This is a genomic window from Chishuiella changwenlii (assembly GCF_900142565.1).
GTDB classification, from domain to species: Bacteria; Bacteroidota; Bacteroidia; order Flavobacteriales; family Weeksellaceae; genus Empedobacter; species Empedobacter changwenlii.
Window position 1 is genome coordinate 173,015 of sequence record NZ_FRBH01000002.1, and the last position, 57,671, is coordinate 230,685.

Here is a 57,671-nt window from a genome sequence, read left to right on the forward strand (position 1 = left end):
TTTGGTAATGTATCTCCACTCTTTATTAACATTTTTGGAGCATTTTTTACTGCACTAATTATAACACTAATTTCTATACCAAAAATTATAAGAATTTCTTATAAAAAAGGTCTCATGGATGTTCCTGGTGAGAGAAGTTCACACACCAATAAAATTCCAACTTTAGGAGGCGTAGCACTATTCTTTGGGATTGTTGTATCCACTTCAATTTTTGCAACAGATTTAGGAGTTAATTATTCATTCTTTCTGTCAGCAATTACAATTTTATTTTTTATAGGTTTAATGGATGATTTATTAGTTGTAGCACCTGATAAAAAACTTTACGGACAAATAATTAGTATAGTTTTAATTGTTTTTGGATCAGGAATTATGATTAATTCTTTTTTAGGTTTATTTAATATTTACGAAATTCCTTATTCATTAGGAGTATTACTAACCATTTTTGTTTTTATAACACTCATAAATGCTTATAATCTTATAGATGGAATAGATGGATTAGCTTCTGGCGTTGGAATTATAATTAGTTTATGTTTTGTATATATTTTCTATAGAATTTTTGATTATGGAATCGGAATTTTAGCGATTAGTACAATAGCTGTACTTTTAGGATTCTTACGATATAACTTATCAAAAGAATTTAAAATATTTATGGGAGATACTGGTTCTATGGTAATAGGATTTATCTTAACATTTATGGCAATAAGATTTCTTTACATTAGCGAATCTTCAAACTTAGGTTTAACTACAGCACCAGCATTACTATTATTTATTTTTGTAATACCTATTTTGGATACTATTTCTGTTTTTACAATTAGAATTCTAAATAAACGTAGTCCTTTTTCTGCAGATAAAAATCATCTTCATCATCAATTTTTAAAATTAGGATTTACCCATATTCAGACATCAATTATAATAATGCTTGTTAACATTTTTTTTGTAATCATTGGGTATTATTTTAGAAATATTGAAATTAATAAACTATTTTTGATATTCATAGTATTATCAATTATTTTCGTGGCTACTTTAAAGTTTATCGTAGTAAGAAATTTAAATAAAAAAGCAACATAACTATATCTATAAAAATGCATTCAAAATCAACTTTAACTAAATCATTTTTCATACTGATTATTTTTAATCTATTTTCCTGTATATCACTTAAAGATGTACAATTAATACAACCCGATCAAAACCTTAAGTTGGATGCTGATGGTAAAATTTCATATCAAAGACCAGAGTATTATATTCAGAAAGACGACGAAATCTTAATAAAAGTTTCTTCTGCTTCTAACGCATCTATGGGTATTCTTAGTGATTTTATTTCTTCTGGAAATAGTAATACAGGAACTGGAGTTCTTGTTAGAGAGGATGGAGCAATAGAATTACCTCGTATAGGTAAAATACAGTTAGAAGGTCTAACGATAGAACAAGCTAGAAAGAAAGTTCAAGATGAATTTTACAAGATTTATGAAGAAAAAGGGACTTACATAGATGTAAATCTTGCAAGTATAGATTATACAATAGTGGGAGAGGCTGGACAAGGTATTTTTACAGCTCCTAAACGAAGTATAACATTACTTGATGCTTTTGCACAGTCAGGATCAAATAATATATATGCAGATCTTAAACATGTTCGTATTATAAGAACTACAGCAGAAGGTACAAAACAAGTATATGTAGATCTTACAAAAGAATCAATTATGAATTCAGAATATTATTGGATTCAGAATAATGATATAATTGTTGTAAATGCTCGTAAAGAGAAGGTTTGGGGAATAGGTCTTAATCCTATGACTATTGTTACAACGATAATTGGTGCTGCTGCAACATTTTTAGGAGCTTATTATATTTTTAGAAGATAATAGGAATTATGGAAAATAAAATAAAGGATCAACAAAATAAGAAAAAGAAATCTGATTTTATTGATATCGAAAGACTGATTCCAAGATTACTAAATGCTTGGCCACTTTATATTGTATCTATTTTAATTGCATTTAGTATTGCTTATTATTTAAATAATTGGAAACTAAATAAAATTTATTCAGCCAATACAACTTTTAAAATAAAAGATAACAGTTCGTCTAATAATAGTTCACTTGCTTCAAATTCAATTAACTTTATTTGGGGAGGAAATGCAAATAAAATTGATGGATTAAGTTATACTTTAACATCACGTATACACAACGAAAAAGTTATTAAAAAGTCTGAATCTTATATTTATTATTTTGAACAAGGAAGATTGAAAAAATCTAATATTTATAAATTAGATGCTCCATTTCATGTTCATATTGATACATTATACAATCAGGTTTCTAATGTTGAAATAAAAATAAAACCGAAAGATAATAATTCTTTTTATTTTGAAGTTGAGAATAAGAATGGTACACTTTACCAATTTACTAAAGATAGTATTTTAAGAGCTACTGAAATTAATTTACCAAAAGTAGGTTATTATAATAGATGGTTAGTAGGAAGTAATTATAAATTATTGATAAAAAAATCTAACATTCCTTTTTCTGGAAATGATTTTTCTTTCAAATTAGTTTCAATTCAAGAAGCAACAAGTAGAGCGATTCAAAATTTTAGTGTTACAAATCCTTCAAAGATATCAAGCATAATAAATGTTTCTAAAAATGCTGAAAGTTTAAATGAAGCAGTTGATTTATTAAATACTTCTATAAAAGTTTTAATAGATAGTGAATTATCAGAAAAGAATCTATCAGCTTTTCAAACAAGAAAATATTTACAAGATAGAATTACAGTTGTAAAACATAAATTAGATAGTGCAACAGATAATTTACAAAACTTACAGAAAGAAAAAGGAGTTTACAATTTTGATACGAAGAAAACCGATTTATTAGCAAGTTTAACAGACCTTGATAAAGAAAGAATTTTAGTTGAGGAAAAAATTAATGCTTTACACCGTTTAATGCCTAAAAAATCTAGTAGTGTAGATAATTTAATTGCATTAAATATTGCTGGTTTAGAGGTTTCATACTTTATGTCGAATGTAGATCAAATTGATATATTTGAGAATCAAAGGACTCAAATGCTAAAGGTTTACAAACCAGATTCTGATGAAATTAAAGACATTGAACAACAAATAGCAAAGAGAAGAAATAATATTGCTACAGTTGTAAATGCTCACTTGCAAAAACTAAATACAGACTTATCAATGATTAACTCTAAGTTGTCACAAGCTGAATTTAAAGCAAGAGATTTACCATACGAAGAAATAGAGTTTGTAGAAGCAAATAGAGGATTCGAATTAAACAGTGAACTATATTCAACTTTAATTAATCAGTTAAATACAACAGATTTATCATTGGCATCTATTGTTTCTGATATTACAATTATAGATCCAGCAAAAAATCAAAATCAAGGAGCTATTTATCCAAATCCAAAAAGAAATTACTTAATCGCTTTAGGTATTGGATTTTTAATTCCTCTAGTATATGTTGTTATTAAAGAATTATTAGATTTTAAAGTAAGAGTATTAAAAGATATTACATCTCGTACAGATATTCCAATTATTGGATTAGTAGGTCCTTTGGCAGGTAATTCTCCATTAATTGTAATTAACAATCCTAAATCGAGTGTTTCAGAATCATTTAGATCCATACGATCTAATCTAAAGTATTTGTACAAAAATCCATCACTTAGCGCGAATAATAAAACCATTTTGGTTACATCTTTTATTGGAGGAGAAGGAAAAACATTTAATGCTATGAATATAGCATCTTCTATAGGTTCAATGGATAATAAATCTGTATTAATAGGATTAGATTTACGCAAGCCAAAAATATTTGACGATTTTAATATTACAAACAAAATTGGTGTTACAGACTACGTTGCGGGTGAATTAGAATTAGATAAAATTACACAACGTACAATCTTACCAAATTTAGATGTTATTACAGCAGGACCAATTCCTCCTAATCCGTCAGAATTAATTCTGAGTAAAAGAATGGATCAATTATTTGAGGAGTTAAAAGAGAAGTATGAATATATTATTATAGATTCTCCACCAATTGGTCTTGTTACGGATTCTTATGATTTAATGCGTTTTGCAGATTGTACATTATATGTAACACGTTATAATTATTCTGAGAAAAACTTTATAAACGCTGTATCTAATAAATACGAAGAAGGAGAAGTTTCTAATATTGGTATTGTATTTAATGATTTCCAAATTAAAACTGGTTACGGTTACGGATATGGTTACGGATATGGTTATGGCTACGGCTACGGATATGGTTACGGATATTTTTCAGAGGATGAAGGTTTTGATAATTCATCTTACGGAAAGTTAAAACGTTTATTCGGTAGAATAAAAGACAAATTCTTTTAATGATTTTTAAAAACATATTTGATTATATTTTAGCATTAATCCTACTTATATTTTTAGTAGGATTAATTGTTTTGTTAATTATCATATGTTCATTTGATACAAAGCAATTTGGAATTTTTGAACAAAATAGAGTTGGTAAAAATGCTAAACTTTTTAAGATTTATAAATTAAGAACCATGAAAGGTGTTTCAAAATCTAACATTACAACATTAAAAGATCATAACATAACACCTCTTGGAAAATTTCTTAGAAAATATAAGTTAGATGAACTTCCGCAATTATTTAATATAATAAAAGGGGAAATGAGCTTTGTTGGTCCTAGACCAGATGTATTTGGTTATGCAGATAAATTAATTGGTGAGGATAGAATTATTTTAAACGTAAAACCAGGAATTACAGGTCCAGCTCAAATAAAATATAAAAATGAAGAACAACTACTAGCAGAAGTAGAAGATCCGATTCTTTATAACGATAAAGTCTTATGGAAAGATAAGGTTTTGATTAATGTGCAATATGTAAAAGAATGGACATTTAAAAAAGATATTATTTATCTGTTACATACAGTATTCAAATAAAAAAATGCTTCTAAAATTAGAAGCATTTTTTTATTTATTTTATTCTGATTAATTAAAATCTTGTTTTAATAATTCAGTTTTCTTTATTAATTTTTCATGAACTTCTGAATATTCATTTACATTATTAATTTCTGCATTTACAGAAAAGTAATATTTAATCTTAGGCTCTGTTCCAGAAGGACGACATGCAACTTTGCTACCATCTTCTGTATAGAAAATTAACACGTTAGATTTTGGTATATCAATAGCTGTTTCTTCTCCAGTAATTAAATTTTTATCAATAGAAGATTGAAAATCTTTTACACGTATAACTTTAGAACCAGCTAATTCTTTAGGAGAATTAGTTCTAAAATCAACCATCATTTTAGCAATTAATTCAGCACCTTCTTTTCCTGGTTTTACAATATTTATTAAATCTTCTTGATATGCTTTTCCTAATTCTACATAAATCTCGATTAACTTATTGTATAAAGAGCTTCCTTTCGCTTTTTGTACAGCAGCAATTTCAGAAACCAATAAAGCTGTAGTTACAGAATCTTTATCACGAATAAAATCACCAACCATAAAACCAAAAGATTCTTCACCACCACCGATAAAAGTTTCTTTACCTTCAAATTGACGAATCATATCGGCAATCCACTTAAATCCAGTTAAACCAACTTTACAGTTTATACCAAATTTAGCAGCAATATCATAGAAAATATCTGAAGTAACAATTGTAGATCCAATAAACTCTTTTCCGTTTAATTTACCAGCTTCTTGCCATTTCTCTAACAAGTAATAAGCTAAAACAGTATTCATTTGATTACCGTTTAACAAAACAATTTCTCCTTCGTTGTTACGCGTCGCAACACCAACGCGATCAGCGTCAGGATCAGTACCAATAACAACATCAGCACCAATTTCGTTTGCTAAAGCAACAGCCATTGTTAATGCTTCTGGTTCTTCAGGATTTGGAGACTTTACAGTAGGGAAATCTCCACTTGGAATAGCTTGTTCTGGAACTTGATGAACTTGTGTAAATCCAGCTTTTTCAAAAGCTTTAGGAGTTATAACAACTGAAGTTCCGTGTATAGAAGTAAAAACAATTTTTATCTCTTCTTTTCCTTCTTTCGTAAAACTTCCGTTAGTTACACATGCATCAATAAAAGCATCATCAATTTCTTTTCCGATGATTGAGATTAATTCATCATTACCAGAAAATTTAATATCATCAATTTTTACATTGTTTACTTCGTTGATAATTGCACCATCTTGTGGTGGTACAATTTGTGCACCATCATTCCAGTATACTTTATATCCATTGTAAACAGGTGGATTATGAGAAGCTGTTAAAACAATTCCTGCATCACAACCTAAATGACGAACGGTAAAAGACAATTCTGGAGTAGGACGAAAAGATTCGAATAAATAAACTTTTATTCCATTTGCTGTTAATACATCTGCAACTAATTTTGCAAACGTGTCAGAATTGTGACGAACGTCGTATGCAATAGCAACAGATTTTTCTTTATTAGGATATGTAGTGTTAATATAATTAGCTAAGCCTTGTGTTGCAGCTCCTAATGTATATTTATTTAATCTATTTGTTCCAACTCCCATTATTCCACGCATTCCTCCTGTACCAAACTCTAGGTTTTTGTAAAAAGAATCGTCTAATTCTGTAGGATTATTGTCAATTAAATCTTGTACAGCATTTCTAGTTTCTATATCATAAGAATCAGAAAGCCATAATTTAGCGTTTTCTAAACTTGAACTCATTCTTGTTTTTTATTTTTTTAGTACTTGTGCTCGGTCAGAAATTTTAGTATCCTTATTTGGATCTCCTAAGAAATTAACAATAGAATTTCCTTTTGCAGAACCATATAAAGTTTGACGAGCATTGATGTCTAACATAGCGTTATCATCTGTTGTGAAATTAGCTTCGTTAACTTCGTATTTAAATAAATTTAATTTTGCTTCTCCGTAAGCTTTAATTTTCATTGTAGCAGCAGTACCTTCTAACATAATATTAGTTTGGTTATCTGCTTGTAAATTAAAATTATTTGTAATTAAGAAAGTCTGATTTATTCTTGCTTGATCTTTTACAGTCAAGTCTAATTTATCAACATTTAAAGTTCCAGAAGTTGTTAAAGAAGTTTGTTTATTAACGTTTAACTTTTCTAAATCTCGCGTTACATAAACGTAAACATCATAAGCACTGTACTGATTTACATTGCTTTTTTCTTTAATTTTTAATGAATTATCTTTTGCTTCAACCTCAAGATTGTCAATTAAATTCTGATGAGAGTCTACTTTTACACCAGTTTTATTTCCAGGAACCATAATTACATTACAATTACACGAAATAGATAAATCTTTAATTGTACTTGCAGGGTACTCTTTTTCCGCTGTAGCTGCACCTTCACCATCAATAGTGGAAGTACAAGAAGCTAAAAGAAAAGTAAATAATCCGTATAAAAATATTTTTTTCATAGCAGTTGATTTATAGTTTGTTAGTTTAAATTTAACTCTTTTTGAACTAGATATAATTGTTTTTCTTGATTATTTCTAACAATTAATTCACCCAAAAACCCCGCCAAAAATAATTGTGTACCTAGAATCATAAATACTAAAGAAATATAAAAATAAGGATTGTCTGCAATTAATCTTGCTGGTGAATTTGTAACATAAACTTTTACCAATTTTTCTATCCCAATATAAAAAGAAGACATAAAACCAAGGATAAACATTAACGTACCTAATAATCCAAAAATATGCATTGGTTTATTTCCAAATCGAGAAGCAAAGAAAAGCGTAATTAAATCTAAGAAACCATTTACAAAACGGTTTGCTCCAAATTTAGAAACACCATATTTTCTAGCTTGATGTTTTACTTTTTTCTCATAAATACGAGAGTAACCAGCATTTTTAGCTAAAACAGGAATATAACGGTGCATATCTCCATAAAGCTCTATATTTTGTGTTACTTCCCAACGATAAGCCTTTAAACCACAATTAAAATCGTGTAATTTAACGCCAGAAGTTTTACGTGCTACACCATTAAATAACTTAGAAGGTAAGTTTTTTGTTAATCTATTATCTTGACGATTTTCTTTCCAACCCGATATAATATCAGCTTTTTTGTTTTTCAACATGTTATATAAAGATGGAATCTCTTCTGGAAAATCTTGTAAATCGGCATCCATTGTAATTACGACATCACCTTTTACTTGCTTAAAAGCTGCACTTAAAGCAGGTGATTTTCCATAATTTTTACGGAATTTAATTCCTTTTACTTCAGGATTAAAATTCCCAATGTATTCTATAATTTGCCAAGAATCATCTGTACTTCCATCATCTACGAAAATTACTTCGAATGAGAAATCATTTTGTTCACACACTTTTTTAATTCTGTAGAATAACTCTTCTAAAGAATCTTGCTCGTTCAATAAAGGAACAACAACTGATATATCCATATGTTAAAAAACACGTTTTTTTAAGAATTGCGAAAATAATGCCGCGATAGCAATGTAGAAAGATAAGAAAATAGAAAATAAACCAAAAAAGTTTTTTGTTGTAAACAAATTTAGTGTTTTATAATCATCAGAATTTCTAAATGTTTCGATATCTTTTGCTGTTTTAGCATCAGACATGTTAGCTGTAAAAGTATCTAATAGCCCTTGCTTTAAGCTATCTTGAGCCCATTCACCGTATGTATTAAAAAATACAAAAATAACAATCAAACTCATTATTCCAGCGAAGAATATTGTATAAAATCCAGTTTTAAATCCTTCTTTAAATGTCATTAATCCTTCCCCATATTCACCTGTTTCAGGATTGTTTTGACGAGTTTTTGCTTTAGCTTTCGATAAATTTAAAATTGTAACAAAGCAGTAAATTGCATACAATGGTAAAATTATAAAACAGCAAATCATAAAGCTGTAGATGTAATAATCTTTTACAGTTACGCTACCATTTGTTGAAAAATATAAATAAAGTGCAAAAAATAAACCTAATGTTATTGTTGTAAGCACCAAAGAATTCTTAAAAATCTTATTAAAACTTATCATGGCGCAAATATAAATATATCTGAGTATTCTTTGTTTATTATATTGATGATTTAAAAGTGATTTTTAATATAAAATTTAAAAAATATTTTGTCATTTAATATTCTCATAATGAAATTATAATGCTCAAAACATCCATGTTCAAAGAAAAAGTTTTATAAAAATGCTTTTATTTTTACAAAACTTTTCTACCTTTGCACAAGGCAAGTCCTACACAACCAGCTCCTGTTTAATCCTCCAGGACGGGAACGTAGCAAAGGTATACGGTTGTAGCGGTGTGATGTAGGTCGCTTGCCTATTTTTATTTCTTAATAATTCCCCTTCAACTTTTTTTTACCCGATTATTTATTCGTAAATTTGCATCCATTGATTTAAACAATTCAATGGAAACAAACACAACACCAAAGTACATTTTCGTTACCGGAGGAGTAACATCATCGTTAGGAAAAGGAATTGTAGCATCTTCTTTAGGAATGCTACTAGAAGCAAGAGGGTATAGAGTTACTATACAAAAACTAGATCCATATATTAATGTAGATCCAGGTACATTAAATCCTTATGAGCATGGTGAATGTTACGTAACGGAAGACGGAGCAGAGACCGATTTAGATTTAGGGCATTATGAGCGTTTTTTGAACCGCGCTACATCTCGTGCTAATTCTGTTACTACAGGTCGAATTTATCAAACAGTTATAGAAAAAGAACGTCGTGGAGACTATTTAGGAAAAACAGTACAGGTTGTTCCTCATATCACAAACGAAATAAAACGTCGTATCAAATTATTAGGTAACACTGGTGACTATGATATTATTATTACAGAAATTGGTGGAACTGTTGGAGACATAGAATCACTTCCTTACATAGAAACTATTCGTCAGCTTACTTGGGAATTAGGAGAAGATAACTCATTAGTTATTCACTTAACATTAGTTCCTTATTTAGCAGCATCTGGTGAGTTAAAAACAAAACCAACACAGCATTCAGTTCGTACTTTAATGGAAAGTGGAATACAAGCAAATGTTTTAGTAACTAGAACAGAGCATCATTTACCAAAAGAAGTTAAAGCTAAACTGGCTCAATTCTGTAATGTGAAAAAAGAAAATGTAATAGAATGTATGGATGCTAGTACAATTTACGAAGTACCATTTTTATTACATGAACAAAATTTTGACGAAGTTGTTTTAAAAGGCTTAGATTTGCCAACTGATCAAGAACCAAATTTTACAGTTTGGAAAAAATTCTTGGACAATCATAAAAATCCTAAAAACGAAATAGAAATTGCTTTAGTTGGTAAATATGTTTCGTTACATGATTCTTATAAATCAATTACAGAGGCATTTACACATGCAGCTGCAACTTGTGAAACAAACGTAAAAGTTCGTTGGGTATATTCTGGAGACATTACAGAAGATAATATCGCAGAACAATTAAAAGGAGTTTCAGGAATTTTAATTGCGCCAGGTTTTGGAGATCGTGGAATTTTAGGTAAAATAATAGCTGCTAATTATGCAAGAAGAAATAATATTCCAACATTAGGAATTTGTTTAGGAATGCAAATTATGGCAATAGAATTTGCTCGTAATGTATTAGGTTACGAAAAGGCAGATTCTGCAGAAATGGATTTAACAACTCCGCATCCAGTAATTAGTTTGATGGAAGATCAAAAAGATGTATCGGATAAAGGAGGAACAATGCGTCTAGGAAATTGGAAATGTAGATTATCAAAACATTCAAGAATAGAGAAAATTTACAATTCAACAGATATTTTAGAACGTCATAGACATAGATACGAATTTAACAATGATTACGAAGTTGAATTTGTAGAAAACGGATTTATAGCAGTAGGTAAAAATCCAGAAACAGAATTAGTAGAAATTTTAGAACATAAACAACACCCATATTATATTGGTGTACAGTTCCATCCGGAATATAAGAGTACAGTTGCTTCGCCACATCCTTTATTTATAAGTTTTATCGAAGCGGCTTTATTAAGTAATCAAAATGATTTAATGCATGCAACAAGAGAAAAAATTTGATTTTAACCAAACAATTGGTTTTATTTTAATTGCAATTCTTTTTGGAGTATTCTATTTTCTAAACAAACCCTCAGAAGAACAATTAGAGGAGCAGAAGAAAGAATTAGTTCAGAAACAAGAGCAAGCTAAGAAGCAAGAACAAGTAAGTAAAACTACTTCACAAAATCTTTTTCAACAAGTAGATCCTACTCAAGCAAAAGATGTTGAAGTAAGTAATGATAAACTTAAAGTAAAATTTTCACCAAAAGGAGCTCAAATTTCTGATGTAGAAGTTATTGGTTATGATGCTTATAGTGAGAAACAAGATGGACACAAAGATCCTTTACATTTAGTAAAAGACGGATCTAGTAAGTTCAATTTATCATTTAAAACAAAACAAGGAACAGTTCTTAATGTTTCGGATTTAGTATTTGTACCACAAGTACAAAAAAATGCCGATAACACAATTGTTACATTTACAGCGAATGCTCAAAATAGCCAAATTCAATATATTTATACTTTAGGAAAATCTTATGGGATAGATTTCGAGATTAAAACAACTGGTTTATCAAATATCACATCAGAAAGTAAAGTAGATTTAGCTTGGACAATGGACGGATTTAGTACCGAAAAAGGGAAAGATCAAGAAAAATATTGGTCACATACATATTTTCAATTTAAAGGAAACAAAGACATCGAATACGAATTATTTGGAGCTGATAAATGGGAAGAACAAGAAGCAATTTCTTGGGTAGCGAATAAGCAACAATTTTTTGCAACAGTTTTATCTAATGACGAAGGTTTCAAATCTACAGACGGTGGTTCTGTTAATTCTGAAAAAGATGATTTAACATACAGCAAACATTATCATTTAAATTCTAAAATAGATTTAAAGAATAGTGAAATCAACTCTAAATTCACTTGGGATTTTATTCCATTGGATTATAAAATGTTGAAAGATTATAACGATAAAGGTTTCCAAAATTTAATTGACTTCGGTTGGGGATTATTTGGATGGTTAAATAAATATTTCTTCCTAAATGTATTCAAATGGTTAGCTTCTGTTGGTATAGAATATGGATGGGTTATTTTCTTAATGACAATCGTTGTAAAATTAATTTTATCTCCAATTATGTACAAACAAAACCGTCAATCTGCATTGATGAAAGTTGTTCGTCCAGAATTAAATGAGATTAACGAAAAGTACAAAGATTCTAAAGATGCTATGAAAAAGCAACAAGAAACGATGGCTATTTATCGTAATGCAGGAATTAATCCTTTAGCAGGATGTTTACCAGCATTATTACAAATTCCAATTTTCTATGCTTTATTCCGTTTCTTTCCAAACTTAATAGATTTAAGAGGAGTTCCGTTTTGGTTCGTAGACGATTTAACAGCTTTTGATGATATAATTTCATTACCAGCATGGGTTCCATTTTTAAATGGACACTTAAGTGTATTTGCATTATTATATATCGTAGCTATGATGATTTATTTTAAGGTTTCTGGTTCTATGGATAATTTCCAAATGCCACAACAAGAAGGTATGCCTAATATGCAGTTCATGAAATACATGATGTATATAATGCCAGTTTTCTTCTTTGTTTTCCTTAATAATTATGCATCTGGTTTATCTTGGTATTATTTGGTATCCAATACAATTAACATCTTCATTGTGCTTTACATTAAGAAGTTTATGATTAATGAAGAAAAGATCCATCAAATTATTAGCGATAATAAAGCTAAGCCTAAAAAACAAGGTAAATTTGCATCACGTATGCAAGATATGATGAGACAAGCACAAGAAATGCAAGATCAACAACAGAAAAATAAAAAGAAATAATTTATATTTTCAAGTTATAAATAAAAAATCCGATAATAATAATTATCGGATTTTTTATTTAATAAAGACAAGTAAGTTTTTGTTAGCTAACTATTTGTTGTATAGTTGTTTATATTGATTTAATATTTTTTTAGTGTACTAAATACACTTTTTATTAATAAATAGTTTGAAATTTATTATAATAAGATTACTATTGTCTTAAATTAATAAATAATATGGAAAATAATTATTCAATTAAAGACACTACAGCTAATCCTGGGCCATTAGGATTGTATGGTTTTGCAATGACAACAATTTTGCTAAACATTCACAATGCAGGGTTTTTTCCTGTAAATAGTATGATAATGGGAATGGGTGTATTCTTCGGTGGAGGAGCTCAGTTTATAGCTGGTACTATGGAATGGAAGAAAGGAAATGATTTCGGAGGAATTGCATTTATGTCTTACGGAGCTTTTTGGTTAACATTAGTTTTTACATGGATTGCACCATTATTTGGAGTAGAAAAACCAGACGGAAATGCCATGGGATGCTATTTAGCAATTTGGGGATTATTTACATTCGTTAATTTTCTACAAACATTAAAAGGAAACTTAGTTGGTAAATTATTATTTTCATCATTAGCCTTATTATTTTTCTTACTTGCAGCTGGTAATTTTACTGGTAAAGAAGAAATTCTTCATTTTGCAGGATGGGTTGGAATAATCTGTGGTTTTATAGCTTTTTACGAAGCCTCAGCAATTATGATCAATAAAAAATACGAGAAAACAATATTACCATTATAAAACGTTTTCAGATAATTATAGTAAAAAAGCTTCATTTTATAAATTAAAATGGAGCTTTTTTATTAAACATGTATTTTGGGCGACCAAGCGGGCTTTCCGCTTTATCTTTTGTTCGCTAGTACGCTCCACAAAAGGATATCGCTTCAATCCCTGTCGCATTCTAAAATTAAGGTGTTAAGTTTTTACATTTAACCTCTAACCTCTAACCTCTAACCTCTAACCTCTAATATCTCAAATCTAGAATCTGTAAATAAAATAGAAATAAAACTAAAGGATAAATTTTTCAATTTTGTAGATTTGTATCACTATAAAAAAATAAATTTTATGTCCTTAATCAAATCAATTTCGGGTTTTCGTGGAACAATCGGAGGAAAACCAGGAGATAATCTAACACCTATAGATGCAGTTAAATTTGCAGCAGCTTACGGAACTTGGTTAAAAAATCAATCAAGCCAATCAGAATACAAAGTAATTATTGGTAGAGATGCTCGTATCTCTGGACAAATGATTTCTCAATTAGTTTGTTCAACTTTACAAGGATTGGGAATAAATGTTGTCGACTTAGGTTTATCAACAACACCAACTGTAGAAGTAATGGTAACACATCTAAATGCAGACGGAGGAATTATTTTAACAGCTTCACATAATCCAAAAGAATGGAATGCATTAAAATTACTTAATGCAAAAGGAGAATTTGTTTCTTCAGAAGATGGTGCACAAATATTATCTTTTGTAGATAAAGATGAATATACTTTTGCAGAAGTAGATCACTTAGGTACATATGAGACATTTGATGACGGAATAGATTTACATATAGACAAAATATTAGCATTACCATTAGTTGATGCAGAAGCTATTAAGAAAAAGAATTTTAAAGTAGCAATTGATGCAGTAAACTCAACAGGAGGAATTGCAATTCCAAAATTATTAGAACGTTTAGGAGTTACTTATTACGGAATGTATTGCGAGCCAAATGGACAATTTCCTCATAATCCAGAACCGTTAAAAGAGCACTTAGGAGATATCTGTAAAAAAGTAATCGAAGAAGGTGCTGATTTTGGTGTTGTAGTAGATCCAGATGTTGATCGTTTAGCAATTATAGACGAAAAAGGAGAAATGTTTGGAGAAGAATATACATTAGTTGCAATAGCAGATTATGTATTATCTAAAACGCCATCAGCAACAGTTTCTAACTTATCATCTTCTCGTGCATTACGTGATGTTACAGAAAGATACAACCAAAATTACTCACCATCTGCTGTTGGGGAAGTAAATGTTGTTGTTGAAATGAAAAACGTTAATGCAAAAATTGGAGGAGAAGGTAATGGAGGAATTATTTATCCAGAATTACATTACGGAAGAGACTCTTTAGTAGGTATTGCTTTATTCTTAACACAATTAGCAGAGCAAGAAATTACGGTTTCAGAATTAAGAAAAACGTATCCAGCATATTATATGGCGAAAAAGAAAATAGAATTAACGCCAGAAATTAATGTAGACGAATTGTTAGTTAAAATTCAAGACGTTTATAAAAACGAACAAATCAATACAGTTGACGGAGTAAAAATTGATTTCCCAACAGAATGGGTTCATTTACGTAAATCAAATACAGAACCTATTATTCGTATTTATACTGAAAGTACTTCAGAAGAAAATGCTAATAAATTAGCAGATAAAATGATAGAAAGTATTAAAAATATTATCTAAAAATAAATTTTTAGGACTGTTTAATAAATGTGCAAAACTCTAACATTTTGTTAGGGATTTTGCACATTTTATTTTGTAATTTAGTACTGATATATGGAAGAGGACTTTTTTAATAATGAATTGATTGAAGGTTTTGAGCAAATGCTAGATAACCGAGAATCTAAATATTATGATTCTGAAGATTTGGTTGAAATCATTGAATTTTACATCGAAGTTAACGATAGCGAATACGCAAAACGTGCGCTAGAGTTTGCTGAGAAGATGCATCCAGATAATTTAGATATCAAAATAAAAAGAATAGAATATCTTTTATTTACTGAAAACTTAAAAGGTGCAGGAAAGTTAATTCAAGAATTAAGTGACATTGCAGCAAAAGAAATAGATTATTTATTAGTGCAGGCTCGTTTTTGGGGATTAAAAAATATGCCTAGAAAAGCTATTCGTTTTTATGAACAAGCTTTACAGATAGATGATGAAGAAACAGATTTTATTTGTAATTGTATAGGAAACGAATATTTAAATTTAGATGAAGTACATTCTGCTATCGTAGCTTTTAAACGTGCATTAAAATTTAACCCAGAAAATGATTATTCTTTCTACTCAATCATTCAATCTTATGAAGAAATTCATGACAAAGATGATTGTATAGTATTTTTAAAAGAATATATAGAAGATAATCCTTATTCAGAAACAGCTTGGCTACAATTAGGATTACTACATAACAATAAGAAACAATTTCACGAAGCAATAGATGCGTTTGATTTTGTTATTGCAATTAATCCAACAAGTATTGCAGCACAAACAAATAAAGCACATTCTTTAGAGGAATTAGGACAATTAAATGCTGCTATAGAAGTATTAGAAGAAACATTAGAGTTTGATGATTCTCCAGCTTCAACTCATTTAAAAATTGGTGAACTTTTTGAAAAATTAGAAAAACCTCAAAAAGCATTAAGAGCTTATCATTTGTCTATAAAAGAAGATCCACAGCTAGATAAAGCTTGGGCAAAAACAGCTTCTTTATACGATAAAATAGCGAACTATGATGAAGCAGAATATTATATTAATAGAGCAATAGAATTAGATAATACAAATCCAGATTACTACAGTAATGTGATTTATTATTATTTAAAACAAATGAAGTTTGAAGAAGCAATTAAAAACTTGGAGAGATTAGTTGAGTTAAAACCTCTAGTTTTTAATACATGGTATGCTTATGTAGAGACTTTAATTGCTATAGGAGAATATGACCAAGCATTAGCAGTTTTAATAGGTGGGGCTTTAAAAAACTTTAATCGAGCAGAGTTTTTCTATCAATTAAGTAATGTGTATTATCAAACAGATCAAGATAAACTTGGAAATGAAGCTTTGGTAAATGCATTAAGTTTAGATAGGAGCTTAAAAGATGAAATGTTAGAAAATTATCCAATATTAAAAGAAAAAATAAAACTAGTTAATTAAACTAAAACCTCAGAGAAGCCAATTCTTTGAGGTTTTTTTACAAAAAGTTAATTTAAAAATTGGCATAATAAATGTACTTTTATTAACGAATAAAATAATATGAATCTAGTAGCACATCAATATTTATCATTCGGAGAAAGGGGAATTCAAATAGGAAATTTACTTGGAGAAATTGTAAAAGGAAATCAATATGAGAATTTTTCTGAAGATGTAAAAACTGGAATTTTACTACATAGAACAATAGATACGTTTACAGATGAGCATGAAATTGTGAAAAGAAGTTCAAGCTATTTTTACGAATCACAACATAAATATTCTCCAATTGTAATAGATGTTATTTTTGACTATTTTCTAATTAAACATTGGGATAAATTCTATAAAGACTCATTTGAAAATTTTAAAAAGAGCTGCTACTCATTATTTGAAAAAGAATATGATAGCCTTCCTAAAAAGCTTCAAGAAACAATTTATTATTTATTAAAATACGATTGGTTTAAAAACTATTCGAGCATAGAAGGAGTTCAAAAAACATTGAAAGGAATTGGTAATCGATCAAAATTTGAAAACAATCTTCATCAAGTTATTCCAGAATTTGAAAAGAATTATAAGAAATTAGAACAAGATTTTTTAGAATTTTTTCCTCAATTAATTAATTGTTGCCAAAATTATTTAGGAATTACTTCCGATCTTAAAAAATCATTTTAGCATTTGAATTTAATTCATTAGTTTAGGGCTGTAAACAAACAGAGAACGTAATGGATTTAACTTTTAATAAAAGAGAAGATCACAATAAATTATTGTTGTCTAAACTGAAAAATAAACTAAAAGAGGTTTATTTAGGAGGAGGACAAAAACGTATTGATTCACTTCACGCAAAAGGAAAATTAACAGCAAGAGAAAGAATAGATTATCTTTTAGATGACAAACCAAGCATAGAAATTGGTGCGTTAACGGGAGATGAGATGTACAAGGAACACGGAGGTTGCCCTTCTGGAGGTGTTGTTGTTAAAATTGGTTATATTTCTGGAAAACAATGTATTGTTGTTGCAAATGATGCAACTGTAAAAGCAGGAGCTTGGTTTCCTATTACAGGTAAAAAGAATTTGCGTGCACAAGAAATAGCAATGGAAAATAAAATTCCAATTATTTATTTAGTAGATAGTGCAGGAGTTTATTTACCATTACAAGATGAAATTTTTCCTGACAAGGAAAACTTCGGAAGAATTTTTCGCAACAACGCAATAATGTCTTCTATGGGAATTACACAAATTTCTGCAGTAATGGGAAGTTGTGTTGCTGGTGGAGCTTATTTACCAATTATGAGCGATGAGGCTATGATTGTAGATAAAACAGGTTCTATTTTCTTAGCAGGAAGCTATTTAGTAAAAGCTGCTATTGGAGAGGACATTGATAATGAAGCATTAGGAGGAGCAACAACACATTGCGAAATCTCTGGTGTAACAGATTATAAAGCAAAAGATGATAAAGATGCTTTAGATAGAATAAAATCTATCGTAGGTAAAATTGGTGATTTTGAAAAAGCCGGATTTAATCGAGTAGAAGCAAAGAAACCTTCTTTAGACGAGAAAGAAATTTATGGTATTTTACCTGCTTCTCGCGCTGAGCAATATGATATGTACGACATTATTAACAGAATTGTTGATAACTCTGAGTTAGATGAATACAAACCAGATTATGGTCAGTCAATTATATGTACATATGCGCGTATAGATGGATGGGCTGTTGGTATTGTTGCCAACCAAAGAAAAATTGTAAAATCTAAAAAAGATGGGATGCAATTTGGTGGCGTTATATATTCTGATTCGGCTGATAAAGCAACGCGATTTATTGCAAATTGTAATCAGAAGAAAATTCCATTGGTTTTCTTACAAGACGTAACTGGCTTTATGGTTGGTTCTAAATCTGAACATGGAGGAATTATAAAAGACGGAGCAAAGATGGTGAATGCTGTTTCTAATTCTGTTGTTCCAAAGTTTACAATTATTGTAGGAAATTCTTATGGAGCAGGTAATTATGCGATGTGTGGAAAAGCCTATGATCCACGATTAATTGCTGCTTGGCCATCTGCACAATTAGCTGTAATGGGAGGAGAGCAAGCTGCAAAAGTACTTTTACAAATAAAAGAAGCTACTTTAAAAGCACAAGGAGTTGAGGTTGACGAAACAAAAAAACAAGAATTGTTAACTGAGATTACTAATCAGTACAATGATCAAACGAGTCCATATTATGCAGCATCAAGATTGTGGACAGATGGAATTATTGATCCTTTAGACACTCGTAAATGGATTTCTATGGGAATTGAAGCTGCTAACAATGCACCAATAGAAAAACAGTTTAACTTAGGTGTTATTCAAGTTTAAAAATTAGTTTTTTATAATATATAAGGCTATCTTTCCAATGTTAGATAGCCTTTTTTTAATTCAAAATATAGTTTATGTTTAAGACATTAAGTTTAATTTTTACACTCTTATTATCTTCAATAGTTGTTAATGCACAAACATCATTTAAGATAGAAAGTTTCGAAACGTCCTTAGTTACCAAAAAAATGTTATACGATTGGTTTGGAAAATGGGACAATATTGCACAAACTGATGATGATGATACAGCACTTGTTTGGACAAATAGAAAAGTAATAAATGAAGCGAATGAAACTTTTACGTTAATAGCTTCTAGTTCCGAAACAGAGGAAGGATTATATGGTAGTGTTATTGTTTTAACAAGCAAAAGTCAAGATGCTTTGGCTTTTGATTCTCCTTATAAAGAATATTTAAATGAGTTTTTGAAAACAATAGCTAGGAAAAAGAGCAATAGTAAACGTTTCTTCAGAGAATATCAGAAAATTAAATAAGATTAGATTCAAATATAAAAGCCACAATTTATTGTGGCTTTTATATTTTTAATTAATTTCTTGTTCAAATTATTTTCTACTATATTCTAAAAGTTCTTCAATAGATTGTACATGCTCAGATGAAACTTTTTTTCCATTTTTATACATCTCAATCAAAAAAGACTTATCTGATTTTTCTTGAATAAATAGACCAGATTGTTTTTCTCCTTTATCATTATAATCAGAATAAGTAACGATATCTTTTTCTTTAAAAGGGAAGTTAAAATAATTCTCTTCTGAATCATATCCCGTTTTTCTCATTACATAATTCTCAATTCCTTGTAAAATTGTATGTAGTGTATTTTTTTTGTTCTCAATTTTTGTAGGTATAGCACCTAGAATTTTAAACATGAAATCACTTTCGGGTTTTATATCATCTTCAAATTGAGGTGGAATGAAATGGTATTTTTTTAATTTATCATTTTCAAGATAATAAATTGTGACTGAATTTGGACTTCCTTCTTTTATTGTATTAGTATTTGAGTTAGAATAAATCAATTTGTCTTTATCGTATAAACCTGCTTCTAAATTATCTTTTTTACCCGCTTTTATTCGAATTGTAAAAGGAGATTGTAATTCAGATACGATAATTTCATTATTTTTTGATGCAAACGAAATTCTATTAAAATAGTGCATCGCAAAAAGATTGAGATCAAATTTAATAAGCTGTTTGTTCTTATACTCCTCTTTAATAATAGCAGTATTACCAATCATTTTAAAAAGACTTCCATCTGAAATTTTACCATTAATAAAACTTGATTTTATATCAAACATATAATGTTGATAGTTATCCATTTTATCTAGAAAATCATAAGAATATTGAGTTGTTAATTGACCATTTTTATAAAAGTTAACTAGAGGAAAATCACTAATTAAAGAATCATTTAAAAAATATCCTTCGTAAGGCTGTTGGTTTTTAAATTTCCCTTGATAAAACTCTTGTTCATTATCTTTTATAGAAAAATTATAGTAATCAATGCTCGCAAGTTTTCCATCAATATATTTTTCTTTTCTTTTTATCTCATCTGAATAATCCGAAGAATATATTTTCTCGACTATTTTTCCATCGGCATAAACATTCTTTACATCTTTATCAGAAACAACTCCATTAACAATACGGTTGTTTTTATAAACACTCTCATTAATTAGTTTTCCGTCTTTATATTGTTTTCTAAATCCCTCACGAACTCCATTTTTCATTTCATATTCTTCGATAAGATCATCATAATAGTTCATGAAAACTTTCTGAATACCATTTAGAATACCATTTTCATAACGAAGTAATTCAATATCATAATCACGCTCTACAAGGAATAAACCATTCCAAGGAGTTCCATTTTTATAATCTCCTTTATAAATAATTTTATCGTTATTTTTTACAACCTCTTGATTTATTTTTACGCCATTTTTTAATTCAAAAGTCAATAAATTTTGACCGATATTTTTCTCAAATTCTCCATCCCAAGGTTGACCATTTTTATATAAACTCTTTCTTTTTGTAAGAAGATTATTTTTTTCGATTAATTCGCCATCAGCATACTTTTCAACAGCTTTTAATTGACCATCTATTGTGTAAAATTTAGATTCTACTAATTGGCTATTTCGATATATTTTTTCGTTATTTATATTTCTAGCAAAATCGTTTGTAGTGTAATAGCTCAATTCAGTATAATTACTAGGTAAATCACTTTTTGAAAGATCTAAAGATAAAAGCAACTTTTCATTTTTGTCCCAAACAATTTTCCTTAATTTTTTATGAACATTATATTCATCAATACCATAAATTGTTTCTTCGGCTTTTTTACCATTTTGCCAATAAATAATAGTTTTATAGGCTTCTGCTAATTTTGGCTCTTCAACATTTTGTCCATACGTCATAGGAGGAGGTACAACAATACTAACAGGAGGATTCACTACGGTTTCAGGCTCAGGAGTAGAATCTATGTAATAATTGTCTCGTAAGCTCTTAGCAAAAATACCTTTATAATCTTTGTTATTATCAATAGTTCCAGTATATAAAGGTTTGTTTTTATAGAAAACTTCTATCTTATTTTTTTCACCATCTTTATTATAATTCACTTTTTTCCAAATCGTATTATCATTAAAATAATAGATTAGTTCTTTCGTAATTGTTTTATTATAATACTGTACTTCACTTTCATCTAAACCATTTTTATCATACCAGAAAATATCACCAACGTAGGAATTTTCATTATTTTCATCTAATAAATATCCTTGCATTTGGAGTGTTCCATTTTTATAGAAATCTCTTAATAAAAATAAATTTCCCAACTTTTTTAACGGAAAAGGTCTATAAAAGCTATGATTATCCTTTGTAGTTACTTCCCAATTTTTATCAAAATAAATCGTGTCTTGCGCTTTAATAATGATAGAACTTAATAAAAGTAGTGAGATTGTTATACTATTCTTCATAAAGAGATATTTAATGAAAACTCAATTTTTAGTACGAATTATTTATCATTTATAGAAAGAGAAAATGGACGACTTTCTGGTTGTGTTCCTCTTGTTTTGTTTGGCGTTTTAGACATGTCAAAATTTAATTTCGCACCTTTTAATAATTCCGAATGTTTAAAATAATTTAATTGATATTGCTTTTTATTGTACTTAACACCATTAACATAAACATTTTCTGCACTGTTATTTTTTGTATCAATTTCAATACTTTTTCCGTTCTCTAACTTAACAGTTGCTTTTTTGAATAAGGGAGAACCTATAACATATTCATCAGTTCCAGGACAAACAGGATAAAACCCTAAAGCAGAAAATACATACCAAGCTGAGGTTTGTCCGTTGTCTTCGTCACCACAATAACCATCTGGTGTGGCAGAATATAATTTGTTCATTACTTCTCTCGCCCAATATTGCGTTTTCCATGGTTGCCCTGCATAATTGTATAAATAAATCATGTGTTGTATAGGCTGATTTCCATGTGCATATTGTCCCATATTCATAATTTGCATTTCTCTAATCTCATGTATAACTTGACCATAATATGAATCGTCAAATAATGGAGGTTGAATAAATACACTGTCTAATTTTTCTACAAACTTTTCTTTTCCACCCATTAAATCAATTAAACCTTGCACGTCATGAAAAACACTCCATGTGTAATGCCAGCTGTTTCCTTCCGTAAAAGCATCTCCCCATTTTAAAGGATTAAAAGGTTTCTGAAATTGACCATCTTTGTTTTTACCTCGCATAAAACCAGTTGATGGATCAAATAAATTTTTATAATTTAAAGCTCGTTTTTTATATAAATCTGTTTCTTGTTTTGGTTTACCTAATGCTTTTCCTAATTGATAAATAGTAAAATCATCGTAAGCATATTCTAATGTGCGTGCAGCATTTTCGTTAATTTCTACATCATAAGGAACGTAACCTAATTTGTTGTAGTATTCTACACCTTTTCGACCAACAGCACTCATTGGTCCTTCGTTGTTTGCACCATGAATTAAAGCCTCGTATAATTTTTCGATATCATATCCACGTAACCCTTTTATGTGCGCATCTGCCACAACAGAAGCAGAATTATTTCCTATCATAATATCGGCATAACCAGGGCTGCTCCATTCAGGTAAAAAACCACCTTCTTTGTAAGAGTTAACCAATCCTTCTTGCATTTCAACATTAATAGACGGATAAACTAAATTAAGAAATGGATATAAAGCTCTAAATGTGTCCCAAAAACCTGTACCACCGAAAAGATAACCAGGTAAAACTTTACCATTGTATGGGCTGTAGTGAACAGTTTCTCCTTTTTGATTGATCTCGTATAATTTGTTAGGAAAAAATAATGTGCGATATAATGTAGAATAAAATGTTCTCATTTCATCTATATTATCAGATTCTATTGCAATTCTACCTAGCTTTTCATTCCAAATCTTTCGTCCATTATTGGCTACTTCATCAAATGTATTGTTCCCTAATTCTTTTAAATTTAATTTTGCTTGGTCGTAACTTATAAAAGAAGAAGCAACTTTTGCGATTAGTGGTTTCGATTTATTTTGTTTTCCGAAACTAACAACAATTCCAGCATGGTTACTTAATGTTTCATTTTTATTAATTTCTTTTCCGTCATCAAAAACATGAACATCTTTTATTTTTTCATCAAATTGTATAACAAAATAGTTTTTGAAATTGATTAATTTTCCTCTTGCATAGCGAGTAGAATAACCTATGATTTGATTAGCTTCTGGTATATATTGAATATAAGATCCTTTATCAAAAGCATCAATTACAACATTTGCTTGGTCAGTTTTATTGTATGTGAATTTAAAAATAGCCGCTCTTTCTGTAGGAGCTATTTCCGATACCACATCATAATCAGCCAAATAAACAGAATAGTAATAAGGTTTTACAGTTTCTGTTTTATGAGAGAACCAACTTGCACGTTTTTCTTCATCAAAAATAACTTTTCCAGTTGTAGGTAAAAGCGAGAATTGACCATAATCATTCATCCATGGCGAAGGCTGATGTGTTTGTTTTAAACCTCTAATTTTATCTGCAGAATACTGATATTGCCAACCATTTCCATTTTTATTGGTTTGAGGTGTCCATAAATTCATTCCCCAAGGTAAACCAATCGCAGGATAAGTATTTCCGTTAGATAATTCGTACTTAGAATCAGTTCCCATTAATGGATTAACCAAATCTACAGGATCTATCTCTTTATTATTGAGTAATGTTTTTTGTGAAAAACATAATGTGGAAGAAATTATTACCGTTAAAAGTGGTAAATAGAATCGCGAAGGAGCAAAAATTGTTCTCATGTTTTATTTGTGTTGATTATAAAAATATTAATTTTTAATGATTGACACAAGAAGAACTTTTAATTATGAGTGATAAAGGTTAACTCTCAATTTCCAGTTTCATTATATCCGTAGTACTTATTTAAGAAACTAAATTATTATTAATTTAGCGTGTCCTTCTGAGTCTGTCGAAGAATAGTAAAGAATTTTATAAAAATGTTTCGACAAGCTTAACATGACAGATTGTATTAAAAACAAGATTATAATTGGAAATTATAGAATAAAATAATTAGTTGAAACAACTATAAAATATAAAAACAAAACCCCTTTGTTAAGAAACAAAGAGGTTTTATAAAATAATTATATTTTTAAAATTAATGTGCTTCGTACCAATTGTTACCAACACCAACTTCTGCAATTAATGGAACTTCCATTTGCATTGCAGCTTCCATTGTTGTTTTAATTAATTCAGAAACTTTTTCAACTTCATCTTTAGGTGCATCAAAAATTAACTCATCATGTACTTGTAAAATCATTTTAGTTTGATAATTTTTCTTTAATTCTTTTTGAATTTGAATCATAGCAATTTTTACAATATCAGCAGCAGTTCCTTGTATAGGCGCATTAACAGCATTTCTTTCTGCATGAGAACGTACAACAGCATTTCTAGAATTAATATCTTTTAAATAACGTCTTCTTCCCATTAATGTTTCTACAAAACCTTTATCGCGAGCAATATCAACTTGTTTTTCTATATAGGCTTTTAATGTAGGATATGTTTCATAATAAGCATCAATTAAAATTTTTGCTTCTTTACGAGATATATTAGCTTGGTCTGCTAAACCAAAAGCTGAAACACCATATATAATTCCGAAGTTGACGGTTTTTGCCTGACTTCTTTGTTCACGTGTTACATCTTCCAAGGCTACATTAAAAACTTTGGCAGCTGTAGCTGCGTGGATATCTTCTCCTTTTGTAAAAGCTTCTACCATTGCAGGATCTTGAGACATTTGTGCAATCAATCTTAATTCAATTTGCGAATAATCGGCAGAAATTAAAACGTGATTTTCATCTCTAGCAACAAATGCTTTACGAATTTGTTGTCCCGCTTCTGAACGAATTGGAATGTTTTGTAAATTAGGATTGACAGACGATAAACGACCTGTTGCAGCAACCGTTTGTGCATAAGTTGTATGCAGACGATTAGTTTTTTTATTAACTAAACTAGGAAGTGCATCTATGTATGTTGATTTTAATTTTTGTAATTGTCGGTATTCTAAAATATCATTAATGATAACATGCTTATCTCTTAATTTTGACAAAATTTCTTCTCCTGTAGCATATTGACCAGTTTTGGTTTTCTTTGCTTTAGGATCTAATTGTAATTTATCAAATAAAATATCACCTAATTGTTTCGGAGAATTAAGATTAAATTCTTCTCCAGCATCTTGATGAATTTTTGTTTCTAACTCTCTTAATTTTGCTTCATGTTTTACAGAAAGCTCTTTTAAGAATGGAATATCAAGATTAACACCTTCTATTTCCATATCAGCCAAAACTTGCATTAATGGCATTTCAAGATCTGTAAATAATTTGTGCGTATTTGCACTAATCAATTCTGGCTCGAAAAGATTTTTTAATTGATGTGTAATATCAGAATCCTCAACTCCGTATTCTGTTTGTTCAGCTAAAGGAACATCGCGGAAATTTTTCTGATTTTTACCTTTTTTACCAATTAAACTTTCTATTGAAATGGGTTGATATTGAAGATAAGTTTCTGATAAAACATCCATATTATGGCGCATATCTGGATTAATCAGATAATGAGCAATCATGGTATCAAAATTATTTCCTTTTAAAATGATGTCATATTTTGCTAAAACTTTGATGTCATATTTTAAATTTTGACCAATTTTAGAAATCGTTTCATCCTCAAAAAATGGAGAAAATTCTTGAATAATTTTTTTAGTTTCTTCAAAATCTGTTGGAAATGGAATATAATACCCTTTTCCTTTTTCCCAAGAAAAAGAAATACCAACTAATTCTGCTTCTAAAGCATCTAAAGAAGTTGTCTCTGTATCAAAAGTAACCTCTTTTTGATTGAGAATATTTTTTAATAATAGAGATCTTCCTTTATCACTATCAATTAATTGATAAAAATGATTTGTTGAAGAAATATCTGTAAATATGCTATTCTGAGGAACAATATCTTCATCAGAAGTAAAATCGAACAGGCTTTGTTGAGCTGTAGGACTTGTTGAGGTTTGACTTGCAGCAGAAATTTCTTCCTGCGCTTCTTTAATAATTCCAGAAGCATCTAAACCATAAATTTTATAAACAGTTTCTAACATTCTACGAAACTCTAATTCCGTAAAAAGTTCCGTCACTTTTTCTATATCTGGAGGACAAACAGTTAAATCTTCTTCATCAAAATCAACAGGAGCATCAGTAATGATGGTCGCTAATTTTTTTGATAGAATTCCTAACTCTTTGTTTTGCTCAATTTTTTCTTTCGCTTTACCTTTTAATTTATCAGTATTTTCTAATAAAGCCTCTAAAGAACCAAATTCTTTTATGTATTTACTTGCTGTTTTTGCTCCAACACCAGGTAAACCAGGAATATTATCAACAGCATCACCCATCATTCCAAGATAATCTATCACTTGAATTGGATCATCAATTTCAAATTTTTCTTTTACCTCTTCAATTCCCCATATTTCTACACCTTTTCCATTTGCAGCAGGACGATACATTTTTATTTTGTCTGTAACTAACTGTGCAAAATCTTTATCAGGTGTGACCATGTAAGTTGTGTAACCTTCTTTTTCAGCTTTTTTAGCCAAAGTTCCAATTACATCATCAGCTTCATAACCTTCTGCAAAAAGAACAGGTATTTTTAATGCTCTTAAAATATCCTGAATAAAAGGAACTCCAGATCTAATAGCTTCTGGTGTTTCATCTCTATTGGCTTTATACTCTGCATAATCTACAGTACGAACAGTTGCTTGTCCTACATCAAATACTACAGCTAAATGTGTTGGTTGTTCCCTTCTAATTACATCAAAAAGAGAATTTGCAAATCCCATAATTGCTGAGGTATTAAATCCTTTTGAATTAATACGAGGGTTTTTGATAAATGCATAATAACCTCTAAAGATTAGGGCGTAAGCATCTAGTAAAAAAAGTCTTTTATCTTCTGATTGATTCATTCTGTTGGTTTTAATTACTACGTTTTATACGAAACGTAATTTTTAATTATGAACGTAGAACGTACAGTTTACTACGTAAAACTATAAGTTAATATTCCGGAGCAAGCTCAATTTTTAATCCATTCATCTCTTCAGATAAATGCAATTGACAACCAAGACGCGAATTATCTTTTACATTAAAAGCCTCAGCTAACATTGCATCTTCATCTGGATTCATTTCTGGTAAATCCGTTTCTGGTGTTAAAATATAACATTGACATGATGCACACATTGCCATTCCTCCACAAACACCAATAGTTCCTTCTGGCGCTAATTCGTATGCACGAACAAGCTCCATAATATTCATGTTCATATCTGTTGGTGCATCTACTTCGTGAGAAACACCTTCTCTATCTATAATCGTAATTTTAATGTCTGACATAATAGTTTGTTCAACTTTTACAAAAATACGGATTGTTTGTGGTCTAAAAAAGAATATATGAAGCCTTAAATTAAACTTTTGTAAAAAATGGTGTTAATCTAAATTACCAATCGATTTTTTGACTAAATTTATGGAAATTAACATTATTATACCTTGTTGAATAAATTAAGATATATTCTACTGTTCTGTTCTATTGCTAGTTTTGGACAGAATATTTTGTCATTTAGTAATGATCAATACAGTGGAATTAACGGAGCAATTTTTTCACCAACCACACCTTATTTTAATCCCAATAAATGGGATGTAAACATTGTATCCGAAGATGTTATGTTTCGGAATAACTATGGTTATATTTCTGACAAATCTGTTCTAGGACTTTTAAAGGGAGATATAAAAACAGCTAGCCATAGAAGAGGGATACGAGGCGATTCCGAATCGAATGTGTTGGACTTTTATACCAATCATTTTGTTTCTTATTATGTTGAAAATGATGTAATGGGGCCCTCTTTTTCTTTTAAACAAAAAATAAAAGATCAAACTTTTCGACTAGGCTTTTTTACAAGATTACGAACACAAAGTTCTGTAAAGGATTTTGATAATTACATGCGCTACGCCAATCAGGAAATTATAGAACCAAAAGAATATGCTTTTCAGCCAGTTAAAGTTAATTTAATGAATTGGGGAGAAATAGGGCTTAATCTTTCTACAAATTTATATACAACCAATACACAAGAGTTAATTGTAGGTGCGAATTTAAAATATTTAATAGGATTAGATGGAGCTGTTATCAACAGTAAAAATCAAATAAAATTAGAAGCAGATACGATTTCAAATCTAGGTAGAGTAGATATTTATGCAAGCAATTATAATATAGATGCTTCTTATGCGACAAATTATGATTTTGATGGAGAAAAATATTCTTTAAAAAGTAGGGGGAATGGTTTTGCCTTAGATTTAGGGATAGCTTTAGTAAATCGTCGTTTAAACGATGAATTATACGATTTTAAGCTAAGCGCGAACATAATGGATATTGGTTATGTTAATTTTAAGGGAGAAAATCATCAATTATACAATCCATCTCAACGTGTACAAATACAGAATAATCCAACTTTTGACAACACAGATTTTGAAAGTATTAGTCAATATATGAAACTATTGAGTAATGAGGTTTATGGTGACGAAAATGAATCTTTAAAAGGAAATAAATTTACAATAGGTCTACCTACAAGCTTAAATATTAATATGAGTAAGAAGATAAGAGATAATCATTATTGGAATGTCAATTGGATACAAAGAACACCTATTTTTGAGAATAGCTTAAAACGTATTAATGTTTTACAAACGTCTTATGCGATACAAAAAGATGGTTTTGCCATTGCACCTTCTGTTTCATTATACGATTATGAGAATGTAACATTTGGAGGCTATATTCGTATAGGACCATTAATTTTAGGAAGCGATAATGCATTACCATTTGTATTTAAACAAAAGAAATTGAATGCAGGTAGTTTTTATTTTGGTATAAAGCTTTATCCATTTTGGGATAGTGAAGCAAAAAGAAGAAATAGAGAACCTTGTTATTGTGATTAATAGTACAAAATAAGAAAATCCCTCATCTAAATTTAGATGAGGGATTTTTTATGTTATTTAATTATAAAAGAATTTAATCAATTGCTTTTACAACTGCTTTTTCTGCTTCTTTACGTGTTCCATCAAATCCGTCAACACCAGAAACTGTTGTGTATTTTAAAACAAATTTCTTTCCAGGATTCATTCTGTTGTAAACAGACTGGCACATTAATGTTGCTTCGTGAAAACCACATAAAATTAATTTTAATTTACCTGGATAAGTATTCACATCTCCAATAGCATAAATACCTTCTATGTTTGTTTGGTAATCTAAAGCGTTATTAACTTTAATTGCGTTTTTCTCAATTTCTAATCCCCAGTTTGCAATAGGACCTAATTTTGGAGAAAGACCAAATAATGGAATAAAATAGTCTGTATCGATGTCAAAAGTTTCACCTTCTCTTTCAATAGCTAATCCTTCTACATGATTTTCACCAATAATACCCACAATTTCTGCAGGAGTTATTAAGTTAATTTTACCTAATTTCTTAAGTTCAATAACTTTATCAACAGAATCTAAAGCACCACGGAATTCGTTTCTTCTGTGTACTAAAGTTACTTCAGAAGCAACATCTGATAAAAATATAGACCAATCTAATGCAGAATCACCTCCACCAGCAATCACAATTTTTTTATCACGGAATAATTCAGGATTTTTAACAAAATACTCAACACCTTTTTCTTCGTAACGTTCTATATTTTCAATAACTGGTTTACGAGGTTCAAAAGATCCTAACCCTCCAGCAATTGCAACAGAGTTTCCATGAATTTGTGTTCCTTTATTTGTTGTTACAATAAAAGTCCCGTCCTCTTGCTTATCAATTGTAGTAGCTTGCTCGTTTAATGTAAAACCTGGCTCAAATTGTTTAATTTGTTCCATTAAATTATCAATTAATTCACCAGCTCCTACTGAAGGGTAACCAGGAATATCAAAAATTGGTTTTTTAGGGTAAAGCTCTGTTAATTGTCCACCTGGTTGAGGTAAGGCATCAATAATATGACATCTTAATTTTAATAAACCTGCTTCGAAAACAGCAAAAAGTCCAGTTGGACCTGCTCCGATTATAATTATATCTGTTTGAATCATTTGTTGTAATATTATTTAGAATCTAACTAAATTGAGTGCAAATTTAATGAATTTGAATTGATTAATTGCTGATTATCATCAGAAGAATGCAAAATTTATTGAAAATAAAAAAGACAAATTCAATTTCTGAATTTGTCTTTTTTTGTAGCGAAGAGCAGAATCGAACTGCCGACCTCAGGGTTATGAATCCTGCGCTCTAACCATCTGAGCTACCTCGCCTTGTTTTTGGTGGTGCAAATATAAGAGGTTATTTTCGATTAAAACAAATCTTTTTATAAAAAAATAACATAAAAATGATAGTGTTCATGCTAAATAATTGAGATTCATAAAATATGGTTAGAATATTTTTTTTAATTATTTTATAAAAAACAAAACCCCATTATAAGAATGAGGTTTTGATGTTGTAGAATTATGAATGATTTTATTTAATGATTAACTTTTTAGTTTGAGATTGATTCCCGTCTTTTATTTCGACGATATAAACACCTTTAGGAAGATGTTTTGCATCAATACTCTGATCTACTTTACTATTCATTACATCAAATTGTTTTGTCATGATAACTTGTCCAGCCATGTTGATGATGTTAGCTGTAATTTTATTTGTTTTAGCAGTCATTCTAACTTTAAACAAACCATCTGTAGGATTAGGATAAACGAATACATCTTGTGATTTTGTAGGATCTGAAACGCCTAAAGTAGTTGTTTCACGAAAACAAAGTTCAATACCAGCTTTATTAACGGTAACGACATCATCATCTCCATCATCATTACTTTTCTCTTTGATGTCATCGTCATCATCGTCATCATCAATAATACCACCTAAATCAAATTGGAAAATATATTCTCCATTTGAATTTTGAGATAAATATTGTTTGAAATCTAAAGGAGATCCACTAACTACAGCGCCATCTACTCCGCAATTATCAAATGGATTTTCTCCAAAACGATTAAATTTGTAGTTTAAAGAAAAATCTGAACAATTGCCTTGCCACACGCGTTGAAAGTCTTCATCTAATCCTGTTTTTTGAAACGATATAAGCATATCAGATAAATCAGCATCAACTAATAAAGAAATATCTTCTATTGGTCTTATTTCATCATTAATAGAAATAATATCATTAGAAACAATTCCATTTGTAACTTGTATAGGTTCGTTATTACTGTAAGTTTTACAACTTAAAGAAACTTCGTATCCTATCGCAATAAATGGACTCGCAGCGTAATAAATATTATCAATAGCTTCTACAATAATATTTGCTTTTTCAGCTTTTAAATCAGCTGGTAAATTAATTGTAGCATTCCCAATATTTGGAGTAGATTCTAATAACGTTGTAAATGTTTCACCATTATCAGTTGTTAACTTAATACGAACATTTTGTGTATTAATTTCTCCGCCATTAGTTCCTGCAACATCCCATTTTAACGTATATGTTTCTCCAATTTGGAATGATTGGTTAAGAGCAATGTTCGTTATTTTAAAAGGACCGTTGTCAGTTATTTTTATTTTATTTTTATCTGTAGCAACTTGTCCACCATCAGGGTGATTATCTCTTACTTGAAAAACAAAATTTAATTCTCTTGCGACATCAGATGTCATATTCCAAGTAGAATACAATTGGTTATTTAGAACATTTTCTAATGGAGGGAAATACTGTACAGGGTTTGGGTTATGTGCATACACTCTAAAATTTGGACCTTCCGTATTGTTTCTTTTAGGAGTAGAAAAACTATTATTTTCTTCTGTTATAAGGTCATCCTGTTCCCAAGAATAAGTTAACATATCATTATCTGCATCAGATGCATCTCCACTTAGTTTAAAAGCAGTTCCTTTTGGAATGCTATAATCTTGTCCAGCATTTGCAATAGGAGGTGTATTGTTGTTTGGAGACATGATACCACAACTTTGCGTAGCTAAATAATTATTAATTTTTTGGATACTAGAATTATGAAACTGAGGAATATATCTGTTTTGAACATCATATGATCCCGTTAATCCAGGATAAGACATTATTGTGACACCACTTCCTACCTCTAAGTTTGCATTATGTTCTTCTAATTGAGAAAATGTATGAAAAGCTCCGAATTGATGTCCAATTTCATGTGCAGTTATCATTGCAAAAGTATAGCCTTCAACCGATAAACTAGGTGTATGACCAACTTGAGCACTACCTTTTCTTAATGGATCACAAACAGCTTCCAGTTCAGCTCTTCCTCCTGAAAAAACATTTGTTAATAAGATTCCTAAATCATAATTCTCAGAGCCAATTTTTTCATCTAGTTGTCTTTGTGTTTCGAGATTTATAGAATCTTTTACTTGACTTTCATTATCACCATTTGGATTTACATCATAATTATATGGATTGCTATCTTCTGTAAGAAAAGTAACCTTATCTAAGTTATCAACCAATTCGAAAGAAATAGATAAATCATTTTCATATATAGGAAGAATATAAGTTAAAGTTTCGTTAACTGCAGCAATCGATGCTTCCAATGTAGGTTCTTCACCTTCTCCTGCAAAATAGGCATTGTAACTATAGTCTGTTGCAATAGCTAATCTATATTTACGATAAAATGCAGGATTATTAACAACTTTATTTTCTTTTGCTTTTTTAAGATTAGATTGTTTTTGTAAAATATCATTTCCACAATTAAAATTTTCCAGACTTGGTAGGTTTTCATTATTTATTAAAAAATAATCTTTTCCTTGTTTTTCGATGATATACTTCTCATTATCATGATACACTACAGCGTTTATTCCTTTTAGTTTAGAATAGCCTAAACTAATTTTTTTTAATGGATTAGTAGTTGAATAGCCATAAAACGATTTAATCTGGGGAAATTTATCTTTTAATTTAGACGAAAGAATTTCTCTTTCTGTTAATACAAACTGTTCATTTTGTTTATTCTCATTCGGAATAGAAACAGTAAAATTTTGACTTTTTCTTGATAAGTTAGAAGAAAGCTGTGATTCGAGCGAACGCAAATCTAATTTACCTTTTGAAGAACGAATAGAATGTTCAGTAGGTTTATGAGTTCTATTCTGTGCATATACAGAAGTCATTCCCATCACGAGAAGTGATGCAATAAATAAATTTTTTTTCATAGGTTTTTTTGTAAGTTGGTTATCACAAATATAAGTATAAAAAAAATACTAATAAGATTTATTGATTATATTTTTTTTGTCATATTATTTATTAAATAAGTAGTTGTTATTTTTAAAATATTTTATTTTTTATTAAATAATTTAGATTCATAAAATAAGGTTAGAATATCTTTTTATTTCCATATAAAAAACAAAACCTCATTATACTAATGAGGTTTTTGATGTTGTGGAATTAATGATTTTATTTAATGATTAATTTTTTAGTTTGAGATTGATTTCCGTCTTTTATTTCCACGATATAAACACCTTTAGGGAGGTGTTTTGCATCAATGCTCTGATCTACTTTATTATTCATTACATCAAATTGTTTTGTCATCATGACCTGTCCAGCCATGTTGATGATATTAGCTGTAATTTTATTTGTTTTAGTAGTCATTCTAACTTTAAACAAACCATCTGTAGGATTTGGGTAAACAAATACTTCTTGTGTTTTTATAGGATCTGAAACATTTAAAGTAGTTGTTTCACGAAAACAAAGCTCAATACCAACTTTATTAACAGTGACATCTTTTGGAATTTCATCATCATCATCATCATCATCATCATCAGGAGTAATTTCGTTTAAAGTGAATTGGAAAATATATTCTCCATCTGAATTTTTAGATAAATATTGTTTAAAATCTAGAGGAGATCCAGTAATCGTAGCTCCATTTATACCACAATTTACAAATGGACTTTCTCCAAAACGATTGAATTTATAATCTAATGTATTGTTTTTACAGTTTTTTTGCCATATAAATTGAAAGTCTTCATCCACTCCAGTTTTTTTAAATAATAGGTTTATATTAGATGAGTCTGCTTCTGCAAGTAAAGAAATATCTTCTATTGGTCTTGTTTCGTTTGTAATAAATAAACTAGTATTAACATCTGCTTCGTGTGAAACGAGTATAGATTCATTTTTGATGTATGTTTTACAATTTAAAGAAACTTCGTATCCTATCGCAATAAATGGGCTAGAAGCTTAATAAATATTATCAATAGCTTCTATAATAATATTCGCTTTTTCAGCTTTTAAATCTGCTGGTAAATTAATTGTAGCATTCCCAATATTTGGAGTAGATTCTACTAATGTTGTAAATGTTTTACCATTATCAGTTGTTAATTTTATACGTACATTTTGTGTATTAATTTCTCCACCATTAGTTCCTGCAACATCCCATTTTAATGTGTATGTTTCTCCAATTTGGAATGATTGGTTAAGATTAATGTTCGTTATTTTAAAAGGACCATCATTTGTTATTTTAACTTTATTAGGATTCATAGCTACTTGTCCACCAGTAGCTTGATTATCTCTTGCTAAGAAAACAAAATTTAAATCTCTTGGGACATCAGATGTCATATTCCAAGTAGAATACAATTGGTTGTTTAGAACATATTCTAAAGGTGGAAAATGTTTTTCAGGATTAGGACTATGCTCGTATATTCTAAAATTAGGTCCAGCGGTAAAATCTTTTCTAGGGGTGATATCGCCTCCATTTGGAGTTACAGGGTTATCTTGCTCCCAAGAATAGGTTAAGTTATCATTATCTGCATCAGAAGCTGTTCCTATTAATTTAAAAGCTGTTCCTTTTGGAATGGTGTAGTCTTGTCCTGCATTTGCAATAGGAGGCGTATTATTACTAGGTGATATGATGCCACAACTTTGTGAGTTTAGATAATGATTGATTTGTCGAATACTAAAATTATGAAATTGAGGAATAAAGGTGTTTTGTATATTAAATTCTGCTAATGTACCAACATAAGACATTATTGTGACACCACTTCCTACTTCTCGGTTAGCATCAAATCCACTGTTCTCATATGCAGCATGTGTATGATAGGCTCCAAATGTATGTCCTATTTCGTGTGCAGCAATCATTGCAAAGGTATAACCTTCAGGTATATATGTATTGAAAGGGTCGTAACCAGTATAACTTCCTCCTTTTTTTAGTGGATTACAAACAACACCCATATCAGCTGCTTCTCCGCCTGCAACAGAATTTGTAAATAAGATTCCTAGATCATAATTATCAGAACCAATATTTTCATCTAGTTGTTTTTGTACTTCTGGGTTTAATTCTTCTAGCTTATCATACTGGTAAGGATTACTTTCTTCTGTAAGGAAAGTAACCTTATCTAAATTATCAACCAATTCGAAAGAAATAGATAAATCATTTTCGTAGATAGGAAGAATATAAGTTAAAGTTTCGTTAACTGCAGCAATCGATGCTTCCAATGTAGGTTCTTCGCCTTCTTCTGTAAAATAGGTATTGTAACTATAGTCTGTTGAAATAGCTAATCTATATTTACGATAAATTGGAGGGTTATTAGTTAGCTCATCTTCTTGTATTTTTTTATTTAGATTAGACTTCTTTTTTACGATATCATTTCCACAATGAAAATTTTTAAGGTTTGGTAAGTTTTCACTATTAATTATGTAGTAATTATTATCTTTTTTTTCTATGATATATCGATCTTTATTATCATTTATCATAGCATTAATACCTTTAGGAGAGTAACCTAAACTAATTTTCTTTGATGGATTAGTCGTAGAATAACCATAATAGGATTTAATTTGAGGAAATTTTTCTTTTAATTTAGGAGCTAGAATATCTCTTTCTATTAGTACAAACTGTTCATTTTGATTATTCTTATTCGGAATAGAAACAGTAATGTTTTTACTTTTTCTTGATAAGTTAGAAGAAAGCTGTGATTCAAGCAAACTCAAATCTAATTTACCTTTTAAAGAACGAATAGAATGTTCAGTAGGTTTATGAGGCCTATTCTGTGCATATACAGAAGTCATTCCCATCACGAGAAGTGATGTAATAAATAAAATTTTTTTCATAGGCTTTTTGTAAATTGGTTATTACAAAGGTATTTAAAAAGAATATAAAATTTCTAGTTTGTTCTTTTATTTTAATACCTAACCTATTATTAAATAGATGTTTATTATTTCTCAAATAATTTATTTTCTATTAAATAATTGAGATTCATAAAATACGGTTAGAATATTTTTATTTTTTTATTATTATAATAAAACCCCATTATTAAAATGAGGTTTTTGATGTTGTGGAATTAATGATTTTATTTAATGATTAATTTTTTAGTTTGAGATTGATTTCCGTCTTTTATTTCCACGATATAAACACCTTTAGGGAGGTGTTTTGCATCAATGCTCTGATCTACTTTATTATTCATTACATCAAATTGTTTTGTCATCATGACCTGTCCAGCCATGTTGATGATATTAGCTGTAATTTTATTTGTTTTAGTAGTCATTCTAACTTTAAACAAACCATCTGTAGGATTTGGGTAAACAAATACTTCTTGTGTTTTTATAGGATCTGAAACATTTAAAGTAGTTGTTTCACGAAAACAAAGCTCAATACCATACTTATTAACGGTAATTTCTCTTTCTTCTTCAGTAACACCAAAATCAAGTATGAACAAATATTCTCCGTTAGCATCTTGAGAGATGTATCTTTTTGAATCAAAATTATTACTATTAATTGTAACACCATTTACCCCACAATTATGAAATGGATTTTCTCCATAGCTATTAAATTTATAGTTCATTGCAAAATCTTCTTCGCAATTACCTCTTTCCCATACATATTGTTTTTCATCATCTACTCCCATTTTCTCAAATAGCATAAGTATTTTAGATGAATCAGCATCAAGAAATAAGGAAAAATCTTCTATTGGTTGTGTTTGATCTGTAATGGGAATAGTAGAAAGATGATATGTTCCAACTTTAGCTACTACAGGTTCAGTATTACTATAGGTTTTGCAACTTAAAGAAACTTCATATCCAATAGCGATAAAAGGGCTAGTAGCGTAATAAATATTATCAATGGCTTCTATAATAATATTCGCTTTTTCAGCTTTTAAATCAGCCGGTAAATTAATTGTAGCATGTCCAATATTTGGAGTAGATTCTACTAATGTTGTAAATGTTTCACCATTATCAGTAGTTAATTTAATATGAACATTTTTTGTATTAATTTCTCCAGTATTTGTACCAGCTACATCCCATTTTATTGTAAACGTTTCGCCTGTTTTAAATGATTGGTTAAGATTAATATTTGTTATTTTAAAAGGACCATCGTTTGTTATTTTTACTTTATTTGCATCCATAGCAATTTGTCCACCTCCTGGCTGATTATCTCTTACATGAAAAACAAAATTTAATTCTCTTGGTATTTCCGATATTGTATTCCAAGTAGAATACAATTGGTTGTTTAGAACATACTCTAATGGAGGGAAATACTGTACGGGATTCGTATGATGTTCGTAAACTCTAAAATTAGCACCTTCAGTATTTCGTCTACTAGGATTTTGAAATACGTTCTTTTCATGATTAATAAGCGTATCGTCTTGCTCCCACGAATAGGTTAAATTGTCATTATCTTTGTCAGAAGCTATACCTATTAATTTAAAAGCTGTTCCTTTAGGAATAGTATAATCTTTTCCCGCATTTGCAATTGGAGGGGTATTATTACTAGGAGACATGATTCCACAACTTCGTGTAGTAATAAAATTATTTATATCTTTTACACTAGAGTTATGGAATTGTGGTACACGTTTGTCTTGAACATTATGGTTAGGTGTAACATTTGGATATCCCATTATGGTTACACCACTCCCAATTTCTTTTGTTTTACTGGTTCCGTCAATATTAGAATAGGTATGTTCAGCTCCTAATAGATGTGCTATTTCATGTGTTACAACTAAAGAAAAATCATAACCTTTAGGATTAAAAGTATGTCCCGAAAAACTTTGCCCTTTATACGTTTCATAGCAAGCACCTCGTAAACGACCAACACCTGCAGCAGGTCCCCTAATTATACCAGTAAGTAAAAATCCTAGATCATAGTTTTCGTCACCAATTTTTTCATCCAATTGTTTTTGATTTTCATAAATAAGGTCCATGATTATACTTTGTTCATTCTCATAATTATACGGGCTACTTTCTTCTGTTAGGAAAGTAACTTTATCTAAGCCATCAACTAATTGGAATGATAGGGATAATTCATTTTCAAAAATAGGAGATATAAAAGTTAGAAGTTCGTTAACAGCATTAAAAGAATCTTCTAATGTTGGTTCTTCTCCTTCTTTAGCAAAATGTTTATTGTACGAATAATCAGTTGCAATAGCTAACCTATATTTGCGATAAAACAGAGGATTGTTATGTTGTTTATTTTCTGTGGTTTGAGTGGTTTTATTTGCTTTACTTATTGGGAGTGGGCTGTTAATATGTTCTGTTCCACAATTAAATTTTTCTAAATTTGGTAAGTCTTTAGTTTCTGTTAAGAAATAATCATTTTCTTTTTTTTCTATAATATATTGATCCTTATTATCATATATCATAGCATTAATACCTTTTGGAGAATAACCTAAACTAATTTTCCTTAAAGGATTAGTCGTAGAATAACCATAATAGGATTTAATATTCGGAAATTTTTCTTTTAATTTAGGAGCTAGAATATCCCTTTCAATTAAAACAAATTGTTCATTTTGTTGCTTTTCATTCGGAATAGAAACTGTAATGTTTTTACTTTTTCTTGATAAGTTAGAAGAAAGCTGAGATTCGAGTAAGTGTAAATCTAATTTCTTTTTAGAAGAATTGACAGTTTTTTCTATCTTTTTTTGAGGTCTATTTTGTGCATACATTACACTTGTTGATACCACTAATAGTGATATAAATAATAGATTTTTTTTCATAGGTATTTAGTTTATAAGTTGATTTAAATTTTATTTTAAATGCGATTTAATAGGTTTAATAGCAATTTCTACAACATTATCATCAAATTCAGTATGTATGATGTTTCGAGCAGACTTTTTAAAATTCTCAAATGATTGCTTATTATTAGCTAATTGTATTTTTTTTAATTCTACTAATAATAAAGGAGTTAAACTGTCTAATACTGGGCGTACTTCAGTTGCGAGGTTAATGGTAGGATCAAAGGGAGGTTGTGCTTCTTTTTCCCATTTTTCATGTAATTGAGTTTGAACTTTCTTTCCAGCTTCAAATTGAGCTTGAAAAAAATCTCTAGCAAAATGTTTGTCAAGTCCCATTCTAGAAGCTCTAGCCTCAACACTATCTAAGATAGTTTTTTCTCGAATAGGATCATTAATTGGAGCTTTAGTATTCCATTTACTTTTTGCGACTGAAGGAGCAACTTCTAGTCGCTTATTCATAAGCTCAAGTAATACTTTGTTGTTTTCGTCTTTCACAGGTTGCTCAACGCAAGAAAATATTGCTAAAGAAAGTCCTGCAAGAGAGGTAAAGAAAAATGTTTTAATCATGTTGGTAGTAGTTTAGGTTTTATATCATAATTTTGGTTTTTATATTGCCACAATTCCTTTTATGTGTGGATGTGCTTGATAATTTATTAATTCAAAATCTTCAAATTTAAAATCGAAAATATCCTTTACATTAGGATTTATTTTCATTGTTGGTAACGGGAAAGGTTCACGAGTTAATTGTAATTCTACTTGTTCAAAATGGTTTTTATAAATATGAGCATCTCCAAATGTGTGTATAAAATCACCAACTTGTAAATCGCAAACTTGTGCAACCATCATTTGTAATAATGCATAAGAAGCTATATTAAATGGAACACCTAAGAAAATATCTGCACTACGTTGGTATAATTGTAATGATAATTTACCATCATTTACATAAAATTGAAAAAATGCATGACAAGGAGCCAATGCCATTTGATCTAACTCTCCAACATTCCATGCTGATACAATGATTCTTCGAGAATCTGGATTATTTTTTATTTGATCAATAGCAACTTTTATCTGATCAATTGTTTCTCCGTTTTGTTTTCCCCAAGAACGCCATTGATGTCCATAAACAGGTCCTAAATTTCCATTTTCATCTGCCCATTCGTTCCAAATTCTAACACCATTTTCGGTTAAATAATCAATATTTGTATCACCTTTTAAGAACCATAATAATTCGTAAATAATAGATTTTAAATGTAATTTTTTAGTTGTAACCAAAGGAAAGCCTTCCGACAAATCAAAACGCATTTGATAACCAAAAATACTTTTTGTTCCTGTTCCTGTTCTGTCCTCTTTAAAAGCGCCTTCGGCTAATACTTTTTTACATAAATCGTGATACTGTTGCATTTTGGAGTATATTTAACTCCTCAAATTTAGTGAATTTTTTAGAATGAAAATCAGTTTAATTCTTACAATTTTAGTTCTTTTTATGTTTATTTCTTCTCGCAGTAAATCTGGTTTTGGAAGAAAAATAACAGAACATTTCTATTTTCAAACCTTTTTTAATATTGTGTTAATCACTGTTTTTGTATCAAAAATTATTCACATTAGACTAAATTTAATTTCACTTATATCGTTAATTATATTAGGTTCACTTTTATATTTAAGTTTACCAAAGTATTTAATACAGTTAAGGAAGAGATTAATTAAATAATTCTATTTAATGTCTTATGGCAATTGTTTTTGCAAAAACATCTTCAAAAGTTAAGTTTTTCTTATTACTTAAAACATGAAAACAATTTAAAATAAAATAGATAAAAACAGCTATAATAACAAATAAATTATCTTCATAAAAGTAGAGAATAGGAAGGTAAATAATTCCGAATAAACTTCTTTTAATAGCTTGGGAAAAAGATAGTTTACTTATTTCATCAATGTTCATAACTCTTACACTTGTACACATTTTTCCGAGTGATTTGCCAAAATAGTAATTTGTAATAATCATATATAGAATGAATAATAAGGTTATGTAGAAATTATTATGCATAAACCAATCAGTTACAAAGCTTAAATCTTCCACATTACTTACTTCGATTTTTGGATCATTGTCTTCTGAGATAACTAAATTCATAGTTCTAGGTTTATTGAATAAAGAAACTATAAAAGATAGAATTACATTTAAAAATGCAAAAATTATAAAATCTATACACCTTGCGATAATTCTTCTGTAAAAGGTGTCATAGTTCTGATTAATGGTATTCATAGTTTTTATTTTTTTGCAAAATTAAACCTTTTTACCTTCAAATTTATATCTAATAACATAAATACCTTATCTTTGCAACTATGAAAAACGAAGCAGGGATTTTTGGTTTAAGACCAGTAATAGAAGCGATTGAAGCAGGAAAGACAATCGATAAAATTTTTATTCAAAAAGGTTTACAAGGAGAAACTTTCTCAGAATTGAGAAAATTAGTAACTGAATACGAAATTCCTGTAAGTTATGTTCCTTTAGAAAAACTGAATCGTTTTACTGGAAAAAATCACCAAGGAGTTTATGCATTTATTTCTCCTATAGAGTTTGATTCTATCGAAAATGTTTTACCACAAATCTGGGAAAAAGGAAAAACACCATTTATTTTAATCTTAGATCGTGTGTCTGATGTAAGAAATTTTGGTGCAATTGCTCGTACTGCAGAATGTGTTGGTGTTGATGCTATTATTATTCCTGCAAAAGGTTCTGCTTCTGTAAATGCAGATGCAATAAAAACTTCTACGGGAGCTTTATATAACATTCCTGTTTGTAAAGAAGGGAATTTAGTTAATATTATAAAATATTTACAATCTGCTGGAATTTCTGTTTTTAGTGCCTCAGAAAAATCAGCTGAATATATTTACGATGCAGATTTCTCTGTGCCTACAGCAATTGTTATGGGAAGTGAAGAAGATGGAGTTTCTGATTCTATTTTGAAAATCTCAGATAAAATTATTAAATTGCCTATGACTGGACAAACAGCATCATTAAATGTTTCTGTTGCTTGTGGAGCAATTATGTATGAAGCTGTTAGACAAAGAATAAACCAAGATTTATTTTAACCAAAAAATATACACTACTATGACATATTCTACGATTATTGGAGTTTTATTGATTGCAATAAGTGCAACAATTTATTATTTTACAAGTCTTGATGTTTCGAGGTTGTTTTCTAACAAAGAATTTTTAGTAGGAATAACTGGAGGAGCAGGGATCGGATTTATTTTTGGTGGTTTTTTAGGATGGCTTTATAAATATAAAGCAGAAAATAAAGCAAACGCTAAAATTGCTGAAGAAGAAAAAAGAAAAATTGCTGAACAAAGAGCGCAAGAATTAGCAGCAAAAGAGCAAGCTAAATTAGATGCAGAGCAATTTAAAAGAGATTCTGGGTTATAATCTCAGTTATTATAAATTATAAAGAGATGAAAATTAATTTTCATCTCTTTTTTTATGTTGGATTTCTTGATAATAAAAACAAGGAATTAATATTAAAACAAAAATTGGCTGAATTAGGAATCTCCTCACATAAAAGAAAATCATTTCTCCAGAAGAAAACTTTGTTGAAATAAGATAATTATATAGTGGTAAAAGAATAATAAAACTTATAATTAAAACTAAAATAGAGAACCTTACATAGCTTCTATTCCAGAAAATAAACCAAATAATTAGAACTGTTAATAACGCATTAATAGCAAAGCGGAGTGTTGTACTTGCGTTAAATTTAGCCATATCTATTTCTGGAAAAATAAAATGTCCAACTGTATGAAAATAATTAATTAAAGGATCATAGAATAAAGAATCCTCAAATCTTCTTACTAAAACTAATCCTAAAATTAGTAAAAAAGCTATCGTGTAGCGAATATATTTATTTGGCATTTTTCTTTATTTGTTTAGTTACAAAAAATCTTACCCAAATAATCCATAAAATAACAATTGTACCATATATAATTGCAGGAAATAGGTAGTCATGTGCTATTTTACCATACTCTTCATAATGATATCTAAAAATATAGTTTAACATTATAATACGAGAAATATTCATCACAAATAATGTTACTAATCCTCCTAAAATAAATAATAAAGTCTGTTTTAGATTGGTATAAAAAGCAATAATAAACGATACAAAAATAATAACAACAGAAATGGCATTACAACCCTCATTTACAATTGATGCAACTTGTCCGTCTAGAACTAATCTCATCCATGGTCTGTGAATAGCAATATTAGAATATGAAACATGACCAAATAGATTTAAAAAATAAGCAGATGCATCAGAAGTAAACTTTGTTATAGGATCTGGATTTTTAAATGGTAGATACTGATCTAAGTATAGTTTATACAATAAACTTAGAACAATATATGTTCCTAAAAATCTTGCAAGAAATAGGATTAAAGGTTTAAATTCTTTCATATAGGTTAAAAATATTAAAACAAATATAAATCAAAAACATCATCTTTTTGATTAAGTTGTGATTAATCAATAAATTTGCTTTTTATAATAAATAGAGCAAATGCAAAATTTACATAAACGCGTTGATGTAATTATTGATAGCGCGATTTCTTCGGAAGAAAAACTTCAAAAAATATGTCAATTATTAAGTGATGAAATTTCATATTATAATTGGGTTGGTTTTTATTTTAAGAATGGAGATAAAAACGAGTTAAAATTAGGACCATATGTTGGTGCAGAAACAGATCATATCATTATTCCTTATGGAAAAGGTATATGTGGTCAAGTAGCAGAATCTAATGAGACATTTGTTGTACCAGATGTTTATGCACAAGATAACTATTTAGCTTGTTCTATAGAGACAAAAGCAGAAATAGTAGTCCCTATTTTTAAGGATGGTGAGAATGTAGGACAAATAGATATAGACTCTCATACAATAGATCCTTTTACAAAAGATGATATAAACTTGTTAGATTATATTTGCGAACGTGTTTCTGAAATCATTTAATTAGATGGTAGAATTAATTTTAAAATACTTTCCAACTCTTACAGAGACACAAATAGATCAATTTTCTAGAGTAGGTGATTTGTATAAAGAATGGAATGATCAGATAAATGTTGTATCTAGAAAAGATATAGACGAAATTTATGTAAATCATATTTTACATTCTTTGGCAATAGCTAAAGTTATGGAGTTTGCAGATGGTTCTCATGTCCTTGATGTAGGAACAGGAGGAGGTTTACCAGGTATCCCGCTAGCAATTTTATTTCCTAATGTTCAGTTTCATTTAGTAGATTCTATTGGTAAAAAAATAAAAGTAGTGCAAGGCGTTGCAGATGGTTTAGGTTTAACAAATGTAAAAGCTGAACAAAAGAGAGCAGAGGAGTTAAAAGATAAATACGATTTTGTTGTTTCTAGAGCTGTAACAGCAATGCCACGATTTGCTGAATGGATAAGAGGTAAATTTAAGAAAGAAGCTATTAATCCATTTCCAAATGGCTTATTATATCTAAAAGGAGGAGATTTAACGGAAGAATTAGCTGATTTTCCAAATGCTGTTTTATTTGATATTCAGAATTTTTTCGAAGAAGATTTCTTTGAAACAAAGAAAGTAGTTTACTTAGAGAAAAAAGATATTTAGAGAAGCAATTAAAAATATATAAATAAAAAAACGAAGCATTCGCTTCGTTTTTTTATTTCTTAGAAAGAATATCCTATTCTCAAATTTAGATTATACATTATATCACTTTTAGCTGGGCGATTAGAATTGCTAAAAATATATTGATAACCAGCACCTATTCCTATTTCATAATTAAAATTAGAGAATCCAATATTTCTTTTTATTCCCCATGTAGGAATAATACTTATATCACTAATGACATTTAAATTATTAGTGTTAGAAATTGTAAACCAATCTGGATGATAGCTTGTTTTTACAGATAAAAAATTTCCAGCATTACGCTTGATGTTTTTATTTTGCTGTTTACGTTTGTCTAAATTATAGTATAATCTAGGTTCTACAGTAATTACAGGTGTCATAATAAAACCAGTTTTGTCGTAATAACTTCCGCCCCATATACCGCTATCAAAACCAATTTCTGATCTTAACGCAAATTTATCTCCTATTTTAGATTCATTGTTTACCCAAACTCCCAGAAAACCTGTTTGAATTGAATAATAAGATTTTTCGATATGAGATTCTTGTGCATTTGTATAGCTACTTAACATTATAAGAATAGCTATGAAAGGTAGTATTTTTTTCATTTTTTAATTAAGTGTTTCTAAATCGTTAGATAATATTTTTAAAAATTTTCTAAATGTTTTTAAGTTTAGTTTATCAATATTTTTGGTATAAACAGGTCTAGAAGTATCTTCATTAGGATTATTCTTTGCAGAGATAATTCCTTGTACTTGTTTGTTGTAAATTAATTTTTTTGTGTTTAAATCATAAATATTAACTCTACTAATAACTTTTTTTTGAGCATTTCTATCAGTAGCAGGAATCAAGGAATAATTAGAGAAATCATTTTTCTTAATATCAACATCTAAAACTATTAGATAGTCAAAATCATTTCCATTTTTTATATCTGTTAATATTTCTTCATTAACATCAAAACTTAATGGATTTGGAATTATAATATTTGACTCAGTATGAAATAAGAGTCTTTCATCTAATTTAGATGTTAATAAATTTTTAGTTTCAGAAACTACTTGCTTGTGAATAGATGGCGAAATATTTGCTTCACAAAGTAGCCATTTTCCTTTTTTAGTATTTATTTTTAAATTACTTGTACTACTATCTACTAAATATGAAGTATTATAAATAGAAGGGACTAAAGCACAAGAGGTGAATAGTAATAAAATAAAAGTTGTAATTGCTAGATTGATTTTCATACAGTTTATTTTTTAATACCTAAATTAAACTTATTTCCATGCCAATTATTAGAATTCTTTATCATTCCAAAGGCACTTATTCCTAAAACATTTGATTTTTTTAAATCTCCAGAGAAAGATTTAATATTTATATCTTGTGAACCAGAACCTGCACCAAAATTATATGTGAAAGTTGGAGTCATTATCCCCCAATCAAATACATGTTCTAATCTTCTACAAGAATTACAAGAATTAGAAAAATCATAAAATTGAACCCAATAGTCATCAGGAGTTATCATGACAACTCCGACTCTTTTTAGCCTATCATTTCCTAATTGGTTTAATAAACCTTCAACTTTTCCATATGCAAATTTGTAAAATGCAAATCTAGCATCTTCTTCATTTTTAATTAATCTGTTGTCTAAAGCAAATTCAACAACAGCATCTAATTTTAATTTCTTTTCAAAAGGTAGCTTTGGAGAGTAATAAGGACTTACGTGTGTTATTTGACCAAAACCATTATCTTTAAATATTTGTCTTCCAGATACATGATAAGGATTATTAGAAGTTGAAATATTATTCACAAAATATGTGGCAACTCCACTTAATCTCAAGTTCCTAATTTTTGAAAAATCACTTTTATGATGAAATCCCCAAGTAATACTATTAATACCTAAAACTATTTTTTCAGCTCTTTCATTGAACCATAAAACATGTCTTCTTTGATTTTTAACCTTAATGCCTATAGCATATACAAGTTTTAAATCTACATTATAATATTTAAGTTTAACTCTTCTTCTTCTTTGATATCTATTGATACATACCTTTGTTGTTCCAAAAAGATTTCCTAGAAAAGGAGATTTTAGATTACATTCAGCTAAATTATTGGCAATAGATTCTAAATCAAAATTATTACGATTTGATATTTTATGATTTTTTGAATCTTTAGAATTTTCTTCAAAGTTATCATCTGAATAATTAATGTAATGAGAAATTCCATCCTCTAATTGAACTAAACCTCCACTAGGATTATAATCTAATCGATTTTTAAATTTTTGAATATTTTGGACGTCATTTAAAGAGTGAACATCATAATTTAAAATAAATTTTTCTAAATTATTATATTTATCTTTATTTACAATAAATAAACCCTGATCAGTATACTTGTATATATCATCACCTATTTGAATTTCAGAATTTGAGTTTAATAGGGAAGCGAATAAATCATCTCCTAATATATCTTCTAAATCATCAAAGTGTTCTAATATATCATCTTCAGGTATAGAATTTGAATATGATTTAGATATTTTTTCGACAACAGATGGTGTACTATGTTCAGAAATGTATGGTACTAAAGAAATGAAATTTTTAGAGTATAGTTTTGTCTCCATTTCATTTGAAATTTGATCTATTTCTTTAGAATCAAGATTAGAATGATATTCTCTAAAATCCTCTTCTGATTTAAAGAATAATCTACCCTCTATTATACTTCCATTTTGTTGTTGGTTTGAATTATACTGTTCTTTAATTTCATTAGAAATTTCGTCTTGACATGACAATATTGAACAAATAATTACTAAGGTAGGTAGTAGTTTTTTCATTAGGTTTATTTAATTATTTATATAATTCAAAAATATATAATAATAATAAATAAATAAAATAATAATTTGATTACCAATCGTTTAATCGGATATTTTATTGATGTGTAAATAATTATAAAAAAATATTTTTTGTTTTTTATCTTACCAAGATTATTAAAGAATTAAAAATAAAAACTTATCCATTTCATTATCTAAAACTATCTGAATTTCTTATACTTTAAGTTCTTTTTAACGAGGTTTTCTCATTAAAAATCATTATATTTGTTTGTTTAAAAAAGTTAGAAATATATATGAGTAATAATACATATACGGCGGATAATATCCAAGCGTTAGAAGGTATGGAGCACGTTCGTCTTCGTCCTTCGATGTACATTGGAGACGTCGGAGTTAGAGGATTACACCACTTAGTTTACGAAGTTGTTGATAACTCTATTGATGAAGCTTTAGCAGGATATTGTGATACAATTAAAGTAACAATTCTAGAAGGAAATTCTATTCGTGTAGAAGATAATGGACGAGGAATTCCTGTAGATTTACATAAAAAAGAAGGTAAATCTGCATTAGAGGTTGTAATGACTAAAATTGGAGCAGGAGGTAAATTTGATAAAGATACTTATAAAGTATCTGGAGGTTTACATGGTGTTGGAGTTTCTTGTGTTAATGCGCTTTCTAACCACTTATCTGCAGAAGTATTTAAGAATGGTAAAAAATACATTCAAGAATATTCTAAAGGAAAACCTTTGTATGATGTAAAAGAAATTGGTACTACAGATAAAAATGGTACAACCGTTACTTTTACACCAGATGATACTATTTTTCAAGAAGTACAAACATATAATTACAATACATTAGCGAATCGTTTACGTGAGTTATCTTTCTTAAACAAAGGAATTAATATCACATTAATAGACGAACGTGAAAAAGATGCTGATGGTAATTTTGTTTCTGAAACTTTTCATTCTGAAGAAGGTTTAAAAGAATTTGTTGAGTTTATTGATGGTAGTCGTGAGGCTATTATGGATAAAGTAATCTTTATGGAAGGAGAACGTGATAATATTCCAGTTGAGGTTGCTATGCGATACAATACATCTTATAATGAGAATGTACACTCGTACGTAAATAACATTAATACACACGAAGGAGGAACTCACTTATCTGGTTTCCGCCGTGCATTAACACGTACATTAAAAAAATATGCCGAAGAAAACTTTAATCTTGCAAAAGAAAAAGTAGAAATTGTAGGTGATGATTTCCGTGAAGGTTTAACAGCTGTAATTTCTGTTAAAGTTATGGAGCCTCAATTTGAAGGGCAAACAAAAACAAAATTAGGAAACTCAGAAGTTTCTCCTGCAGTGGATAAAATTGTGGCAGAAATGTTAACTAATTTCTTAGAAGAGAATCCTAATGAAGCTAAACAAATTGTTGATAAAGTAATTTTAGCAGCAAAAGCTCGTCAGGCAGCTAAGAAAGCTAGAGAAATGGTACAACGTAAAAATCCAATGGGAGGAAGCGGTTTACCAGGAAAATTAGCTGACTGTTCTTCTCGTAAACCAGAAGAGTCTGAATTATTCCTTGTCGAGGGAGATTCTGCCGGAGGTACTGCAAAACAAGGTCGTGATCGTCATTTTCAAGCTATTTTACCATTACGTGGTAAGATTTTGAATGTAGAGAAAGCGATGGCACATAAAGTATTAGATAACGAAGAGATTAAAAATATCTATACAGCTTTAGGTGTAACAATTGGAACTGAAGAAGATTCTAAAGCATTAAACTTAACAAAGTTGCGTTACCATAAAGTTGTAATTATGACCGATGCCGATGTCGATGGTTCTCACATCTCGACATTAATCTTAACATTCTTCTTTCGTTATATGAAAGAATTAATAGAGCAAGGACATATTTATATTGCAACGCCGCCTTTATATTTAATTAAAAAAGGAGCAAAAGCAGAATATGCGTGGGACGATAAAGACCGTGAACGTTTAACAAACGAATTCTCTACAGATGGTTCTGGAAAAGGAGTTACTATTCAACGATACAAAGGTCTTGGAGAGATGAACGCAGAACAATTATGGGATACAACGCTTAACCCAGAATTTAGAACATTACGCAAAGTAACAATAGACAATGCTACAGAAGCAGATCGTGTGTTCTCTATGTTAATGGGAGATGATGTACCACCTCGTCGTGAGTTTATTGAACAAAATGCACATTATGCAAAAATTGATGTTTAATAAAATATCATTTTTCTTATAATATGAAAAGGCTGTCTAAATTAGACAGCCTTTTTCTTTTAAAAAATAATAGTGTTTAGTTAGGTTTTAAGCGGTTTAAACTCTTGTTATTCAGCAATAATAAGAGTTGTAGGAACATTAGAAATCCAAATACTCTTAGTTTCTATAAGGTTTCTCCAACTTTCTATACTTACAATCATTAAATCCATTTCTTCTAAGAATTCTTTATCTAAAGATTGTTTGTATAAAAGACTTATATGATTAGGAGCAATATTTTCTATACTTCTAATAATTTCTTTTACCTCTGAATGCTTTTTTGTGTACCCACTAACATCAACAATAATAATTTGAGCTTCGTTGTTTGATATTAATCGTTGCGCATATTTTAATAAATCAGCATCATTATTACCAAAAAGAGGAAGAAAAACTTTTTCAACTTTTTCAATTCCTTTTTCTAAAACGATTCCAACGGGAATGTTTGTTTTATTTAGCAATTGCTTTGTTCTTTCATCAAAAGCAGAATGATCGAACATATTTTCTCTACCTTTTACTTGTTCTATTAAGATATCAGGATCAATTATTTTTGTTGTAAAACCTAATATGTTTCCTAAGAATGACCCAGAGTAGATAGAGTTTCTAACACTCGTTAGCATTAAATCGTAATCTCCTTTCTGCGCAACATCTATTGTTTCTTGTATTGTATCAGTAGAAACTTTAAACATTGTCGTAACGTTTTGTTGTAAGTTTTCTGCTTCTTCAATTAATGGAGCGAAAAATTTACTTTCTCTTTCTTCTAAAGCATGATGTTCTATATCAGAACTTTTTAAAATGTGCATTCCTGTTATTAGAGAATTCTCGTTATCCTTTTTTATAAATGCATTAGCAATTCTTAATAAAGCTTTTCCTTTATCAGGACTGTTAAAATTAAGTAAGATTTTATATTTAGGTTGAGCACTAATCTCTAAAATCTGTTCATCGCTTTTATGTTTAAATATTTTATCAATAAAATCAATTAATGGACCTGTCATAAATGTTGTTATTAATGCCATGATAACTAGCATTGCAAAAATTTCAGCATCTAAAACACCTAAATCATATCCAATATTAAGAACAATTAATTCCATTAAACCTCTTGTATTCATTAAGGCACCAATAACTAAACTTTCTCTCCAGTTTTGTCCTACGAATTTTGCGGCTAATGCACTACCAACAAATTTTCCTGTTACGGCAACTAATATAATAAGACCAGTAATTTTCCATAAATGTGGATCATTTAATAATCCTATTTCAGTTCTTAAACCAGTATAAACAAAAAACAATGGTAATAATACAACTACAGCAACGTCTTCAACTTTTTCTATGAAAATATTTCTGAATTTCATATTGTCTGGCATAATTGCTCCAGCCATAAAAGCTCCAAATAATGCGTGTATTCCAATTACTTCTGTAGCGTAAGAAGAAAGAATTAAAACCAAAAAGAAAATAGCAATAATAGGTCTAGTAATTGTAGATTTTGTAGGATAAATAGTTGATATTCTATGTAAGAATGGTCTAACTATTTTTATCATAAATAATACATAACCTACTGCTAATAAAATTACATAAAGTGCACTTCCGAAGTCTCCTGCTTTAACAATAGCAATTACAACTGCAAGTATACACCAAGCCGTAATATCATCTGCTGCAGCACAAGTAATTGCAATAGTACCTAATTTTGTTTTATGTATTCCTCGTTCTTGTACAATTCTGGCTAAAACGGGGAATGCTGTAACACTCATAGATATTCCTGTAAATAATGCAAAAGATAAAAACGGAGCATTTGCAGGGGCAAACTCTTGGTAAATAAAGTATGCTAATCCCATACCTAATGCAAATGGAAATATTATACTTGCATGGCTTATAACAACAGCTTCATGCGCTTTGTTTTTAAGAATTTTTAAATCCAATTCCATACCTATGGTATACATAAAGAAAATTAAACCTATTTGGCTTAAGAATTGAATGTTTCCTAAGGATTCCTTTGGAAATAATGTAGAAGATATTTCAGGGAAATACATTCCAAGTAATGATGGACCTAAAACAATTCCGGCAATCATTTCTCCAATTACTGCTGGTTGACCAATTTTATTAGACATCCAACCAAATAATCTAGCTGCAAGAATAATTGTAACAATTTGTGCTAGTAATATTGCCAAAGGATGTTTAAGATTAAATATCATAGAGTTGATAAAATCTGTCCATTGACTATTACCAGATTGTGCATGTTGTACATTACGTCCAGTTTCTAATGTGACACCATGTTGGGAAATAAAGTAAATTAAAACAGCAAAAAAACCAATTACTGCGACATAAAATAGAGTATTCTTATACTTTTTCATGTTGATATATTTTTGTACAAAACTGTGAAAAAACTAGAAAAGAAAATAACCTTTTCTATAATTATGTAACAAGTTGGGTTTATTTTGTAATCAAACCGAAATTCTAGAAATGAAACTCGATTTATAAACCTCACTTAATACTAAATTTAGCTCTTTTCCTTCTCGTGAATTAATATTTAAAGTGATACTATCGTTATTATAATATTTTATACGGTAAATGTTGATTATCTCTCTCTTATTTACTCTAATAAAATCTTTGTTAGGTAGTATATCTAACAAATTATCTAGGGTTATATTTTTTAAAGTTAATTCTGATAAATCATCATAAATAACAATTTTATCCCTACTCTCAATAGGAGAAGTTTTAATGTAAGCAATCTGATTAAAATGAAGTAAAATTTTTCCTTTATCTGAATTTAATTGAACAAAATTATTTTTTGATTCAGAATTAAAATCTAAATGTTTTTTTATTTTATTAATAGCTTGTGCTAATCGTTCTTTTTTTATTGGTTTTTGAATGTAATCTATCGCATCTAAATCAAAAGCATCTATTGCATATTCTTTGTATGCTGTAGAGAAAATAAACGGTTTAAATTTTAATAAATTGGCAACTTGTAAACCATTAATTTTTGGCATTTCTATATCTAGAATGCAAAAATCAAATTCAAGTTGATCTAAATCATTAATAAATAATTCTGGATCAACATAAGCTTTTACAACTTCTATTTCATCTATTTGTTCGCATAGCATTTTTAGATATTTTAAACCTAAAATCTCGTCATCAACGAGAATGCATTTTAGTGTAGAATTCATGTAAATTAATTGAAAGGTTAGCAGTGAAAATATCTTGTTCAATTGTTTTTGAAAGCGAAAAATGATCTGTATAAATCATTTTTAATCGGTGTTCTAATGACTGACTACCATGTCCACCAGTTTCTTTTTTTAGATTATTTTTCTGTGAAATTTTATTAATAACCTTTAAAGAAAATGTTTGATTATTTAATTCGATAATAATTTTTATAAACGAATTAGATTGCTGAAAATCTGTGTGTTTAAAAGCATTTTCTATAAAATCGATGCAAATAAGAGGAGCAATAATTTTTTCTTGAAAATAATTAGACTGTTCATCTATTTTCATCTTTATTTGGAAATCAAATAATGGAGAAACTTTTACTTTATTAATTTCTACAAAGTCTTTTGTAAATTCTATTTCATCTTTTATAGTAGAGAAATTTCCTTTGCTCTCATATAAAATATAATCTAAAACACTAGAAAGTTTATCTATCGTATAATATGTTTGATAAGCATTAGATTGTATAGAATTTAAAATATTTTTAAATAAGTGCGGGTTTAATTTTGCTTCGTATGTTTCTAATTTTAATTCATCTACTTTGGTTGATAAATTATCTAGGTGTTGGGTATGTTTTATATTTAACTTCTCTTCAGATCTTAACGAATAAATTAAATATATAATCATAATGATTAAAAAAATCATCACAGCTAAAATTAAATAAAGTAGTATTGAGGGAATTTCAATCATTTAATTAATAAATATTTAATCAAAGTTAATCTTTTTTATTTAAGATGTTATGAATGAGGGTAAAACTTCATTTAATATAATAGTTTATAATTCAATCCAATATTATATGTTTTTGGATTGAATTATAAACTGTTTTAATGTTTGATATAGTAATAAATATTATATTTTTAAATTTGAATTTTCCAACCTAAGAATTTTGACGCTGCAACAGCATATCTTTCATTAGGAAGATCTGTTAATGCACTAAACTTAACATAAATTCTGTCTCCAGCTAAACAATAAATAGAACCGTTAATATTTGATGCAAAAACTTTTGTAATGATATGAAAAAATTGTTGAGAAATTATATTTGTTGTAGGAACGCCTCCAACTGTTCTTTGCCTTTCTATTGCAAATCCTATTCTTTGGAAATCTGGTGTAGCAGATGTTGTGCTTGGATCTGAATTATCAAATTGTGTAGACGCTGTAAAAAAGTATAATCCTTCAGAAGGTACAGTAAATACACCTGTACTTGGATTAAACGAATTTGAAAGATCAGATTCTTCTCCTGGATAAATTATTGTTGTAAATCCACTTGTTCCTCCTGCAGGTGGTGGTAATGTAGTCGTTTGTCGTCCAGCTAGACTTGAAGAAAAAAAAGTGTTCTGATAAGGAATTTGCTGTACGTAACCTAAAACTCCATTTGCATCGGCAACAACTGTTCTAATTGCATTAAAACTTTGATTGGGAGTTGTGGTATGATTTCCACTAGGATCTGTTGAAATAGCATTTGATGAACCATTTAATGGAAGATTTCTTAGTCTTGCAGTTCCATTGTTGTCAAATGTTTCTGTAGGTGAAACAGTGTTAATACCTACTTGTGCGTATGTAAATACATTAGTAAGAATAATTAATAATAGAAGTTTTTTCATGTGTTTTTATAATTAAAAATTGTTTTTGTGTAACCTATCAAAAATAGAGAAATTATTTGATTATTTTTTATTAAAAAACACTCTAAATGCTTTATTGATGCGCTATAGGTATAGTGTATAAAATTTTATAACAGAAGTATTGAAGAGGAATTATTATCTTATTAAATTTAATAAAACCCAGCGAAATTATATTAAAAAAGGCTGCTTCCAAAAAAGAAAACAGCCTTCATATTATTGTATTAAAAAGTGTGTAATTCTAAGCGTAATATTTAGCTTTTAATTCTTTTACTTTCGCATCATCTAAGAATTCATCATACGTCATGTAACGATCGATAATTCCATTTGGTGTTAACTCGATAATACGATTACAAGTTGTTTGAATTAATTCGTGGTCATGAGATGCCATTAAAACAGTCCCTTTAAAGTTAGTTAAAGAGTTGTTTAAAGCAGTAATAGATTCTAAGTCTAAGTGACCTGTTGGCTCGTCTAATAATAATACGTTTGCACGTAATAACATCATACGAGAGAACATACAACGCATTTTTTCTCCTCCAGATAAAACAGAAGATTTTTTAAGCGCTTCGTCTCCAGAGAATAACATTTTTCCTAAGAAACCACGCATAAATTCTTCGTGACGCTCTTCGTCAGACTCTGTATATTGACGTAACCAATCTACAAGATTAATATCTTCTTTAAAGAAATCTGTATTATCTAATGGTAAATATGCTTGTGTAGTTGTAATTCCCCAAGTAAAATCTCCAGCATCTGGTTGAGCTTTTCCAGCTAAAATTTCTAAAAACTGAGTAACAGCTTTAGAGTTTTTAGAGAAAATACCAATTTTATCTCCTTTTTTAAGGTTGATTGTAGCATCTTTAAATAAAACTTCACCATCAACAGAAGCAGCTAAATTGTTTACTTCTAAGATTTGATCTCCAGCTTCACGAGATTGTTCCCAAATAATAGCAGGGTAACGACGAGAAGAAGGTTTAATATCTTCAATATTTAACTTATCGATCATTTTCTTACGAGAAGTTGTTTGCTTCGCTTTTGCAACGTTAGAAGAGAAACGAGCAATGAAATCTTGTAATTCCTTTTTCTTTTCTTCTGCTTTTTTATTTTGTTGTGCACGTTGTTTTGCAGCTAACTGAGAAGATTCGTACCAAAAAGTATAGTTACCAGAATATAGATTTAATTTAGAGAAATCTAAATCACAGATATGTGTACAAACTGCATCTAAGAAGTGACGGTCGTGAGATACAACAATTACTGTGTTTTCAAAATTACCTAAGAAATCCTCTAACCATTGAATTGTATTAACGTCCAATTCATTGGTAGGCTCATCTAAGATTAACACGTCAGGATTTCCAAATAAAGCTTGCGCAATCAAAATACGAACTTTTGCTTTATTATCTAAATCTCCCATTAATGTATAATGCATATCCGAATCAATTCCTACATTAGATAATAATGTAGCAGCATCAGATTCTGCATTCCACCCGTTCATTTCTTCATAAACAACGCCTAATTCACCTGCTTTGATACCATCTTCTTCAGAAAAATCTGGTTTAGCATATAAAGCATCCATACGTTCTTTAATATCGTATAATACTTTATTTCCACGTAATACAGTATCTAAAACTGTGAATTCGTCATATTTAAAGTGATTCTGTTCTAGGACAGACATACGTTTTCCTTTTTCTAAACTTACTTGCCCAGATGTAGGATCAATTTCGCCTGATAATATTTTTAAGAAAGTAGATTTTCCTGCTCCATTGGCACCAATTATTCCATAACAGTTGCCATTTGTAAATTTTATATTAACTTCGTCGAAAAGTACACGCTTTCCGAATTGAAGCGATAAATTAGAAACATTTAACATAATTTTTGGTATGATGTTTGTTTTTTTAAGACTTTCAGCAAAGGTACAAATATAAATTGGAATAAAATAAAGTGCAAAAAGAAGTAACTATAAAGAATAAGCGAGCTAGATTTGAATATGAATTATTAGATTCTTATGATGCTGGTATCCAATTGTTCGGAACTGAAATAAAGTCAATACGAATGGGGAAAGCTTCTATTACAGAAAGTTTTTGCCAAATGAAAAATGGAGAACTCTATATCGTTAATATGTTTATAGATGAATATGACTGGGGGACACATTTTAATCATAAAACAAGAAGAGACAGAAAACTTTTGTTACAAAAAGCTGAGTTACGCAAGTTAGAGCGTAAAACAAAAGAAACAGGTTTAACAATTGTAGCTACAACATTATATATTAACAATAATGGATTAGCTAAATTGAAGATCTATTTAGCAAAAGGAAAGAAACTTTTTGATAAAAGAAACACAATAAAAGGAAAAGATTTAAAAAGAGATTTGGATAGAATGATAAAGAATTCTTAAATTTGTCTTATTATTGTATTAAATTAAATATATTTAAAACGCTAAATATTTGATAATGAAAAAGT

Annotated in this window: 46 protein-coding genes, 1 tRNA gene and 1 other RNA gene (2 of these 48 running past the window's edge); 21 read left to right on the top strand and 27 right to left on the bottom strand. The window is 29.1% G+C overall.

Annotated elements, in window-relative coordinates:
• The 4 genes in view from BUA86_RS02500 to BUA86_RS02515 are tightly spaced (at most 14 nt apart) and all read left to right on the top strand, a layout consistent with a single transcriptional unit that may run on beyond the window.
• Positions 1-1,068, top strand: partial view of a glycosyltransferase family 4 protein gene (locus BUA86_RS02500; RefSeq protein WP_072929546.1) — the 3' portion only. 36 nt of this gene lie to the left of the window's left edge; 1,068 of the gene's 1,104 nt are visible here — the last part of the coding sequence; the start codon falls outside the window, past its left edge; it ends in the stop codon at positions 1,066-1,068.
• A 14-nt stretch (positions 1,069-1,082) separates the two neighbouring features.
• Positions 1,083-1,859, top strand: coding sequence for a polysaccharide biosynthesis/export family protein (locus BUA86_RS02505; RefSeq protein ID WP_072929548.1), 777 nt, complete (start codon positions 1,083-1,085; stop codon positions 1,857-1,859).
• 8 nt (positions 1,860-1,867) lie between these two features.
• The gene (locus BUA86_RS02510) at positions 1,868-4,348 is read left to right on the top strand and encodes an exopolysaccharide transport family protein (protein ID WP_072929550.1); all 2,481 of its coding nucleotides are present in this window, start codon (positions 1,868-1,870) and stop codon (positions 4,346-4,348) included.
• Positions 4,348-4,923, top strand: coding sequence for a sugar transferase (locus BUA86_RS02515; RefSeq protein WP_072929552.1), 576 nt, complete (start codon positions 4,348-4,350; stop codon positions 4,921-4,923). Before BUA86_RS02510 ends, BUA86_RS02515 begins: the two co-directional genes overlap by 1 nt.
• Before the next feature lie 48 nt (positions 4,924-4,971).
• On the opposite strand, the gene BUA86_RS02520 is transcribed toward BUA86_RS02515, so the two are convergent.
• From BUA86_RS02520 to BUA86_RS02535, 4 genes are read right to left on the bottom strand one after another with little or no spacing between them, the layout of a single operon-like run.
• Complete coding sequence (locus BUA86_RS02520) at positions 4,972-6,684, bottom strand: phospho-sugar mutase (protein WP_072929553.1); 1,713 nt, start codon at positions 6,682-6,684, stop codon at positions 4,972-4,974.
• Positions 6,685-6,693: 9 nt separating this feature from the next.
• The gene (locus tag BUA86_RS02525; RefSeq protein ID WP_072929555.1) at positions 6,694-7,398 is read right to left on the bottom strand and encodes a GIN domain-containing protein; all 705 of its coding nucleotides are present in this window, start codon (positions 7,396-7,398) and stop codon (positions 6,694-6,696) included.
• A 20-nt stretch (positions 7,399-7,418) separates the two neighbouring features.
• Positions 7,419-8,381 (bottom strand): glycosyltransferase family 2 protein, encoded by a 963-nt coding sequence (locus tag BUA86_RS02530; RefSeq protein WP_072929556.1) that lies wholly within the window; start codon positions 8,379-8,381, stop codon positions 7,419-7,421.
• Between the two features lie 3 nt (positions 8,382-8,384).
• Positions 8,385-8,939: a DUF4199 domain-containing protein gene (locus BUA86_RS02535; RefSeq protein WP_178300389.1), complete on the bottom strand. Its 555-nt coding sequence runs from the start codon at positions 8,937-8,939 to the stop codon at positions 8,385-8,387.
• Between the two features lie 234 nt (positions 8,940-9,173).
• On the opposite strand from BUA86_RS02535, the gene ffs reads away from it, so the two are divergent.
• The 9 genes from ffs to BUA86_RS02580 all read left to right on the top strand — a co-directional run bounded on the left by ffs (position 9,174) and on the right by BUA86_RS02580 (position 19,649).
• An RNA gene (gene ffs, locus BUA86_RS02540) (signal recognition particle sRNA small type) lies at positions 9,174-9,272 on the top strand.
• Positions 9,273-9,355: 83 nt separating this feature from the next.
• The gene (locus BUA86_RS02545; RefSeq protein WP_072929559.1) at positions 9,356-11,008 is read left to right on the top strand and encodes a CTP synthase; all 1,653 of its coding nucleotides are present in this window, start codon (positions 9,356-9,358) and stop codon (positions 11,006-11,008) included.
• Positions 10,986-12,830 carry a membrane protein insertase YidC gene (gene yidC / locus BUA86_RS02550; protein ID WP_072929560.1) on the top strand — a complete coding sequence of 615 codons (1,845 nt, stop codon included), beginning with the start codon at positions 10,986-10,988 and terminating at the stop codon, positions 12,828-12,830. Before BUA86_RS02545 ends, yidC begins: the two co-directional genes overlap by 23 nt.
• 215 nt (positions 12,831-13,045) lie before the next feature.
• A complete protein-coding gene (locus BUA86_RS02555) occupies positions 13,046-13,612 on the top strand; it encodes an acetate uptake transporter (protein ID WP_072929562.1) in 567 nt (188 codons plus the stop codon).
• Between the two features lie 324 nt (positions 13,613-13,936).
• Positions 13,937-15,319 carry a phosphoglucosamine mutase gene (glmM, locus tag BUA86_RS02560; protein ID WP_072929563.1) on the top strand — a complete coding sequence of 461 codons (1,383 nt, stop codon included), beginning with the start codon at positions 13,937-13,939 and terminating at the stop codon, positions 15,317-15,319.
• Positions 15,320-15,412: 93 nt separating this feature from the next.
• Complete coding sequence (locus tag BUA86_RS02565; protein WP_072929564.1) at positions 15,413-16,780, top strand: tetratricopeptide repeat protein; 1,368 nt, start codon at positions 15,413-15,415, stop codon at positions 16,778-16,780.
• Positions 16,781-16,879: 99 nt separating this feature from the next.
• Positions 16,880-17,485 (top strand): acyl carrier protein phosphodiesterase, encoded by a 606-nt coding sequence (locus BUA86_RS02570; RefSeq protein ID WP_072929566.1) that lies wholly within the window; start codon positions 16,880-16,882, stop codon positions 17,483-17,485.
• Between the two features lie 50 nt (positions 17,486-17,535).
• On the top strand, positions 17,536-19,161 hold the full coding sequence (locus BUA86_RS02575) for an acyl-CoA carboxylase subunit beta (RefSeq protein ID WP_072929567.1): 1,626 nt from the start codon (positions 17,536-17,538) through the stop codon (positions 19,159-19,161).
• Between the two features lie 74 nt (positions 19,162-19,235).
• Positions 19,236-19,649 carry a hypothetical protein gene (locus tag BUA86_RS02580; RefSeq protein ID WP_072929568.1) on the top strand — a complete coding sequence of 138 codons (414 nt, stop codon included), beginning with the start codon at positions 19,236-19,238 and terminating at the stop codon, positions 19,647-19,649.
• Between the two features lie 69 nt (positions 19,650-19,718).
• On the opposite strand, the gene BUA86_RS02585 is transcribed toward BUA86_RS02580, so the two are convergent.
• From BUA86_RS02585 to BUA86_RS02600, 4 genes are all read right to left on the bottom strand, one after another.
• Positions 19,719-22,121 (bottom strand): hypothetical protein, encoded by a 2,403-nt coding sequence (locus BUA86_RS02585; protein ID WP_072929570.1) that lies wholly within the window; start codon positions 22,119-22,121, stop codon positions 19,719-19,721.
• Between the two features lie 38 nt (positions 22,122-22,159).
• The gene (locus BUA86_RS02590; protein ID WP_083580274.1) at positions 22,160-24,478 is read right to left on the bottom strand and encodes a GH92 family glycosyl hydrolase; all 2,319 of its coding nucleotides are present in this window, start codon (positions 24,476-24,478) and stop codon (positions 22,160-22,162) included.
• A gap of 353 nt (positions 24,479-24,831) precedes the next feature.
• Complete coding sequence (polA, locus tag BUA86_RS02595) at positions 24,832-27,666, bottom strand: DNA polymerase I (protein ID WP_072929571.1); 2,835 nt, start codon at positions 27,664-27,666, stop codon at positions 24,832-24,834.
• A gap of 88 nt (positions 27,667-27,754) precedes the next feature.
• Entirely contained in the window at positions 27,755-28,087 is a 333-nt protein-coding gene (locus tag BUA86_RS02600; RefSeq protein ID WP_072929572.1) for a 2Fe-2S iron-sulfur cluster-binding family protein, read from the bottom strand.
• Between the two features lie 153 nt (positions 28,088-28,240).
• Between BUA86_RS02600 and BUA86_RS02605 the strand changes: the two genes are divergently transcribed.
• On the top strand, positions 28,241-29,677 hold the full coding sequence (locus BUA86_RS02605; protein ID WP_178300390.1) for a hypothetical protein: 1,437 nt from the start codon (positions 28,241-28,243) through the stop codon (positions 29,675-29,677).
• Between the two features lie 73 nt (positions 29,678-29,750).
• Here the strand turns inward: BUA86_RS02605 and BUA86_RS02610 are convergent, their stop codons facing one another.
• The 9 genes from BUA86_RS02610 to BUA86_RS02650 all read right to left on the bottom strand — a co-directional run bounded on the left by BUA86_RS02610 (position 29,751) and on the right by BUA86_RS02650 (position 41,947).
• Positions 29,751-30,803 carry an NAD(P)/FAD-dependent oxidoreductase gene (locus BUA86_RS02610; protein WP_072929575.1) on the bottom strand — a complete coding sequence of 351 codons (1,053 nt, stop codon included), beginning with the start codon at positions 30,801-30,803 and terminating at the stop codon, positions 29,751-29,753.
• Between the two features lie 145 nt (positions 30,804-30,948).
• Positions 30,949-31,022 (bottom strand) — tRNA-Met (locus BUA86_RS02615).
• A 202-nt stretch (positions 31,023-31,224) separates the two neighbouring features.
• Positions 31,225-33,906 carry a reprolysin-like metallopeptidase gene (locus BUA86_RS02620; protein WP_083580275.1) on the bottom strand — a complete coding sequence of 894 codons (2,682 nt, stop codon included), beginning with the start codon at positions 33,904-33,906 and terminating at the stop codon, positions 31,225-31,227.
• 241 nt (positions 33,907-34,147) lie between these two features.
• A complete protein-coding gene (locus tag BUA86_RS02625) occupies positions 34,148-34,723 on the bottom strand; it encodes a T9SS type A sorting domain-containing protein (RefSeq protein WP_072929577.1) in 576 nt (191 codons plus the stop codon).
• A gap of 204 nt (positions 34,724-34,927) precedes the next feature.
• Positions 34,928-36,793 carry a reprolysin-like metallopeptidase gene (locus BUA86_RS02630; protein WP_083580276.1) on the bottom strand — a complete coding sequence of 622 codons (1,866 nt, stop codon included), beginning with the start codon at positions 36,791-36,793 and terminating at the stop codon, positions 34,928-34,930.
• Between the two features lie 239 nt (positions 36,794-37,032).
• The gene (locus BUA86_RS02635; RefSeq protein WP_083580277.1) at positions 37,033-39,672 is read right to left on the bottom strand and encodes a reprolysin-like metallopeptidase; all 2,640 of its coding nucleotides are present in this window, start codon (positions 39,670-39,672) and stop codon (positions 37,033-37,035) included.
• Positions 39,673-39,702: 30 nt separating this feature from the next.
• Entirely contained in the window at positions 39,703-40,257 is a 555-nt protein-coding gene (gene aroQ / locus BUA86_RS02640) for a gamma subclass chorismate mutase AroQ (protein WP_072929581.1), read from the bottom strand.
• A gap of 39 nt (positions 40,258-40,296) precedes the next feature.
• Positions 40,297-41,091 (bottom strand): thymidylate synthase, encoded by a 795-nt coding sequence (locus BUA86_RS02645; protein WP_072929583.1) that lies wholly within the window; start codon positions 41,089-41,091, stop codon positions 40,297-40,299.
• A gap of 313 nt (positions 41,092-41,404) precedes the next feature.
• Positions 41,405-41,947, bottom strand: coding sequence for an RDD family protein (locus BUA86_RS02650; protein WP_072929584.1), 543 nt, complete (start codon positions 41,945-41,947; stop codon positions 41,405-41,407).
• 80 nt (positions 41,948-42,027) lie between these two features.
• On the opposite strand from BUA86_RS02650, the gene rlmB reads away from it, so the two are divergent.
• Positions 42,028-42,777, top strand: a complete 750-nt coding sequence (gene rlmB / locus BUA86_RS02655; RefSeq protein ID WP_072929586.1) for a 23S rRNA (guanosine(2251)-2'-O)-methyltransferase RlmB — start codon at positions 42,028-42,030, stop codon at positions 42,775-42,777.
• 19 nt (positions 42,778-42,796) lie between these two features.
• Positions 42,797-43,111: a hypothetical protein gene (locus BUA86_RS02660; protein ID WP_072929588.1), complete on the top strand. Its 315-nt coding sequence runs from the start codon at positions 42,797-42,799 to the stop codon at positions 43,109-43,111.
• 33 nt (positions 43,112-43,144) lie between these two features.
• Here BUA86_RS02660 and BUA86_RS02665 read toward each other — a convergent pair whose 3' ends face one another.
• Positions 43,145-43,591, bottom strand: a complete 447-nt coding sequence (locus tag BUA86_RS02665; RefSeq protein ID WP_072929589.1) for an exosortase F system-associated membrane protein — start codon at positions 43,589-43,591, stop codon at positions 43,145-43,147.
• On the bottom strand, positions 43,581-44,126 hold the full coding sequence (gene xrtF / locus BUA86_RS02670; RefSeq protein WP_072929591.1) for an exosortase family protein XrtF: 546 nt from the start codon (positions 44,124-44,126) through the stop codon (positions 43,581-43,583). The genes BUA86_RS02665 and xrtF overlap by 11 nt, the downstream gene beginning before the upstream one ends.
• A gap of 100 nt (positions 44,127-44,226) precedes the next feature.
• Here xrtF and BUA86_RS02675 point away from each other — a divergent pair, with 100 nt between their 5' ends.
• Together BUA86_RS02675 and rsmG are read left to right on the top strand one after the other, a co-directional pair.
• Entirely contained in the window at positions 44,227-44,673 is a 447-nt protein-coding gene (locus BUA86_RS02675) for a GAF domain-containing protein (RefSeq protein WP_072929593.1), read from the top strand.
• A 4-nt stretch (positions 44,674-44,677) separates the two neighbouring features.
• Entirely contained in the window at positions 44,678-45,307 is a 630-nt protein-coding gene (gene rsmG / locus BUA86_RS02680) for a 16S rRNA (guanine(527)-N(7))-methyltransferase RsmG (RefSeq protein ID WP_072929595.1), read from the top strand.
• Between the two features lie 59 nt (positions 45,308-45,366).
• Here the strand turns inward: rsmG and BUA86_RS02685 are convergent, their stop codons facing one another.
• Genes BUA86_RS02685 through BUA86_RS02695 form a run of 3 tightly spaced genes read right to left on the bottom strand, consistent with a single transcriptional unit; the run spans position 45,367 to position 48,140 of the window.
• Entirely contained in the window at positions 45,367-45,930 is a 564-nt protein-coding gene (locus BUA86_RS02685; RefSeq protein WP_072929597.1) for a hypothetical protein, read from the bottom strand.
• A gap of 3 nt (positions 45,931-45,933) precedes the next feature.
• Complete coding sequence (locus BUA86_RS02690) at positions 45,934-46,560, bottom strand: hypothetical protein (protein WP_072929598.1); 627 nt, start codon at positions 46,558-46,560, stop codon at positions 45,934-45,936.
• A 5-nt stretch (positions 46,561-46,565) separates the two neighbouring features.
• The gene (locus BUA86_RS02695; protein ID WP_143147220.1) at positions 46,566-48,140 is read right to left on the bottom strand and encodes a hypothetical protein; all 1,575 of its coding nucleotides are present in this window, start codon (positions 48,138-48,140) and stop codon (positions 46,566-46,568) included.
• Between the two features lie 290 nt (positions 48,141-48,430).
• Between BUA86_RS02695 and gyrB the strand changes: the two genes are divergently transcribed.
• On the top strand, positions 48,431-50,374 hold the full coding sequence (gene gyrB / locus BUA86_RS02700; protein ID WP_072929602.1) for a DNA topoisomerase (ATP-hydrolyzing) subunit B: 1,944 nt from the start codon (positions 48,431-48,433) through the stop codon (positions 50,372-50,374).
• Between the two features lie 107 nt (positions 50,375-50,481).
• Here gyrB and BUA86_RS02705 read toward each other — a convergent pair whose 3' ends face one another.
• The 5 genes from BUA86_RS02705 to BUA86_RS02725 form a co-directional block, all read right to left on the bottom strand.
• Complete coding sequence (locus BUA86_RS02705) at positions 50,482-52,752, bottom strand: cation:proton antiporter (protein ID WP_072929604.1); 2,271 nt, start codon at positions 52,750-52,752, stop codon at positions 50,482-50,484.
• A 90-nt stretch (positions 52,753-52,842) separates the two neighbouring features.
• Positions 52,843-53,565, bottom strand: a complete 723-nt coding sequence (locus tag BUA86_RS02710; RefSeq protein WP_072929606.1) for a LytR/AlgR family response regulator transcription factor — start codon at positions 53,563-53,565, stop codon at positions 52,843-52,845.
• The gene (locus BUA86_RS02715; RefSeq protein WP_083580281.1) at positions 53,534-54,229 is read right to left on the bottom strand and encodes a histidine kinase; all 696 of its coding nucleotides are present in this window, start codon (positions 54,227-54,229) and stop codon (positions 53,534-53,536) included. Before BUA86_RS02715 ends, BUA86_RS02710 begins: the two co-directional genes overlap by 32 nt.
• A gap of 230 nt (positions 54,230-54,459) precedes the next feature.
• Positions 54,460-55,203, bottom strand: coding sequence for a complement C1q domain-containing protein (locus BUA86_RS02720; protein ID WP_072929610.1), 744 nt, complete (start codon positions 55,201-55,203; stop codon positions 54,460-54,462).
• 256 nt (positions 55,204-55,459) lie between these two features.
• Positions 55,460-57,082 carry an ABC-F family ATP-binding cassette domain-containing protein gene (locus BUA86_RS02725; RefSeq protein WP_072929612.1) on the bottom strand — a complete coding sequence of 541 codons (1,623 nt, stop codon included), beginning with the start codon at positions 57,080-57,082 and terminating at the stop codon, positions 55,460-55,462.
• Positions 57,083-57,153: 71 nt separating this feature from the next.
• On the opposite strand from BUA86_RS02725, the gene smpB reads away from it, so the two are divergent.
• Entirely contained in the window at positions 57,154-57,606 is a 453-nt protein-coding gene (gene smpB, locus BUA86_RS02730; RefSeq protein WP_072929613.1) for an SsrA-binding protein SmpB, read from the top strand.
• Positions 57,607-57,661: 55 nt separating this feature from the next.
• On the top strand, positions 57,662-57,671 hold the beginning of the coding sequence (locus BUA86_RS02735) for an OmpA family protein (protein WP_072929615.1). 1,487 nt of this gene lie beyond the right edge of the window; 10 of the gene's 1,497 nt are visible here — the first part of the coding sequence; the start codon lies at positions 57,662-57,664; its stop codon lies beyond the right edge, outside the window.

Bases quoted from the DNA above. Each gene is read 5' to 3' on its own strand.
- BUA86_RS02505 (WP_072929548.1), top strand. From the start codon at position 1,083: ATGCATTCAAAATCAACTTTAACTAAATCATTTTTCATACTGATTATT.
- BUA86_RS02510 (WP_072929550.1), top strand. From the start codon at position 1,868: ATGGAAAATAAAATAAAGGATCAACAAAATAAGAAAAAGAAATCTGAT.
- BUA86_RS02515 (WP_072929552.1), top strand. From the start codon at position 4,348: ATGATTTTTAAAAACATATTTGATTATATTTTAGCATTAATCCTACTT.
- BUA86_RS02520 (WP_072929553.1), bottom strand. From the start codon at position 6,684: ATGAGTTCAAGTTTAGAAAACGCTAAATTATGGCTTTCTGATTCTTAT.
- BUA86_RS02525 (WP_072929555.1), bottom strand. From the start codon at position 7,398: ATGAAAAAAATATTTTTATACGGATTATTTACTTTTCTTTTAGCTTCT.
- BUA86_RS02530 (WP_072929556.1), bottom strand. From the start codon at position 8,381: ATGGATATATCAGTTGTTGTTCCTTTATTGAACGAGCAAGATTCTTTA.
- BUA86_RS02545 (WP_072929559.1), top strand. From the start codon at position 9,356: ATGGAAACAAACACAACACCAAAGTACATTTTCGTTACCGGAGGAGTA.
- yidC (WP_072929560.1), top strand. From the start codon at position 10,986: ATGCAACAAGAGAAAAAATTTGATTTTAACCAAACAATTGGTTTTATT.
- BUA86_RS02555 (WP_072929562.1), top strand. From the start codon at position 13,046: ATGGAAAATAATTATTCAATTAAAGACACTACAGCTAATCCTGGGCCA.
- glmM (WP_072929563.1), top strand. From the start codon at position 13,937: ATGTCCTTAATCAAATCAATTTCGGGTTTTCGTGGAACAATCGGAGGA.
- BUA86_RS02565 (WP_072929564.1), top strand. From the start codon at position 15,413: ATGGAAGAGGACTTTTTTAATAATGAATTGATTGAAGGTTTTGAGCAA.
- BUA86_RS02570 (WP_072929566.1), top strand. From the start codon at position 16,880: ATGAATCTAGTAGCACATCAATATTTATCATTCGGAGAAAGGGGAATT.
- BUA86_RS02575 (WP_072929567.1), top strand. From the start codon at position 17,536: ATGGATTTAACTTTTAATAAAAGAGAAGATCACAATAAATTATTGTTG.
- BUA86_RS02580 (WP_072929568.1), top strand. From the start codon at position 19,236: ATGTTTAAGACATTAAGTTTAATTTTTACACTCTTATTATCTTCAATA.
- BUA86_RS02585 (WP_072929570.1), bottom strand. From the start codon at position 22,121: ATGAAGAATAGTATAACAATCTCACTACTTTTATTAAGTTCTATCATT.
- BUA86_RS02590 (WP_083580274.1), bottom strand. From the start codon at position 24,478: ATGAGAACAATTTTTGCTCCTTCGCGATTCTATTTACCACTTTTAACG.
- polA (WP_072929571.1), bottom strand. From the start codon at position 27,666: ATGAATCAATCAGAAGATAAAAGACTTTTTTTACTAGATGCTTACGCC.
- BUA86_RS02600 (WP_072929572.1), bottom strand. From the start codon at position 28,087: ATGTCAGACATTAAAATTACGATTATAGATAGAGAAGGTGTTTCTCAC.
- BUA86_RS02610 (WP_072929575.1), bottom strand. From the start codon at position 30,803: ATGATTCAAACAGATATAATTATAATCGGAGCAGGTCCAACTGGACTT.
- BUA86_RS02620 (WP_083580275.1), bottom strand. From the start codon at position 33,906: ATGAAAAAAAATTTATTTATTGCATCACTTCTCGTGATGGGAATGACT.
- BUA86_RS02630 (WP_083580276.1), bottom strand. From the start codon at position 36,793: ATGAAAAAAATTTTATTTATTACATCACTTCTCGTGATGGGAATGACT.
- BUA86_RS02635 (WP_083580277.1), bottom strand. From the start codon at position 39,672: ATGAAAAAAAATCTATTATTTATATCACTATTAGTGGTATCAACAAGT.
- aroQ (WP_072929581.1), bottom strand. From the start codon at position 40,257: ATGATTAAAACATTTTTCTTTACCTCTCTTGCAGGACTTTCTTTAGCA.
- BUA86_RS02645 (WP_072929583.1), bottom strand. From the start codon at position 41,091: ATGCAACAGTATCACGATTTATGTAAAAAAGTATTAGCCGAAGGCGCT.
- BUA86_RS02650 (WP_072929584.1), bottom strand. From the start codon at position 41,947: ATGAATACCATTAATCAGAACTATGACACCTTTTACAGAAGAATTATC.
- rlmB (WP_072929586.1), top strand. From the start codon at position 42,028: ATGAAAAACGAAGCAGGGATTTTTGGTTTAAGACCAGTAATAGAAGCG.
- BUA86_RS02660 (WP_072929588.1), top strand. From the start codon at position 42,797: ATGACATATTCTACGATTATTGGAGTTTTATTGATTGCAATAAGTGCA.
- BUA86_RS02665 (WP_072929589.1), bottom strand. From the start codon at position 43,591: ATGCCAAATAAATATATTCGCTACACGATAGCTTTTTTACTAATTTTA.
- xrtF (WP_072929591.1), bottom strand. From the start codon at position 44,126: ATGAAAGAATTTAAACCTTTAATCCTATTTCTTGCAAGATTTTTAGGA.
- BUA86_RS02675 (WP_072929593.1), top strand. From the start codon at position 44,227: ATGCAAAATTTACATAAACGCGTTGATGTAATTATTGATAGCGCGATT.
- rsmG (WP_072929595.1), top strand. From the start codon at position 44,678: ATGGTAGAATTAATTTTAAAATACTTTCCAACTCTTACAGAGACACAA.
- BUA86_RS02685 (WP_072929597.1), bottom strand. From the start codon at position 45,930: ATGAAAAAAATACTACCTTTCATAGCTATTCTTATAATGTTAAGTAGC.
- BUA86_RS02690 (WP_072929598.1), bottom strand. From the start codon at position 46,560: ATGAAAATCAATCTAGCAATTACAACTTTTATTTTATTACTATTCACC.
- BUA86_RS02695 (WP_143147220.1), bottom strand. From the start codon at position 48,140: ATGAAAAAACTACTACCTACCTTAGTAATTATTTGTTCAATATTGTCA.
- gyrB (WP_072929602.1), top strand. From the start codon at position 48,431: ATGAGTAATAATACATATACGGCGGATAATATCCAAGCGTTAGAAGGT.
- BUA86_RS02705 (WP_072929604.1), bottom strand. From the start codon at position 52,752: ATGAAAAAGTATAAGAATACTCTATTTTATGTCGCAGTAATTGGTTTT.
- BUA86_RS02710 (WP_072929606.1), bottom strand. From the start codon at position 53,565: ATGAATTCTACACTAAAATGCATTCTCGTTGATGACGAGATTTTAGGT.
- BUA86_RS02715 (WP_083580281.1), bottom strand. From the start codon at position 54,229: ATGATTATATATTTAATTTATTCGTTAAGATCTGAAGAGAAGTTAAAT.
- BUA86_RS02720 (WP_072929610.1), bottom strand. From the start codon at position 55,203: ATGAAAAAACTTCTATTATTAATTATTCTTACTAATGTATTTACATAC.
- BUA86_RS02725 (WP_072929612.1), bottom strand. From the start codon at position 57,082: ATGTTAAATGTTTCTAATTTATCGCTTCAATTCGGAAAGCGTGTACTT.